At 63.4% G+C, this 54907-nt stretch carries 53 protein-coding genes (2 of these 53 running past the window's edge); 24 read left to right on the forward strand and 29 right to left on the reverse strand.

The annotated features are described in order from the left end of the window. The 6 genes in view from ACXAHG_RS10290 to ACXAHG_RS10315 are tightly spaced (at most 60 nt apart) and all read left to right on the forward strand, a layout consistent with a single transcriptional unit that may run on beyond the window. Positions 1–691, forward strand: partial view of an RNA polymerase factor sigma-32 gene (locus ACXAHG_RS10290; RefSeq protein WP_475039555.1) — the 3' portion only. The gene continues 188 nt to the left of window position 1, outside the view; 691 of the gene's 879 nt are visible here — the last part of the coding sequence; its start codon lies beyond the left edge, outside the window; it ends in the stop codon at positions 689–691. After that, positions 688–1524, forward strand: a complete 837-nt coding sequence (locus tag ACXAHG_RS10295) for a ChaN family lipoprotein (RefSeq protein WP_475057085.1) — start codon at positions 688–690, stop codon at positions 1522–1524. The genes ACXAHG_RS10290 and ACXAHG_RS10295 overlap by 4 nt, the downstream gene beginning before the upstream one ends. Positions 1525–1584: 60 nt before the next feature. Next, a complete protein-coding gene (gene coaBC, locus ACXAHG_RS10300) occupies positions 1585–2781 on the forward strand; it encodes a bifunctional phosphopantothenoylcysteine decarboxylase/phosphopantothenate--cysteine ligase CoaBC (RefSeq protein WP_475039552.1) in 1197 nt (398 codons plus the stop codon). Between the two features lie 36 nt (positions 2782–2817). Next, positions 2818–3273, forward strand: coding sequence for a dUTP diphosphatase (gene dut, locus ACXAHG_RS10305; RefSeq protein ID WP_475039551.1), 456 nt, complete (start codon positions 2818–2820; stop codon positions 3271–3273). Beyond that, positions 3273–4322: a HesA/MoeB/ThiF family protein gene (locus ACXAHG_RS10310; RefSeq protein ID WP_475057087.1), complete on the forward strand. Its 1050-nt coding sequence runs from the start codon at positions 3273–3275 to the stop codon at positions 4320–4322. Before dut ends, ACXAHG_RS10310 begins: the two co-directional genes overlap by 1 nt. A 9-nt stretch (positions 4323–4331) precedes the next feature. Beyond that, a complete protein-coding gene (locus ACXAHG_RS10315) occupies positions 4332–4682 on the forward strand; it encodes a hypothetical protein (RefSeq protein ID WP_475057089.1) in 351 nt (116 codons plus the stop codon). Positions 4683–4696: 14 nt separating this feature from the next. Here ACXAHG_RS10315 and ACXAHG_RS10320 read toward each other — a convergent pair whose 3' ends face one another. Next, on the reverse strand, positions 4697–5905 hold the full coding sequence (locus tag ACXAHG_RS10320; RefSeq protein WP_475057091.1) for a trans-sulfuration enzyme family protein: 1209 nt from the start codon (positions 5903–5905) through the stop codon (positions 4697–4699). A 110-nt stretch (positions 5906–6015) separates the two neighbouring features. On the opposite strand from ACXAHG_RS10320, the gene ACXAHG_RS10325 reads away from it, so the two are divergent. Beyond that, the gene (locus ACXAHG_RS10325; protein WP_475057092.1) at positions 6016–8031 is read left to right on the forward strand and encodes a M3 family metallopeptidase; all 2016 of its coding nucleotides are present in this window, start codon (positions 6016–6018) and stop codon (positions 8029–8031) included. Positions 8032–8157: 126 nt separating this feature from the next. Here the strand turns inward: ACXAHG_RS10325 and ACXAHG_RS10330 are convergent, their stop codons facing one another. The 7 genes from ACXAHG_RS10330 to ACXAHG_RS10360 form a co-directional block, all read right to left on the reverse strand. Further along, on the reverse strand, positions 8158–9090 hold the full coding sequence (locus tag ACXAHG_RS10330; RefSeq protein ID WP_475039545.1) for a 2-hydroxyacid dehydrogenase: 933 nt from the start codon (positions 9088–9090) through the stop codon (positions 8158–8160). Between the two features lie 24 nt (positions 9091–9114). Continuing rightward, positions 9115–10266 carry a rod shape-determining protein RodA gene (rodA, locus tag ACXAHG_RS10335; RefSeq protein WP_475039543.1) on the reverse strand — a complete coding sequence of 384 codons (1152 nt, stop codon included), beginning with the start codon at positions 10264–10266 and terminating at the stop codon, positions 9115–9117. Then, positions 10263–12209, reverse strand: coding sequence for a penicillin-binding protein 2 (gene mrdA, locus ACXAHG_RS10340; RefSeq protein ID WP_475039541.1), 1947 nt, complete (start codon positions 12207–12209; stop codon positions 10263–10265). Before mrdA ends, rodA begins: the two co-directional genes overlap by 4 nt. After that, the gene (locus ACXAHG_RS10345; RefSeq protein WP_475039540.1) at positions 12206–12745 is read right to left on the reverse strand and encodes a rod shape-determining protein MreD; all 540 of its coding nucleotides are present in this window, start codon (positions 12743–12745) and stop codon (positions 12206–12208) included. Before ACXAHG_RS10345 ends, mrdA begins: the two co-directional genes overlap by 4 nt. Next, complete coding sequence (mreC, locus tag ACXAHG_RS10350; protein ID WP_475057093.1) at positions 12738–13679, reverse strand: rod shape-determining protein MreC; 942 nt, start codon at positions 13677–13679, stop codon at positions 12738–12740. Before mreC ends, ACXAHG_RS10345 begins: the two co-directional genes overlap by 8 nt. A gap of 65 nt (positions 13680–13744) precedes the next feature. Continuing rightward, positions 13745–14791 (reverse strand): rod shape-determining protein, encoded by a 1047-nt coding sequence (locus tag ACXAHG_RS10355; RefSeq protein WP_008554722.1) that lies wholly within the window; start codon positions 14789–14791, stop codon positions 13745–13747. Positions 14792–15021: 230 nt separating this feature from the next. After that, positions 15022–15798 carry a lysozyme family protein gene (locus ACXAHG_RS10360; RefSeq protein ID WP_475039536.1) on the reverse strand — a complete coding sequence of 259 codons (777 nt, stop codon included), beginning with the start codon at positions 15796–15798 and terminating at the stop codon, positions 15022–15024. A 130-nt stretch (positions 15799–15928) separates the two neighbouring features. Between ACXAHG_RS10360 and ACXAHG_RS10365 the strand changes: the two genes are divergently transcribed. Next, positions 15929–16717, forward strand: a complete 789-nt coding sequence (locus ACXAHG_RS10365) for a 23S rRNA (adenine(2030)-N(6))-methyltransferase RlmJ (RefSeq protein ID WP_475039534.1) — start codon at positions 15929–15931, stop codon at positions 16715–16717. 314 nt (positions 16718–17031) lie between these two features. Here ACXAHG_RS10365 and ACXAHG_RS10370 read toward each other — a convergent pair whose 3' ends face one another. Next, complete coding sequence (locus ACXAHG_RS10370) at positions 17032–18618, reverse strand: 2-isopropylmalate synthase (RefSeq protein WP_475057095.1); 1587 nt, start codon at positions 18616–18618, stop codon at positions 17032–17034. A gap of 243 nt (positions 18619–18861) precedes the next feature. Then, positions 18862–20235 carry a MocR-like pyridoxine biosynthesis transcription factor PdxR gene (gene pdxR, locus ACXAHG_RS10375; protein WP_475057096.1) on the reverse strand — a complete coding sequence of 458 codons (1374 nt, stop codon included), beginning with the start codon at positions 20233–20235 and terminating at the stop codon, positions 18862–18864. A 95-nt stretch (positions 20236–20330) separates the two neighbouring features. On the opposite strand from pdxR, the gene ACXAHG_RS10380 reads away from it, so the two are divergent. Further along, the gene (locus ACXAHG_RS10380) at positions 20331–20996 is read left to right on the forward strand and encodes a pyridoxamine 5'-phosphate oxidase family protein (RefSeq protein ID WP_475057097.1); all 666 of its coding nucleotides are present in this window, start codon (positions 20331–20333) and stop codon (positions 20994–20996) included. Between the two features lie 58 nt (positions 20997–21054). On the opposite strand, the gene ACXAHG_RS10385 is transcribed toward ACXAHG_RS10380, so the two are convergent. Beyond that, positions 21055–22476: an MORN repeat-containing protein gene (locus tag ACXAHG_RS10385; RefSeq protein WP_475039527.1), complete on the reverse strand. Its 1422-nt coding sequence runs from the start codon at positions 22474–22476 to the stop codon at positions 21055–21057. 170 nt (positions 22477–22646) lie between these two features. Between ACXAHG_RS10385 and ACXAHG_RS10390 the strand changes: the two genes are divergently transcribed. Both ACXAHG_RS10390 and ACXAHG_RS10395 read left to right on the forward strand, forming a co-directional pair. Further along, a complete protein-coding gene (locus ACXAHG_RS10390; RefSeq protein WP_475057098.1) occupies positions 22647–24305 on the forward strand; it encodes an NAD+ synthase in 1659 nt (552 codons plus the stop codon). A gap of 180 nt (positions 24306–24485) precedes the next feature. Further along, positions 24486–25817: an NAD(P)/FAD-dependent oxidoreductase gene (locus tag ACXAHG_RS10395; RefSeq protein WP_475057100.1), complete on the forward strand. Its 1332-nt coding sequence runs from the start codon at positions 24486–24488 to the stop codon at positions 25815–25817. 3 nt (positions 25818–25820) lie between these two features. Here the strand turns inward: ACXAHG_RS10395 and ACXAHG_RS10400 are convergent, their stop codons facing one another. Beyond that, complete coding sequence (locus ACXAHG_RS10400) at positions 25821–26753, reverse strand: MBL fold metallo-hydrolase (protein ID WP_475057102.1); 933 nt, start codon at positions 26751–26753, stop codon at positions 25821–25823. A gap of 108 nt (positions 26754–26861) precedes the next feature. Here ACXAHG_RS10400 and ACXAHG_RS10405 point away from each other — a divergent pair, with 108 nt between their 5' ends. Next, a complete protein-coding gene (locus tag ACXAHG_RS10405; protein WP_475057104.1) occupies positions 26862–27290 on the forward strand; it encodes a DUF1801 domain-containing protein in 429 nt (142 codons plus the stop codon). A gap of 122 nt (positions 27291–27412) precedes the next feature. Then, a complete protein-coding gene (gene gltX / locus ACXAHG_RS10410; protein WP_475039517.1) occupies positions 27413–28738 on the forward strand; it encodes a glutamate--tRNA ligase in 1326 nt (441 codons plus the stop codon). A 98-nt stretch (positions 28739–28836) separates the two neighbouring features. On the opposite strand, the gene ACXAHG_RS10415 is transcribed toward gltX, so the two are convergent. Beyond that, on the reverse strand, positions 28837–30030 hold the full coding sequence (locus ACXAHG_RS10415; protein ID WP_475039516.1) for a DUF2254 domain-containing protein: 1194 nt from the start codon (positions 30028–30030) through the stop codon (positions 28837–28839). Further along, positions 30023–30619 (reverse strand): gamma-glutamylcyclotransferase family protein, encoded by a 597-nt coding sequence (locus ACXAHG_RS10420; protein ID WP_475057106.1) that lies wholly within the window; start codon positions 30617–30619, stop codon positions 30023–30025. The genes ACXAHG_RS10415 and ACXAHG_RS10420 overlap by 8 nt, the downstream gene beginning before the upstream one ends. An 80-nt stretch (positions 30620–30699) precedes the next feature. Between ACXAHG_RS10420 and ACXAHG_RS10425 the strand changes: the two genes are divergently transcribed. Continuing rightward, positions 30700–31149 (forward strand): RrF2 family transcriptional regulator, encoded by a 450-nt coding sequence (locus ACXAHG_RS10425; RefSeq protein ID WP_475057107.1) that lies wholly within the window; start codon positions 30700–30702, stop codon positions 31147–31149. 24 nt (positions 31150–31173) lie between these two features. Here ACXAHG_RS10425 and ACXAHG_RS10430 read toward each other — a convergent pair whose 3' ends face one another. Both ACXAHG_RS10430 and ACXAHG_RS10435 read right to left on the reverse strand, forming a co-directional pair. Further along, on the reverse strand, positions 31174–33699 hold the full coding sequence (locus ACXAHG_RS10430) for an ABC transporter permease (RefSeq protein WP_475057108.1): 2526 nt from the start codon (positions 33697–33699) through the stop codon (positions 31174–31176). Beyond that, positions 33696–34400 (reverse strand): ABC transporter ATP-binding protein, encoded by a 705-nt coding sequence (locus ACXAHG_RS10435; RefSeq protein ID WP_475039508.1) that lies wholly within the window; start codon positions 34398–34400, stop codon positions 33696–33698. Before ACXAHG_RS10435 ends, ACXAHG_RS10430 begins: the two co-directional genes overlap by 4 nt. Positions 34401–34448: 48 nt before the next feature. Here ACXAHG_RS10435 and ACXAHG_RS10440 point away from each other — a divergent pair, with 48 nt between their 5' ends. Beyond that, complete coding sequence (locus ACXAHG_RS10440) at positions 34449–35090, forward strand: arylesterase (protein ID WP_475057110.1); 642 nt, start codon at positions 34449–34451, stop codon at positions 35088–35090. A 53-nt stretch (positions 35091–35143) separates the two neighbouring features. On the opposite strand, the gene ACXAHG_RS10445 is transcribed toward ACXAHG_RS10440, so the two are convergent. The 3 genes from ACXAHG_RS10445 to ACXAHG_RS10455 form a co-directional block, all read right to left on the reverse strand. Beyond that, positions 35144–35353: a cold-shock protein gene (locus ACXAHG_RS10445; protein WP_039132699.1), complete on the reverse strand. Its 210-nt coding sequence runs from the start codon at positions 35351–35353 to the stop codon at positions 35144–35146. Between the two features lie 208 nt (positions 35354–35561). Continuing rightward, a complete protein-coding gene (locus tag ACXAHG_RS10450; protein ID WP_475039502.1) occupies positions 35562–36134 on the reverse strand; it encodes a L,D-transpeptidase in 573 nt (190 codons plus the stop codon). Positions 36135–36194: 60 nt separating this feature from the next. After that, on the reverse strand, positions 36195–36578 hold the full coding sequence (locus tag ACXAHG_RS10455) for a hypothetical protein (RefSeq protein WP_475057111.1): 384 nt from the start codon (positions 36576–36578) through the stop codon (positions 36195–36197). Positions 36579–36708: 130 nt separating this feature from the next. Here ACXAHG_RS10455 and trxC point away from each other — a divergent pair, with 130 nt between their 5' ends. Next, entirely contained in the window at positions 36709–37134 is a 426-nt protein-coding gene (gene trxC, locus ACXAHG_RS10460; protein WP_475057112.1) for a thioredoxin TrxC, read from the forward strand. On the opposite strand, the gene ACXAHG_RS10465 is transcribed toward trxC, so the two are convergent. The 6 genes from ACXAHG_RS10465 to ACXAHG_RS10490 form a co-directional block, all read right to left on the reverse strand. After that, positions 37131–37343 (reverse strand): hypothetical protein, encoded by a 213-nt coding sequence (locus tag ACXAHG_RS10465; protein ID WP_475039496.1) that lies wholly within the window; start codon positions 37341–37343, stop codon positions 37131–37133. The genes trxC and ACXAHG_RS10465 overlap by 4 nt on opposite strands. A gap of 149 nt (positions 37344–37492) precedes the next feature. Further along, positions 37493–37864: an eCIS core domain-containing protein gene (locus ACXAHG_RS10470; RefSeq protein WP_475039494.1), complete on the reverse strand. Its 372-nt coding sequence runs from the start codon at positions 37862–37864 to the stop codon at positions 37493–37495. A gap of 370 nt (positions 37865–38234) precedes the next feature. Next, complete coding sequence (locus ACXAHG_RS10475; RefSeq protein WP_475057113.1) at positions 38235–38846, reverse strand: DMP19 family protein; 612 nt, start codon at positions 38844–38846, stop codon at positions 38235–38237. After that, positions 38843–40510, reverse strand: a complete 1668-nt coding sequence (gene ettA / locus ACXAHG_RS10480) for an energy-dependent translational throttle protein EttA (RefSeq protein WP_475057114.1) — start codon at positions 40508–40510, stop codon at positions 38843–38845. The genes ACXAHG_RS10475 and ettA overlap by 4 nt, the downstream gene beginning before the upstream one ends. Before the next feature lie 358 nt (positions 40511–40868). Next, positions 40869–42248 carry a KAP family P-loop NTPase fold protein gene (locus ACXAHG_RS10485; protein ID WP_475057115.1) on the reverse strand — a complete coding sequence of 460 codons (1380 nt, stop codon included), beginning with the start codon at positions 42246–42248 and terminating at the stop codon, positions 40869–40871. A 182-nt stretch (positions 42249–42430) separates the two neighbouring features. Further along, entirely contained in the window at positions 42431–43492 is a 1062-nt protein-coding gene (locus ACXAHG_RS10490; RefSeq protein ID WP_475057117.1) for a peptidoglycan-binding domain-containing protein, read from the reverse strand. 139 nt (positions 43493–43631) lie between these two features. Here ACXAHG_RS10490 and ACXAHG_RS10495 point away from each other — a divergent pair, with 139 nt between their 5' ends. Beyond that, a complete protein-coding gene (locus tag ACXAHG_RS10495) occupies positions 43632–44264 on the forward strand; it encodes a nicotinate-nucleotide adenylyltransferase (protein WP_475057118.1) in 633 nt (210 codons plus the stop codon). Here the strand turns inward: ACXAHG_RS10495 and ACXAHG_RS10500 are convergent. Further along, complete coding sequence (locus ACXAHG_RS10500; protein ID WP_475057175.1) at positions 44244–45050, reverse strand: DMT family transporter; 807 nt, start codon at positions 45048–45050, stop codon at positions 44244–44246. The two genes, ACXAHG_RS10495 and ACXAHG_RS10500, sit on opposite strands and share 21 nt — an antisense overlap. A gap of 132 nt (positions 45051–45182) precedes the next feature. Here ACXAHG_RS10500 and dacB point away from each other — a divergent pair, with 132 nt between their 5' ends. Next, entirely contained in the window at positions 45183–46670 is a 1488-nt protein-coding gene (dacB, locus tag ACXAHG_RS10505) for a D-alanyl-D-alanine carboxypeptidase/D-alanyl-D-alanine endopeptidase (protein WP_475057177.1), read from the forward strand. A gap of 109 nt (positions 46671–46779) precedes the next feature. Further along, positions 46780–47499, forward strand: a complete 720-nt coding sequence (locus ACXAHG_RS10510; protein WP_475057119.1) for a GNAT family N-acetyltransferase — start codon at positions 46780–46782, stop codon at positions 47497–47499. On the opposite strand, the gene ACXAHG_RS10515 is transcribed toward ACXAHG_RS10510, so the two are convergent. After that, complete coding sequence (locus tag ACXAHG_RS10515) at positions 47477–47860, reverse strand: winged helix-turn-helix transcriptional regulator (RefSeq protein WP_475057121.1); 384 nt, start codon at positions 47858–47860, stop codon at positions 47477–47479. The two genes, ACXAHG_RS10510 and ACXAHG_RS10515, sit on opposite strands and share 23 nt — an antisense overlap. Before the next feature lie 118 nt (positions 47861–47978). On the opposite strand from ACXAHG_RS10515, the gene ACXAHG_RS10520 reads away from it, so the two are divergent. Next, a complete protein-coding gene (locus tag ACXAHG_RS10520) occupies positions 47979–48890 on the forward strand; it encodes a PLP-dependent cysteine synthase family protein (RefSeq protein ID WP_475057122.1) in 912 nt (303 codons plus the stop codon). 117 nt (positions 48891–49007) lie between these two features. After that, positions 49008–49823, forward strand: coding sequence for a cyclase family protein (locus ACXAHG_RS10525; RefSeq protein WP_475057123.1), 816 nt, complete (start codon positions 49008–49010; stop codon positions 49821–49823). A 55-nt stretch (positions 49824–49878) separates the two neighbouring features. On the opposite strand, the gene ACXAHG_RS10530 is transcribed toward ACXAHG_RS10525, so the two are convergent. Both ACXAHG_RS10530 and ACXAHG_RS10535 read right to left on the reverse strand, forming a co-directional pair. Continuing rightward, positions 49879–50286 carry a DUF2513 domain-containing protein gene (locus ACXAHG_RS10530; protein ID WP_475039476.1) on the reverse strand — a complete coding sequence of 136 codons (408 nt, stop codon included), beginning with the start codon at positions 50284–50286 and terminating at the stop codon, positions 49879–49881. Between the two features lie 123 nt (positions 50287–50409). After that, positions 50410–50832 (reverse strand): tellurite resistance TerB family protein, encoded by a 423-nt coding sequence (locus tag ACXAHG_RS10535; RefSeq protein WP_475039474.1) that lies wholly within the window; start codon positions 50830–50832, stop codon positions 50410–50412. A 253-nt stretch (positions 50833–51085) separates the two neighbouring features. Here ACXAHG_RS10535 and ACXAHG_RS10540 point away from each other — a divergent pair, with 253 nt between their 5' ends. The 3 genes from ACXAHG_RS10540 to ACXAHG_RS10550 all read left to right on the forward strand — a co-directional run. After that, positions 51086–52729: a lysine--tRNA ligase gene (locus tag ACXAHG_RS10540; RefSeq protein WP_475057124.1), complete on the forward strand. Its 1644-nt coding sequence runs from the start codon at positions 51086–51088 to the stop codon at positions 52727–52729. 168 nt (positions 52730–52897) lie between these two features. Next, positions 52898–53299 (forward strand): DUF4864 domain-containing protein, encoded by a 402-nt coding sequence (locus tag ACXAHG_RS10545; RefSeq protein WP_475057125.1) that lies wholly within the window; start codon positions 52898–52900, stop codon positions 53297–53299. Between the two features lie 96 nt (positions 53300–53395). Continuing rightward, positions 53396–54907, forward strand: partial view of a right-handed parallel beta-helix repeat-containing protein gene (locus ACXAHG_RS10550; RefSeq protein WP_475057127.1) — the 5' portion only. The gene runs 774 nt beyond the window's last position; 1512 of the gene's 2286 nt are visible here — the first part of the coding sequence; it begins with the start codon at positions 53396–53398; its stop codon lies off the right edge, out of view.

A 54907-nucleotide genomic window follows, 5' to 3' on the forward strand; every position in this document is an offset into this window, starting at 1 on the left:
CGGGGCGCCGATGAACGACCTGATTCAAGAGGCCGGGCTGGGCCTGATGAAGGCGGCAGACAAGTTCGATCCGGACCGCGGCGTGCGGTTTTCGACATATGCGGTCTGGTGGATCAAAGCCTCCATTCAGGACTATGTCATGCGCAACTGGTCGATGGTGCGGACAGGGTCCACATCGTCGCAAAAATCCTTGTTTTTCAACATGCGCCGGGTTCAGGCGCAATTGGAGCGCGAGGCGCGGGCGCATGGCCAGCGACTGGATCAGCATCAGCTGCACCAGCGGATCGCCACTGAAATTGGCGTGCCGCTGCGCGATGTGGAGATGATGGAGGGACGCCTGTCCGGCGCAGACTTCTCGCTCAACGCAGTGCAATCCGCGGACGAAGAGGGGCGCGAATGGATCGACGCGCTGGAGGACGACGCCGAGCAGGCAGAAGCCCTGGTGCAGGAACGGCATGACCGCCGGCAGCTGCGCAAGTGGCTGGTGACAGCTCTGCAGTCGCTGAATGACCGCGAACGCTTCATCATAACCGAACGCAAGCTGCGCGAACGGCCGCGCACCCTCGAAAGCTTGGGCACTGAGCTGGGCTTGTCCAAGGAGCGTGTGCGTCAGTTGGAGGCCGGGGCCTTCCAGAAGATGCGCAAGTGCCTTGAAAGCCAGTCGCGCGAGGTGCACAGATTGCTTTCATGAGAAAGCATGTTCGGGTTTTGAAAAATTTGGCAGGCGCCGCCGTTCTGGCGGCGTTCGGCTTGTCCGGCGCTGACGCCGGCGGGCCGTCCCAGGCGGCAGATGTGCTGCGTGTGGCAGATGTAGTGATTCTCGGCGAAGTGCATGATAACGCTGCCCATCACCATCGGCAGGCGGAGCTGCTGTCAGAGTTGCGGCCTAAGGCGGTGGTTTGGGAAATGATCACGCCGGAACAAGCGGCGGGGCTCGATAGCAGCATTCTTGCCAGTGCAGAGCAAACCGCGCTGCATTTGGATTGGGTAAGCTCAGGCTGGCCGGCGTTCTCACTGTATGCACCAGTCTTTGATGCAGCCAAAGGAGCACGCCAGTACGGTGCTTTGATACCGCGGGCAGAGGTGTCCCGGGCGCTGAAAGGAGGTGTCGCTGCCTATTTCGGACCGGATTCGGCTGTGCGTTTCGGGCTGGATCAGCCTTTGCCGGAGGCAGAGCAGGCCGCGCGGGAAGCGGATCAGCAAGCCAACCATTGCAACGCGATGCCAGAGGAAATGCTCCCGGTCCTGGTTGGTTTTCAGCGCTTGCGCGACGCCAGCCTGGCCGCAGCGGCGGATCAGGCGCTGGCGGAAACCGGCGGGCCGGTCGCGGTGATCACCGGCAATGGTCATGCCCGGACCGACCGTGGCCTGGCTGTCTATCTTGCCAAGGCCCGCCCCGGCGTTGTCATCCGCAGCCTGGGACAGTCGGAGGAGGGGCAAATCAGCGGCAGTTTCGACATTGTTCTTGACGCTCCCGCGGTGGATCGCCCGGATCCCTGTCCGGCGTTCCGCAAGGACGGCTGACTGCTTCACACTTTTGCCGCGCCGCAGTAAGGTCGCGGGAAACCGGGCGAGGATGCGCAGATGCTGGCTGGCAAACATATTCTATTGATTATCGGCGGCGGCATTGCGGCCTATAAGTCGCTGGAGCTGATCCGCCGCCTGCAGGATCAGGGTGTCCGGGTGACACCGGTGCTGACCAAGGCGGGGGCTGAGTTTGTGACACCCTTGTCGGTCTCGGCACTGGCTGGGACATCCGTGCATCAGGAGCTGTTCGACCTGACGGCAGAGTCTGAGATGGGGCATATCCAGCTGTCGCGCAGCGCCGATCTGCTGGTGGTGGCACCTGCCACGGCGGACTTGATGGCAAAAATGGCGCAAGGGTTTGCAAACGACCTCGCCTCAACCCTGCTGCTGGCGACTGACACGCCAGTGCTGGCGGCGCCCGCGATGAATGTCCGCATGTGGGAGCATCCGGCAACCCGGCGCAATCTTGAAACCCTGAAAGCAGACGGAGTCTCTTTCGTGGGCCCCAACGAGGGCAGCATGGCCTGCGGTGAGTTCGGACCAGGCCGGATGGCGGAGCCGGAGGAAATCCTTGCTGCCATCAGTTCCAAGCTTTCGGATGGCCCCTTGAAGGACAAGCGCATTCTGGTGACGTCTGGTCCAACGCATGAGCCGATCGACCCGGTCCGCTACATCGCCAACCGCTCCTCCGGGGCGCAGGGGGCGGCGGTGGCCCGTGCTCTGCGCAATCTGGGAGCGGAAGTGGTGTTCATCACGGGCCCGGCAACGGTCCGCCCCCCCGAGGGCGTGCAGGTGGTGGCCGTGGAAAGCGCCTGCGAGATGGCGTCGGCGGTGCAGCAGGCACTGCCCGCCGACGCTGGTGTCTTTGCCGCTGCGGTGGCGGACTGGCGTGTGAGCAGTGCTTCTGACCGCAAACTGAAGAAATCCAAGGACGGTTTGCCGGTGCTGGAATTCGCGGAAAACCCCGACATCCTGAAGACTGTCTCGCAGATGAAGGAGGGCCGCCCCAGGCTGGTGGTCGGCTTCGCGGCGGAGACCAATGACGTGGTGGAAAACGCCACCGCCAAACGCAAGCGCAAGGGGTGCGATTGGATCGTGGCAAATGACGTCTCCCCCGCGACCGGCATCATGGGCGGCAGCGAAAACGCGGTGATTCTTATCTCGGATGACAGGGCTGAGGAATGGCCGCGCATGGGCAAGGATGAGGTCGCCCGCAAGCTGGCAGAGCGGATCGCGGCTGCGCTGGCCGGGTGAACTTGAGTATTTTTGGAAAGATGAAGGGGAGCGGGGATGGTGACTATCCGTGTGATCCACGATGAGGGGGCAGACCGGGACGTGCCGCTGCCGTCTTATGAAACTGCTGGTGCCGCCGGTGCCGATGTGCGCGCCAATCTGCCGGACCGCGGCTGCCTGGTGCTGCAGCCGGGCGAGCGGGCGCTGGTGCCCACCGGCCTGCGGATCGAGATCCCGGCAGGCTATGAGGTGCAAGTCCGGCCGCGCTCCGGCCTGGCGCTGAAACATGGGATCACCCTGCCTAACACGCCTGGAACCATCGACAGCGACTACCGAGGCCCGCTGGGGGTGATCCTGCTGAATGCGGGGCAGGAGCCTTTTGAGGTCCACCACGGCGAACGCATCGCCCAGATGGTGGTGGCGCCGGTTCTGCAGGCCCGGTTCGAGCTGTCCGATGCCCTGTCGGAGACCAGCCGCGGTAGCGGCGGCTTCGGCTCCACCGGGCGCGGCTGATGCTGCGCATTCTCATCCTGGCCGCACTGATTTGGTGGGGCGGGCGCTTCCTCGGGCTGCCGCGGAATCTGCGTATCACACTGCTGGCGGTGCTGTTCATCGCCGTGCTGGCAGTACAGCTGACCTTGCCTGACGGGCACCCGCTGCGCGAAGGCACGGGCGGCTCTGCGGCGCCCTGGCTGATGCTGGGCGGCTTTGCCCTTGTGGCAGGGTTTTATGCGCGTATCGTGGCCGCCCTGAAAACCCGCGCCCAGCCTCAGGAAGCAGAGATGAACCAGCCTGCCAGCACCTTCACCGAAAGCGAGCTTGACCGTTATGCCCGCCATATCGTCCTGCGGGAACTGGGCGGACCCGGGCAAAAGAAGCTGAAAAAGGCCAAGGTGCTGGTGATCGGTGCCGGCGGGCTGGGCGCGCCTGCGCTGCAATACCTGGCCGCGGCCGGCGTGGGCACCATCGGGGTGATCGACGATGATGTGGTCGACAACGCCAACCTGCAGCGCCAGGTGATCCATCGGGACGAAGACATCGGCAAGCCCAAGGTATTCTCGGCCCAGGCCGCGATGCAGGCGCAGAACCCCCATGTTGAAGTGCGCCCCTACAACCGCCGCCTGACTGCGGAGACTGCGGCAGAACTGTTTGCAGAGTATGACCTGATCCTCGACGGCACTGACAATTTCGAAACCCGCTATATGGCCAACCGCACCGCGGTGGCGCTGGGCAAGCCGCTGATCTCTGGCGCGCTGTCGCAATGGGAAGGCCAGCTGAGTGTGTTTCATCCTGCCGAAGACGGCCCCTGCTACCAATGTATCTTCCCGGAGGCGCCCGCGGCCGGCCTCGCGCCCAGCTGTTCCGAGGCCGGGGTGATCGGCCCGCTGCCCGGTGTGGTCGGGTCGATGATGGCGGTAGAGGCGGTCAAGCAGATCACCGGCGCCGGGACTGTCCTGCGCGGTGAAATGCTGATCTATGACGGGCTTTTCGGGGAAACCCGCAAGATCCGCCTGTCCCGGCGCAAAGGTTGTCCGGCCTGCGGAAGCACCGGGCACATCTGACAAGATCCCGTGAACGAAGCCTATTACATCGCACTGCTTTGCGGTGCCCTGTTCGGCGGCCAGCCGGAACAGGTGCATGACTTTGCCTACCCCGGCGGCGCGGCGTCCATCCGCACCGATTGCGAGAATAAGAACCGCGTGATCGAATTCGGCCTCGACAAGCGCAGCAGCCTGGACAGCATCCAGCAGGCACTGTTCGCAGCAGAGGTCACGGGCAAGGAGCCGGTGGTGGTGCTGATCGACACCGATGGCAAAATGGGCCGCTATGAATGGCGCATTGCCCGGGCAGCAAACATTTCTGATATCCCGATCCGCATCATTCCGGCCGGGCTGACGGCGGGGGATGGGGCAGGCGGCTGATCTGCCCCTTCGCGCTAAAGCACCCGGTCCAGATCGGCTATCAAATCTTCGGCATCTTCCAGCCCGGCGGACAGGCGGAAGATCCCGTCACCGGCAAAGGCACGGTAGTCCGCCTCCTGCACAGGGGTGAGGCGGAAGGAGGTCTCCATCAGCCCCGTAGTCTCCATCCAGAACACCAGCGAGCGGTGGTGGCCCAGCGACACCGCATAGTGAATGACTTGCAGCTGATCGATCATCTTTTGCGCTACCGCCCGCCCGATTGCCGCATCACCCACCTGAAACGCAATCATGCCGGAGGTGCTGGACATTTGCGCTTGCACCAGATCCCGTTGCGGATGCGAGGCAAGGCCGGGATAGATTACCCGGGTAACCCGCGGATGCGTCTCCAGCCATTCTGCCACTGCCTGGGCGCCGGCCTCATGCGCCTTCATCCGCAGGGGCAGGGTGCCCATGCCGCGGGAGATCAGCCAGGCATTGAATGGCGATAGGATGCCGCCATGATGGATCGCCGCCTCCAGCCGCATCCGGCCGATCAGTTCAGCAGAGCCGGCGACCGCACCGCCCACTGCATCACCATGGCCGCCAATGTATTTGGTGATCGAATGCATCACCAGATCGACCCCCAGCGCATTTGTATTCATCCCCAAGGGTGAGGCAAAAGTTGCATCACAGCTCAGCAGCGCGCCGCCTGCATGGGCAATCTCTGCCACAGCCTTTAGATCGGTCAGCCGCAGGATCGGGTTCACCGGGCTTTCCGAATGGATCAGCCGGGTATTGGGGCGCATGGCATTTGCTACCGCCTCAAGGTCGGACAGGTTCACTGCGGAGACTTCGATGCCCATCCGCGGCAGCGTGTCCCGCGCCAGCTCTGCCACCCCAGCGTACGACACGTCTGAGACGATCAGATGATCGCCCGCTGACAGAAAGGTCAGAAAGATGGCTGTTGCCGCAGCCATGCCGGATGCGGTGCACAGGCAATCCTCGGTGCCTTGCAACGCGGCGATCTTGGCTTCCAGCGCCGAGACATTCGGATTGGCCCAGCGGGCATAGAGATAAGAGGTATCCTCGCCCATGTCATGCGCAGAGAACCCGGCGACATTCTGCGTCACAAAGGTTGACGACATATGCAGCGGCGGGGCAGAGGCGCCGGTGGCCGGATCCGGTGCTTCGCCGGCGTGCACCGCTATGGTTTGAATGCCCTTGTAGATATTGCTTTTGACCATCGAATCCTCCTGACGCTTCCCAAATTCTGGACAGGTATGTCCATGGCTTTCAACCCCAATTGCGGCCTCCCTCCTTTCCCGTTAGCGTCGCCGTCAAAGGAGACCCGCACATGTCCAACCCCCTTTTGGCCCACTGGGGCACGCCGTTTGAAATTGCCCCCTTTAACAATATCTCTGATGAGGATTTTGCTCCTGCGCTGGATCAGGCCTTGCACGCGCATTCCGCACAAATTGATGCCATTGCAAATAACGCAGAACCGCCAGGTTTCACCAATGTAATCGAAGCGCTGGAAACCCCTTGCCGCGAATTGGAGCAGGTGCTGGGTGTGTTCTTTGCGGTTGCAGGCGCTGACAGCAACCCCAGGCGGGAAGAGCTGCAGCGCGAATTTTCGCCCAAGCTGGCCGCGCATTTCTCTGCCATTACAGCCAACAAGGCGCTCTATGCACGCATCAAGGCAGTGTGGGATCAGCGCGAAGAGCTGGAGCTGACGGACGAGCAGCAGCGGGTTTTGATGCTGACCCACCGCGGCTTTGTCCGCGGCGGTGCGGCTCTGGGTGGTAAAGACGACAAACGGATGCAAGCGATCAAGGGGCGGCTGGCCACCCTGGGCACCCAATTCACCCAGAACCTGCTGGCGGATGAGCGCAGCTGGTTCATGGAACTGTCCGAAGGAGATCTCGAAGGATTGCCGGATTTTGTGGTCAAGGCGGCCCGCGCAGCTGGTGAGGAGAAGGGGGCCGCCGGCCCGGTGGTCACCCTGTCGCGTTCGCTGATCACACCGTTCCTGCAATTCTCTCCGCGCCGCGATCTGCGCGAGAAGGCCTTCAACGCTTGGGCCGCCCGCGGTGCCAACGGCGGGGAGACCGACAATCGCGCTATTGCCGCTGAAATCCTGAAACTGCGGGAGGAGCACGCGCAGCTTCTGGGTTACGGAAATTTCGCCGCCTACAAGCTGGAAACCGAAATGGCCAAGACGCCGGAAGCGGTGCGCAGTCTGCTGGTGGAGGTTTGGGGCGCGGCCAAGTCCCGTGCCGATCAGGACGCGCAGGTGCTGACTGCAATGATGCAGGACGATGGAATCAACGGCGACCTGGAACCTTGGGACTGGCGCTATTACGCCGAGAAACGCCGTAAGGCAGAGCATGACCTGGATGAGGCGGCGCTGAAGCCCTACCTGCAGCTCGACCGTATGATCGAAGCCTCCTTTGCCTGCGCAAACCGTTTGTTCGGGCTGGAGTTCGCACCGCTGGACGTGCCTCTGTACCACCCCGACTGCCGCGCTTGGGAAGTGACCCGCAATGGCGAACATGTCGCTGTTTTCATCGGCGACTATTTCGCCCGCGGCTCCAAACGCTCCGGCGCTTGGTGCTCAGCAATGCGGCAGCAAGCGAAGTACCCGGCGGTTCAGGCGCCGGTTGTGATCAATGTCTGCAACTTTGCCAAGGGTGACCCGGCGCTGTTGTCCTGGGACGACGCCCGCACACTGTTTCATGAGTTCGGCCACGCGTTGCACCAGATGCTGTCGAATGTGACCTATGAAAGCATCTCGGGCACTTCGGTTGCGCGTGATTTCGTGGAGCTGCCCAGCCAATTGTATGAGCACTGGCTGGAAGTGCCGGAGGTGCTCCAGGAGTTTGCCACCCACGCCGAAACCGGTGAACCGATGCCGCGGGAGATGCTGGAGAAGGTGCTGGGAGCGGCCAATTTCGACATGGGGTTCCAGACGGTGGAATATGTCGCCTCCGCCTTGGTCGACCTAGCCTTCCATGATGCTCCTGCACCCGCCGACCCAATGGCCAAGCAAAATGAGGTGCTCGCAGCACTCGGCATGCCGCGGGCGATCATCATGCGCCACGCCACCCCGCATTTCGCACATGTTTTCTCCGGTGACGGCTATTCCTCCGGCTACTACAGCTACATGTGGTCAGAGGTGATGGACGCCGATGCTTTTGCCGCATTTGAGGAGGCAGGCGGCGCCTTTGATGCAGAGCGCGCCCAGGCGCTGGAACAACATATTCTTTCCACCGGCGGCTCCGCTGATCCTGCTGATCTTTACACCGCGTTCCGAGGACGGCTGCCGGGCGTGGACGCGCTGCTGAAGGGCCGCGGGCTGGCCGCGGAATAGCGGGTGTTCCGTTGGGCGCAGCCGTGGAATTGAGTATTTAAGACCAGAAAGAAGCAGCAAGATTTGCGCTTCTTTCTGGTTGCAAATACTCTGGGGTGAGCACCGCAGGTGCGAGGGGCGAAGCCCCTAATATCCCAGGCTGCGGTCGACCAGATGCAGCAGCGGCTCGCCTGACTCAAAGCGGCGGATGTTTTCGGCAACCGCCTCAGCCGCGGTGCTTTCCCGGGTTTCCGAGGCGATATGCGGGGTCACCGTGACATTGGGATGCGCCCAATAGCGGTGTTCCGGCGGCAGCGGCTCAATGCGGAACACGTCCAGTGTCGCATGGCCCACCTGGCCGCTGTCCAGCGCTGCCAGCAGTGCATCGTCATCAATCAGCGGCCCGCGGCCCGGGTTGATAACCCTGGCTCCCTTAGGCAGCAGCGCCAGGGTCTCGGCATTCAAGGTGTTTTCGGTGGCAGGCGTATCGGGCAGCAGCAGGATAACGATTTCCGCCTGCGCCAGTGCGGTCCTCAGCCCATCCGTACCAGAATGGCAGGCAACACCTTCGATCTCCTTCTGCGTCCGGCTCCAGCCCGAAACCTGGAAGCCAAGCGCGGCCAGTGCCAGGGCCGAGGCCTTGCCAAGCGCGCCAAGGCCCAGCACTGTCACGCAGCGGTCCTTCGCCAGCGGTGGAGCCTTGGGCTCCCAGCGCCCGTTCTGCCCCTGAATATGCGCATCCATTCCCAGGTGATAGCGCAGCGTGTGGCCGGCCACCCATTCGGTCATGCCCTGCTCCAGACCGCTGTCAACCATCCGGGTGAGCGGCACATCAGCCGGGGCCACGGGAACGATTTTCTCTACCCCGGCCCACATGCTCAGGATCGCCTTAAGCCGGGTGAAAGGGGTGAAATCGCTAACCGGCCCGCTGGGAGCGTAGACGATGTAATCCACCACATCCGGGGCAAATTCATTGCGCAGATCAGCATCCACGCCCAACCGGTCAAACTCTGCTTTTAAAAGCGGCTCGTAGACGGGCCAGCTATCGGCGCGGCCTGCAAACAGGACATTGGCGGTCATGGAAACTCCCTTGTGTCTTAATTCTTAGCGTGAAGCTTGCCTTGGGCGGTGGATATGGGCGCTTTGGACAATGCCGAAAGCCCCCAGCAGCACCAGCATCGCCGAGCCGCCGTAAGACACCATCGGCAGCGGTACCCCGACCACCGGCGCCAGCCCCATCACCATCGACATGTTCACGGCAAAGAACAGGAAGAAGGTGATGGCGATGCCGAGGATCACCAGCGAGGAGAAGCGGTCCTTGGTGGCGATGGCCGAGGCGATGCAGAACAGGATGATCAGCATGTAGATGAACAAAAGGGTAATCCCGCCGATAAAGCCGAACTCCTCCGCCAGCGTGGTGAAGATGAAGTCGGTATGTTTCTCCGGCAGGAAGTTCAGCCGCGACTGGGTGCCTTGCATAAAGCCCCGGCCCGACCAGCCGCCTGACCCCAGTGCGATCTTGGATTGGGTGATGTGATAGCCGGCCCCCAACGGGTCCTGTGAAGGGTCCAGGAAGGTGTCGATGCGGCGGAACTGGTAGTCCTTCAGCAGCTGCCATTCAGTGCCGCGGCTTTGGAACACAGCGCTGACCAGCCCCACGCCGGCGGCGATTACCGCCGCGAAATAGGCCCAGTGAACGCCTGCCAGGAACATTACCCCGCCGCCGGCCGCCATCAAGAGGATTGAGGTGCCAAGGTCCGGCTGTTTCAGCACCAGCGCTGTCGGGATCAGAATCAGCGCCACTGGCAGCAGCACCCATAAGGGGCGCGAGGTTTTCTCGGCCGGCAGCCAGTCGTAATAGGCGGCCAGCAGCATCACCAGGGCGATCTTGGTGACCTCCGAGGGCTGCAGACGCATGAAACCGATGTCGATCCAGCGCTGTGCGCCCATGCCGACGGTGCCAAAGAGCTCCACCGCGACCAGCAGGCCCAAGGAGCCCAGATAGGCCAGCACCGAAACGTTGCGCCAGAACCAGATCGGGATCATCGCCACCACGAACATGACGCCAAGGCCGAGGGCAAAACGTTTCACTTGCGGTTCTACCCAAGGGGAGAATGATCCGCCCGCAACCGAATAGAGCATCAGGAAGCCGACACTGGAGACCGTGATCAGCAGCAGCGTCAGGCCCCAGTTCAGGTGCAGGATCTTGCGCAGGCCGGAGGGCGTCGACTTGGCGTGATACTCAAGATAGCTCATGCGCGGCTGCTCCGGCTGCCGAGGGGGCGCTTGACCCGTTCACGCTCCAGCCGCTCCTGCTGCGCCTTGATGCGGCTGCGGTCGGCCTTGGGATAGGCCTCCAGCGGCGGAGTGCCGTCATACAGCGCCTGCAGCATCACATCGCGGGCAATCGGCGCCGCCGCTTTGGAGCCGCCGCCGCCGTGCTCGACCACCACAGCCACAGCGTATTTCGGGTTGTCGTAGGGGGCAAAGCTGACAAACAGCGCGTGGTCGCGGCGCTCCCAAGGCAGGTCTTCATTGCGGATCACCCCGGCGGCGCGCTCAGCGGCGGTAATGTTGCGGACCTGGCTGGTGCCGGTCTTGCCCGCCATCCGCATACCGTCGCCGATGATGCGCGAGCGATAAGCAGTGCCGCGGCGGTCGTTGCTGACGGAATACATGCCTTTGCGCACCATTCGCAGGCTGTTTTCACTAATATCCAGCCGCTCACCCGCGCCGCTGGGCAGTTCCACACCGTCGATGGATTTCAGCAGCCGGGGTGTCACGCTGCGCCCGGTGGCCAGCCGCGCCGACATCACCGCCAGCTGAAGCGGAGAGGCCAGCATGTAGCCTTGCCCGATCGAGGCATTGGCAGTGTCGCCAATCAGCCAGTCCTTGCCATAAGAGCGCGCCTTCCAATCCTTGGTCGGGGTGATGCCCTGAGCCACAGCCGACATGGGCAGGTCATGTTTGATTCCGAGGCCGAACTTGTTGGCCATGGCCGAGATTTTGTCGATCCCGGTTTTGATGGCCACGTCGTAGTAATAGACATCGCAGGACCGCTTCAGGGAGGTGTTCAGGTCCACATGCCCATGGCCCGCGCGCTTCCAGCAATGGAAGCGGCGGCCAGCAACTTTCAGATGGCCAGGGCACCAGACGGTTTCCTCTGGTCCGACGACACCCTCTTCCAGAGCAGCGAGCGCGGTGATCATCTTGAAAGTGGAGCCGGGTGGATAAGTGCCTTGAACGGTTTTGTTGGACAGCGGGCGGTAGTTGTCCTCGGTTAGCATCCGGTAGTCGGCCACCGAGATGCCGCGCACAAACAGGTTCGGGTCGAAACTGGGCGAGGAGCAGATGGCACGGATATCGCCATCCTCGCAATCGATCACCACTGCGGCTGCGCTTTCCCGGCCCAGCCGGGCCTGCACATAGTTCTGCAATTCTGCATCAACAGTCAGCTGCATGTCTGCGCCCGAGATCCCCTCGCGCCGGTCCAACTCGCGCATCACCCGTCCGGTGGCGTTGACCTCGACCCGCTTGGCGCCGGCCTTGCCGCGCAGCACATCCTCGCGCTTGGCCTCGAACCCCACCTTGCCGATTTGAAAGCGCGGGATCAGCAGCACCGGCTCCGGGTCTTCCATCTTACTTAGATCGTAGTCGGAGACTGGACCGACATAGCCCACAACATGGGCAAAATCACCCAGTTGCGGATAGACCCGTGTGAGGCCCACCTCCGGAGTGACGCCGGGCAGGGCGGGGGCATTCACCGCCACTTTGGAGATATCCTCCCAGCCGATCCGGTCCGCCAGGGTGATCGGCAGAAACGGCGGTGAGCGGCGCATTTCGGTGCGCGCACGCTCCAGATCCTCCGGGTCCAGCGGCACCAGGCTGGAGAGTTTCTCGATCACTGCCTCAACGTCGCCTGCATCCTCCGGCACCACGGTGATCCGGTAGGAGGGCGAGTTTTGCGCGATGATCAGCCCGTTGCGGTCAAAGATCTGGCCGCGCGCGGGTGGCAGCAGGCGGATGTTGATCCGGTTTTCCTCTGCCAGCAGACGGAATTCATCTGCTTGGTCCACCTGCAAATAGCGCATCCGCGCCGCCAGCCCGCCGGCAAAGGCCAGCTGCAGCCCGCCCAGGAACAGCGCCCGCCGGGACATTTTGCCATGGGAGGCATCCAGATCCTTGGAATTGCGTTTCATCGGCGGCTCACCAGGGTTTCGGCCTCGGCAGGGGACAGTTTGCGCACGCCCAGAATAGTTTGGCTGACCCAAACCGCCAGCGGATAGGCAAGGATCGTCATCACAATTTGGATCACCGTCAGGCTTAGCGGTGCCTGCTCGACACCGAACAGCACCAGCACCAGCCGGTTCAGCGTGGCGATCCCGGTCAGCATCAGCGCCACGGCCAGCCATTCACTGGCAAAGGTGCTTTCGCGGTGCGGCGCGGCGCGTGACTTCAGGAACCCGCAGGCCAGCACAGTCAGCAAGGCCAGCAGGCCCGGCGGGCGGTGGAACAAAAGGTCGGCCAGCAGCATGACCAGGGCAATCGACAGCGCAGGCACAAAATCGGGGCGGCGCATCGACCACACCATCGCCATCAGCAGCAGGAAATCCGGCGGCGCCCAGAAGCGCGGCTTTGTGTCCAGCGGCAGCAGGTGGAAGAAAATGATCAGCAGTGCCAGCGCGGGGAAGGCCGCGCGCATAGTCCAGATCCGAGCAGGCGAGGTATTAGCCATTGCCCGCCTCTGCCGTACCTTCGGTGCCGTGCGCGCCCAGCCCTTCGGGCCGCGGCTGCGGCACCGGGGCGCCCGGTGCAGCGCCCACCAGCCCGCCAGGATCCTGGATCACCTCGGTGCCGTGATGGCGTAGCACCCGCAGGAATTCCAGCCGGCTGTAATCGGCGGACAGCCGCACCCGCATCCGGCCTGAACGGTCCTTGGCCACCTGACCGATCAGCAGGCCTGCCGGGAACACCGAACCGTCACCAGAGGAAATCACCCGGTCGCCGGGGCGCACCAGATCCGGGTTTTCCAGAAAGCTCAGCACCGGCGCAGCAGAGTTATCGCCGGTCACCAGCGCCGTCTGGCCGGAGGGCTGGATGGTGGCGGGCACCGCGCTGGCAGCATCGGTCAGCAGGATCACCCGGGCGGTGTCATGCCCGGTGCCGGAAATCCGGCCCACCAGGCCAATGCCGTCCATTGCCGCCCAGCCGTCGTGAACGCCGTCGCGGGTGCCGACGTTCAGCAGCACCGATTGCCGGAACGGCGAGCCGCTGTCCGCCATCACCACCCCGGTGATATAGGTGAGCTGCGGGTCCAGCCGCACGTTGTTAAGATCCAGCAGCCGGGCGTTTTCTTGCTCCAGCTGCAGCGCCGCCTCTTTCCATGCCCGCATCTGCCGCAACTCGCTGCGCAGCTCGCGGTTCTGCTCAGCCAGGCGCCGGTAGCTTTGGAAATCACGGATCAGGTTGATGGTTGCGGTGACCGGCACCATCGCCCAGTCCATGCTGGGCACCACCGTGTCCACCACCTGGGCACGGAAGCGCTCCACCCTCGGGCTATCGATCCGCCAGACGAGAAAGACGGCGGCCAGGCACAAGCACAGCACTGCTGTCAGCAGACGCCGCAGCGGGGTTGCGTAATCGTCGCGCTGTGACTTGTCCTTTGCCACGTCTCTCCTTCCAGCCGCCACTCCAGTCTGACATCAGCTGGCGCCGTTCCGGCGGGCAGGGGCTGTTAGCTGTCGTAGTCGATGGCGTGGGCCAGCTGCTTTTCGTATTCCAGCGCCTTGCCGGTGCCCAGGGCCACGCAGTTGAGGCTTTCGTCGGCGATCGATACGGCCAGGCCGGTCTGCTCGCGCAGGGCAAGGTCCAGATCGCCCAAGAGCGCGCCGCCTCCGGTCAGCATCACACCGCGGTCGACAATGTCGGCGGCCAGATCCGGCGGGGTGGTTTCTAGCGCGGTCATCACCGCCTCGCAGATCTGCTGCACCGGTTCGGCCAGTGCCTCGGCCACCTGGGCCTGGGAAATCTCGATCTCTTTCGGGACACCGTTCAGCAGGTCGCGGCCGCGGATTTGCATCGACTGGCCGCGGCCGTCATCAGGCATCCGGGCGGTGCCGATGGAGGTCTTGATGCGCTCTGCGGTGGATTCCCCAACCAGGAGGTTTTGCTGGCGGCGCAAGTAGCTGATGATTGCCTCGTCCATGCGGTCGCCGCCGACGCGGACCGAGCGCGCGTACACAATGTCGCCCAGTGACAGCACCGCCACCTCGGTGGTGCCGCCGCCGATGTCGACAACCATATTGCCGGTCGGATCGGTGATTGGCATACCCGCTCCGATTGCAGCGGCAATCGGCTCGGCAATCAGACCTGCGCGGCGGGCGCCGGCAGACAGCACCGACTGGCGGATCGCGCGTTTTTCAACCGGGGTGGCGCCGTGCGGCACGCAGACAATGATCTTGGGCTTGGAGAAGGTCGAGCGCTTGTGAACCTTGCGGATGAAGTGCTTGATCATCTCCTCGGCGGTGTCGAAGTCGGCAATCACACCTTCGCGCATTGGCCGGATCGCCTCGATCGAGCCAGGCGTGCGGCCCAGCATCAGCTTGGCGTCCTCACCCACGGCCAGCACTTTTTTGACGCCGTCCTTAACGTGGTAGGCCACCACAGACGGCTCGGACAGGATCACGCCGCGGCCCTTGACGTAGACCAGCGTGTTGGCAGTGCCGAGGTCGATAGCCATGTCCGAGGAGAACAGACCGCCCAAGTTTCCGAAAAGCGCCATATAGAAGGGATCCTGTAAGTGCTGCCAATATTCCTTGGGCGACTCCCGCAGGAGCCGCCTTCCCAAACCTTATAAGCGGCACGGAAGGGCCGCGAAAGGGCGTATTATGGTGAAACAGCGCCTTTCCGCCCAGTCCGCAGGGGCGTTGGGAGGCCAGGTTCACGGGCTGTTCCAGCCTGTTTCCGCAGGCAGGCGCCGCCCGGGGCCGCCGCCTGCGGGCAACCCCGCCGTCAGCTTGGGAAAATGCGCTGCATCTCCGCCTTGAAATGCGCCCAGGTCAGGCTGGCGCTATTGCCGGCATAGCCCTCGTAATAGGATTTGCCGGTAGAGATGGGCAGGCCGGCCCAGATCTTGGCCAGGTTCAGCATGAAGGTCTTGCGCGGCATCTCTGACGCCAGGAAGGCGCTGTAGCCGGCTTCTTCGACCAGCTGATGCGCCAGCTGGTCCTGCAGCTCCGGCGTGAAGCGGGCCTGCGGTTTGACGCCCTGGTGCTTGACTAGCCGCCGCAGCGTTGCCGGGATCATCTGATAGCGCCCGATGGCATGGGGCTGGCCCGGCGTGGCATCAATCCAGGCATTGATTTCGGCAATGGTCATCTGCGTCGGCTTCTTCGGTGGTTTGCGGGTGGCGCCGTATTGCACCGCATCATACTGCGCTTTGCCGGCCTCGGCGCTGGCGATCAGGTCCAGCAGCCGTTTTACGCTGGGCGGGGCGCTCAGAACGGGGGCGAATAATCCGCCGCCGCTGCGGCCGCGGAACAGGCTGGCCGCGCCGGGATTGAGAGAAACGGCGCCGCGCCCGGTATCTGCCCCTGGCAGAATGTCAGGCAGCAGGCTGGCAACTGCTTGCGGCGCCGGGGCCGCAGAGGGCGCCGCCCCCGGCTGCGGCGCAGAGGCACGGTGCAGAAAGAACTGATTGCCAACCAGGGAATAGCCCTGCGCGCTGACTGAGGCCGCGGCGACCAGCAGCAATGCCAGAAACGCCAGGAAGAGGGCTATGGTGCTCATTCTGAGGGGCATGGGACCTGCATTCTGCGGTATCTCGTTGGGTGCAGTCTGCCTTAGCCGGGTTGAGATTCCGTTTATCCGGCGTACGCTGCCCCTTCCGCCTTCAGGAATTAGCCGCTAGAGGAGGCGCATGCTCTCCTATCAGCACATCTACCACGCCGGGAATCTGGCCGACGTCCAAAAGCACGCGCTGCTGGCCTGGATGCTGGCCTATCTCACCCGCAAGGACAAACCGCTGAGTTATATCGAGACCCACGCGGGCCGCGGCCTTTATCATCTGGACGCGCCCGAAGCGGTGAAGACCGGCGAAGCGGCACAGGGCATCACCAAGGTGCTGGCAGAGCACGGCCTGGCGGCAGACCATCCGCTGCACCGCGCCCTGTCGGAGACCCGCACAGCATATGGCGATGCTGCCTATCCCGGCTCGCCGCTGATCGCGGCCTCGCTGCTGCGGCCGGGCGACACGCTGCATTTCGCCGAGCTGCATCCGCAGGAAAACGCTGCCCTGCGCGCTGCGCTGAAGCCCTGGAAGGCCAAGGTGCACCAGCAGGACGGGTTCGAACTTGCGATGTCCCTGGCTCCGCCCGCCCCGCGCCGCGGGCTGCTGCTGATTGACCCCAGCTACGAAATCAAATCCGACTATGCCCGCATCCCCGGCATCATCGGCCAGTTGCACAAGAAATGGAACGTTGGCGTCATCGCCCTGTGGTACCCGATCCTTAAGGACGGCAGCCACAAGCAGATGCTCAAGGCGCTGGAAGCGCAGGGCCTGCCCGGTGTCCTGCGGCACGAGGTCTCCTTTCCACCGGTGCGTGAAGGCCACCGGATGATTGGCAGCGGCATGTTCGTGGTAAACGCGCCATACGGGGCAGCGGAAGAGGGCACGCGCCTGACGGCCCTGTTCAAAGGCGCTATCTGAAGCCGGATCAGGCGGAAGCTCCCGCGCCTGGTGGGATTATCAAAGCGGGATCATCAAAGATGACCCATCCTGCCTTGGGCCCGGCGCGCCTCCGGCGGGGATGATTCTGGTAGAAGACGCTGGGGCAAAACCCAGAGCTAGGCGGCAGCACGCCGCGCAGAGCGCGGCACCCGGCCCAACGCTGCAATGCGCCGTCCGGCGCCTTCAGGGGCGGGAGTGATTCCGGGGCGGCTGAGAATTTAATCTCCGGTCCAACAGAAATGGGCTGCCTCTTGGTGGAGACAGCCCATTCAAAGTTGCGCCCTGCGCCGGTCTCAGGCGAGGTCTTTATAGGAAATTTCCCGGGTGTCGGCGCCTTCGCCTACCCGTCCGCGGCGCACGATCAGGCGGTTCAGCGCGTTCACATAGGCCTTGGCCGAGGCCACCACCGTATCCGTGTTGGCGCTTTCGCCGGTGGCGATATTGCCATCTTCCTCCAGCCGCACCGAAACCGTGGCCTGCGCGTCGGTGCCTTCGGTGACCGCGTGCACCTGATACAGTTGCAGCCGGGCTGTGTTCGGATAGATCTTGCGGATCGCCTTGAAGGTCGCATCCACCGGTCCGTCGCCTTCAGCCGTCTCAGTAACGTCCTTGCCGTCGATCTCCATCTCGACGGTGGATTCCGCCGGGCCGCCGGTGCCGCAGACCACTTTCATCGACACCACTTTCAGGTGGTCATTGTCTGCGTCCGTGCCGGTCCGCATCAGTGCGATGAGGTCGTCGTCGAACACTTCTTTCTTACGATCGGCCAGCTCTTTGAAGCGGACAAAGACGTCCTTCAGCTGGTTGTCGCCCACGTCATAGCCAAGATGCTCCAGCTTGTCGCGCAGCGCCGCACGGCCGGAGTGCTTGCCCAGGGGCAGCGAAGTGCCGGAAAGGCCGATGTCCTCGGGCCGCATAATCTCGAAGTTCTCGCGGTTTTTCAGCATGCCGTCCTGGTGGATGCCGCTTTCGTGGGCAAAGGCGTTCTTGCCGACAATGGCCTTGTTCGGCTGCACCACAAAGCCAGAGACGGTCGAGACCCGGCGCGAGACATGCATGATCTTGGTGGTGTCGATGCCGGTGTGCCACGGCATGATGTCATTGCGCGTCTTCAGCGCCATCACCACCTCTTCCAGCGCGGTGTTGCCCGCCCGCTCGCCAAGGCCGTTGATGGTGCATTCGATCTGGCGCGCACCGCCCGCGACGGCTGCCAGCGCGTTGGCGGTCGCCATCCCAAGGTCGTTGTGGCAATGGGTGGCAAAGACCACCTCATCTGCGCCCGGCACGGTTTCAATGAGGCGCTTGATCAGGTCGGCCGATTCCATCGGCGCGGTATAGCCGACGGTGTCGGGGATGTTGATGGTGGTGGCGCCGGCCTTGATCGCGATTTCAATCACCCGGCACAGGTAATCCCACTCGGTCCGGGTCGCATCCATCGGCGACCACTGCACGTTGTCGACCAGGTTGCGGGCATGGGTGACGGTCTCGTGGATCTTGTCTGCCATCTCGTCCATAGTAAGATTCGGGATGGCGCGGTGCAGCGGCGAGGTGCCGATGAAGGTGTGGATGCGCGGCTGCGCGGCCTTGCGCACCGCTTCGGCGCAGCGGTCGATGTCCTTGAAGTTGGCGCGCGCCAGGCCGCAGATCATCGAATTTTTCGAGCGTTCGGCAATCTCTGACACGGCAGCAAAGTCGCCTTCGGAAGCAATCGGGAAGCCTGCCTCGATGATGTCCACGCCCATCTCGTCCAGAAGCTCGGCAATTTCCAGCTTCTCGTCATGGGTCATGGTGGCGCCGGGGCTTTGCTCGCCGTCGCGCAAGGTGGTATCAAAAATCAATACACGGGATTTGTCGCCGGAAATCGGGGATGCGTTTGTCATATTGGTATCTCTTGTCTCTGTCCTAGGCCCTTCCAGGGCATTCATAGCCTTCGATGGCGCGCGTGCGGCAATCCTCTGAGCGGGCGCGCCGGAAGGGCACGCTCAGAGGCGGGCTAGGATCAGTAGGGCGCGCAGAGCTGCACCGCGGGACGCGGTGTCTGCAAAAGGGATATCTGCGCAAATGGTCATGGCAGGGATTTATACAGAGGCAATTGTAAATGAAAAGCCCATAGGAGGAGAATTTCAGCCATCCTCCACGATCTGCCGCAGCCGGGCAATCTGCGCCGGCAGGTCAGAGGGCTGCGATTGGCAAAAACCGATCAGCAGCCCTTGTGCCTTTTGCTCCGGATCATGCGGCGACAAGGCGCGGACGCCAAATCCTGCGGCGGCAGCGCTGCGGCAGATTTCCGTGTCGGGCCGCGCGCCTGCCAGGTGAAAGGCGATTTGCATCCCGGCATTGTGGCGCCGGAACCAGCCCAGCCGCTCCGGCCATTCCGCCAGCGCCTCCGCTGCGGCGGCATACCGCTCGGCATAGAACCTGCGGGCGCGGCGGATGTGGCGGTCGTATTGGCCGGAGCCCATGAATTCCGCCAGCGGCCGCTGCGCGGTGATCGCGGCCCCGGCACTGGGATGGATGAATTGCGCCCTGAAGGCGGGCACCAGGGCAGGCGGCAGGATCGCATATCCCAGCCGCAGCGCATGGGAAAAGGTCTTGGAAAAGGTGCCCGCATAGATGCAGCGCCCCTCGCTATCCAGCGCGGCCATGGCGGGCACCGGCTGGCCGCCATAGCGGAACTCGCTGTCGAAATCATCCTCGATGATCCAGCCGTCCCGTGCCTTGGCTGCCTGCAGGAAGGCCTGCCGCTGCGGCACCGGCAGCGTGCCGCCCAGCGGAAACTGATGCGAAGGCGTCAGCAGCGTGACCTTGGCCATCCGCCGTGGCACTTGGACCCCGCGCGGCCCCGCTCTCAGCCAGCGTACCTGCCAGCCACGCGATAGGGCAAAGCGCTGCGTGGGGGTAAAGCCGGGCGCTTCAAGCGCGATGTCTTCGCCGCCGGTCAGAAAGTCCATTGCCAGTTCCAGGGCTTCCCGTGCGCCGCTGGTCACCAGAACCTGCTCTGCACTGCAGCTGATTCCCCGCCAGCGCGCGGCATAGGCGGCAATCTCCTTGCGCAATTCAGGGTCGCCAAAGGCGTCTTCCTGATGGCTCAGGCTTAGCGGGTCGAGCCGTGCCACACGTGAAACACAACGCGCCCAGGGCCGCGCCGGGAACAGCGCCGGGTCCGGAGCGCCTGGCAACAGCAGTCCCGGCACAGGGGGGACAGCAGGCGGCAGCGCCTGCACCTGCGCGTGCGGCGGCCGGATCGGCGCAACATCGCAGACAAAGATCCCCGCGCCGGGCCGCGCCTCGGCGTACCCTTCTGCCACAAGCTGATCGTAGGCTGTCACCACGGTGGAGCGCGCGATGCCCAGATCCTGTGCCAGCCCGCGCGACGACGGCAGCCGAGTGCCGATCCCCAGGCTGCCGTCGCTGATCCTGCTGCGCAGCGCTGCCACGATCTGCAGATACAGCGGCTCCCCCTTGCTGTCAGAGATCATTGCGGAGAGGTCAATCATTCTGGACTGCCTATTTTGTCAGAAATTGGATGTTAATTACAAACCAGTTTGCGCATAGCACACATATGGAGGCAACAAGAAACAAGAGGTCCGCCATGCGCCAGCCTGAACAAGACACCGCCCTGAAATCAGAACGCAGCCGGTTGCGCCGAGCCCATGAGCGCGGGCTTTACGACCGGGCTGCGGTTTATCAGGTGCTTGATGCCATGCCGCTGGGCCATGTCGGCTATCAGATCAATGGCAGCCCCTCGGTCCTGCCGACACTGCAATGGCGGGAAGGGGATCATGTCTATTGGCACGGCTCCGCAGCCAGCCGCGCAATCCGGGCGATGGCGGGGGCAGAGGTCTGCCTGACGGTCACTTGCATGGACGGGTATGTGCTGGCGCGTTCGGCCTTCCACCATTCGGTCAACTTCCGCTCTGCCATGCTGTTTGGCGTGGCAGAGCAGGTTGTGGACGAGGACGCCAAGGCGGCCAGCCTCAGGGCGATGGTGGACCGCATCTTTCCCGGCCGATGGGAAGCCCTGCGCCCGATGACTGATCAGGAGCTGAAGGCGACGGCAGTGCTTAGGATGCCGATCGAGGAAGGCGCGGCCAAGATCCGCTCCGGCCCACCCAAGGATGACGAGGAAGACTACGCCCTGCCGATCTGGGCTGGGGTGGTGCCGATGGCGATGGAGCTGAAGCCGCCGCAGCCGGACCCGGCCAATCTGGACGGCGTGGCAATGCCGGACCATCTGAGCCGCATCCGCATCGGCTGAAACGAAAAGGCGCGCCATCCCGGCGCGCCTTTGGGTCCATATTGAAGCCCCGCGGGGCTTATTCGGTCTGCTCTGCGGCCTCAGCCTCGCTGCTGACCAGCGCGCCGTTTTCCCAGGTGCCGTCGGCCTGCTGGCCGCTGGCATATTTCATCGTGCCCGGCCCCTGCCGTTTGCCATTTACGAAACTGCCCTCATAGACATCGCCATTGGCATAAGTCGCCACACCCTGGCCGAAAATCTTGCCTTCCAGCCATTCGCCTTCATAGGTGAAGCCGTCGGGCATCACGATTTTGCCCTGCCCGTGGCGCTGGCTGTTCGCAAACTGGCCGGTGTAGACCGATCCGTCCGCATAGGTTACCACCGCATCGCCGTGGCGCTGGCTGTCCTGCCAGCCGCCCTCGTAGCGATAGCCGTCGGCATAGGTCATCACCCCCTGGCCGTGGTTCTTGGCGTTCTGAAAGCCGCCGGTATAGGTGATGCCGTTGGGGTAGGCGGCCGTGCCTTCGCCCTCGATCACCCCGGCAACCCAATCCCCTTCATAGGTGGAGCCGTCGGGATAGGTGATCTTGCCCTTGCCCTCGGCCAGGTCGTCCCGGAAATCGCCCTCATAAACTGAGCCATCGGGATAGATCGCCTTGCCCTTGCCTTCGATCTGGCCCTTTGCCCATGCGCCGGTGTAGCTGTAGCCGTCCTTCTCAGTGAAGGTGCCAGTGCCGTGGCGCTGATCGTTCAGGAAATCGCCCGCGTAGACATCACCGTTGGCATAGCGCTGTTTGCCGGTGCCATGGCGGCGGCCGTTTTGCAGTTCACCTTCGTACACATCGCCATTGGGCTGGATCAGCTTGCCGGTGCCATGCATCTGGCTGGCGGTCCATTCACCCTCGTAGATAAGCCCGTCCGAGGTTTCCAGCCGGCCCTGGCCCTGCAGCTGGCCATCGGCCACGCTGCCATCATAAACGGTGCCCTCGGCATAGGTGATCTTGGCCAGGCCCTGCTGGCGGCCTTCAACCCAGTCACCGTCATAGGTGTATCCATCGGGTGAGGCCATCACACCCTTGCCGTGCCGCTTGCCATTGGCAAAGCTGCCCTGGTAGCGCACACCGCTGGCATAGACTGATGTGCCGTCGCCGTGGATCTGCCCGTCCTGCCAGCCGCCCTCATAAGTGCTGCCGTCGGCGCGGGTCAGCTTGCCCAGCCCATGCGGTTTGCCCTGCGCAAACTCGCCCTCATAAACCGACCCGTCCGGGAACCGCGCCACACCCTGGCCGCGCACCTCTCCGTCGACCCATTCGCCGGTGTACTCATATCCATTCGGCAGCTTGTAGGTGCCGGTGCCATGCTGCAGGCCGTTGCGGAACGTGCCCTCATAGACGCCGCCAATTTCGTCCTGCGTGGTGATGACCTCGCCTTCCTGGGCAATGGCCGGGGCGGCCAGTGCAAGGATTGTGGTTAGCGCAAATGCGGTGCCGAAACGGGTCATTCAAAACCTCTGCCTGCCCAGAAAAACGGTGCTGCTGCCATATTGGGTTGCTCGCCCGGAAACTAAGCTACCGCAGACGGGGCCGCAATGTCTTTTCCCCCGCGCTCTTTTCCTTGGCCGGTAATCTGGTAAATGGCTGAGAGAGGAAATTCACAAAAGGCCCAAGCAGCATGGCAGACCGTTTCCGCGTGACACTGGCGCAGCTGAACCCCACCGTGGGCGATCTGGCAGGCAATGCCGCCAAAGCCAAAGCCGCCTGGGAAGAGGGCCGCAAGGCGGGCGCCGACCTGGTGGCGCTGCCGGAAATGTTTATCACCGGCTACAACACACAGGACCTGGTAATGAAGCCGGCCTTTCACAAGGCGGCGATTGCCGAGGTTGAGAAACTGGCCGCCGAATGCACCGAAGGCCCCGCACTGGCCATCGGCGGCCCCTGGATCGAAGGCGGGCGGCTCTACAATGCGTATCTGATCCTGAAGAACGGCAAGATCGCCTCGCGCAGCCTCAAGCACCACCTGCCGAATGAGACCGTCTTTGACGAGGTCCGTATTTTTGACGCAGGCCCCCTGGGCGGCCCTTATGCGGTCGGCAACACCCGCATCGGCTCCCCCATCTGCGAGGACGGCTGGCACGAGGATGTCGCCGAGACCCTGGCCGAAACCGGCGCTGAATTCCTGCTGATCCCCAACGGCTCCCCCTATTTCCGCAACAAGATGGATGTGCGCTTCAATCACATGGTGGCGCGCTCGGTCGAGTCCCACCTGCCGGTAATCTACCTGAATATGGTCGGCGGTCAGGATGATCAGGTCTTCGACGGCGGCTCCTTTGTGCTGAACCCGGGCGGCGCGCTGGCGCTGCAGATGCCAGTGTTTGACGAGGCTTATGCGCATCTCGATCTGGAACGTGCCGACGAGGGCTGGCACGCGGTCGAGGGCGAAAAGGCGCATTTGCCGGACGAGTGGGAGCAGGATTACCGGGTGATGGTCGAATCCCTGCGCGACTACCTGGGCAAGAGCGGCTTCAAGAAGGTGCTGCTGGGCCTCTCTGGCGGAGTGGATTCGGCCATCGTTGCCGCCATTGCCGTTGATGCCATCGGCGCAGAAAACGTCCGCTGTGTGATGCTGCCTTCTGAATACACTTCCGACGAGTCGCTGGAGGATGCCGAGGCCGTCGCCAAGGCACTGGGCGTGCATTACGACTATGTGCCGATCACCCAGGGCCGCGATGCAATCACCAGCACCCTGGCACCGCTGTTTGCCGGCCGCGATGCTGATGTGACAGAGGAAAACATCCAGTCCCGCCTGCGAGGCCTGCTCCTCATGGCAATGTCCAACAAGTTTGGCGAGATGCTGCTGACCACGGGCAACAAATCCGAGGTCGCAGTGGGTTATGCCACCATCTATGGCGACATGAACGGCGGCTACAATCCGATCAAGGATCTGTACAAGACCCGCGTCTTCGAGACCTGCCGCTGGCGTAACGCCAACCACCGCCCCTGGATGAGGGGGCCGGAGGGCGAAGTGATCCGCCCCAACGTGATCGACAAACCGCCCAGTGCTGAGCTGCGCGAGGACCAAAAGGACAGCGACAGCCTGCCCGACTATCCCGAGCTGGACGCGATTCTGAATATCCTTGTGGATCAGGATGGCTCAATTGCAGATTGCGTTGCGGCTGGTTTCGACCGGGATGTGGCGAAACGGGTCGAGCATTTGGTTTATATCAGCGAATACAAGCGCTTCCAGTCCGCTCCCGGCGCCCGCCTGACCCCGCGTGCGTTCTGGCTGGACCGCCGCTATCCGATCGTGAACCGCTGGCGCGATCCGTCCTGAATTATGCGGTAACTGCTTGAAGGCGCAGGGCTTTCTGCGTCTTCTTGGCCATCTGCTTATGCGCCGCCGGCGGCGGTAACGCTCTGATATGCGGCGCAAAAAACACAACAGCAGAAAGCGGCACGGTTCGCGTCGTCTGTATGCTGGACCCGCGATTGGACACCGGGCATAGATGCCCGCATGCCTGGACCGAAGCTGCCCCATTTCCAATCCGACCTGGCCTTGCCCAAGGCCGTCGACGCCGTGGTGATCGGCGGCGGCATCATTGGTGCAACCACCGCGCTGGAACTGGCCGAACGCGGCTATTCCGTGTTGCTCTGTGAAAAGGGCCAAATCGCCGGGGAACAAAGCTCGCGCAACTGGGGGTGGGTGCGGATCTCCTGCCGCGACCCGCGGGAAATTCCGCTGATGGCTGAGGCGTTGAGGCTCTGGGAAGGGCTGGCGGAACGCACCGGAAGGGAAACCGGCTTCACCCGCTCCGGCATCCTCTACACCGCTGAAACCGCCAAGCGCGAGGCGCAGCTGGAACGCTGGCTGCGCAATCTCGACAATTGGGGGCAGGCCGCTCGCATGGTCCGCGGCGAGCAGATCGAACAGCTGATGCCGGGCCACCAGACCATAACCCGCTCGGGCCTTTTGACCCCGATGGACGGCCGCGCCGAGCCGCAGATGGCAACCCATGCCATTGCAAGTGCTGCCCAGGCCGCCGGTGCCAAAGTGATGACCGAATGCGCCGTGCGCAGCGTCGAGACCGCAGCCGGCCGGATAAGCGGCGTGATGACCGAACGCGGCCGCGTGGCCTGCTCCGCTGTGGTCGTGGCCAGCGGCGCCTGGTCGCGGCTGTTTCTGGGCAACGCCAGGGTGAAGCTGCCGCAGTTGAAGGTGCTGAACTCGGTCCTGCGCACTTCCCCGGTGCAGGGCGGCCCGGAAACTGCAATCCGCGCCGCCAATCTCGGCCTGCGCAAACGGGCCGATGGCGGTTATACCGTCGCGGACGCCCACGAAAACATTGTCGACATCGTGCCGGACAGCTTCCGCCTGGGCTGGAAATTCCTGCCCAGCTACCGCCAGGAATGGCGCGCGCTGCAGTTCCGCGTCTCGGGCCGCTGGGCTGAGGAAGCCACCCAGGCCCGCCGCTGGAAATCCGATCAGACCACCCCGTTTGAGCTTTGCCGGGTGCTCGATCCCGCGCCGTCGCAAAAGGCACTGAAAAGCGGCTGGGCCGCGGCTCAAAAGGCCTTTCCTGTGTTGCAGGGCGCCGATGTGGTGCAAAGCTGGGGCGGGCTGATCGACGTGACGCCGGACGCAATTCCGGTGATCTCCCAGGCAGACGGGCTGCCGGGGCTGTTTGTCGCCACCGGCTTCTCCGGCCATGGTTTCGGCATCGGCCCGGCGGCAGGCAGGCTCGCTGCTGATCTGGTTACCGGCGACAAGCCGGTAGTGGACCCGCATGAATTCCGCCTGTCCCGTTTCACGGATGGCAGCAAATACGGGCCGCAGACCGGCTACTGACGCCTATCCCATCAACTGATAGCTCACCGGCACATAGCGGAACCCTTCGCCGCGGGTTTCCACAAACCCGGCTGCCGGGAACGGCATGTGATAGCCGATCATCGGCACCTTGTCCGCGGCCAGCATCCCCAGAACCTTGCGGCGCGACGCACTGGCGGCCTCGGCATCCGCATCAAAGCTGAAGGCCCAGTCCGGCCGCGCAAAGCTGTAGACATAGTGGTTGGCCAGATCTGCCGTCAGCAACAACTGCCGCCCGCCGCTCTCCAGCATGTAGCACATATGACCCGGCGTATGGCCAAAGCTCGCAACTGCTGTGATCCCGGAGGCCACACTGCCGCCGTCCTCGATGAATGTTGTTTTTTCGGCTAGCGGCGTCACATTGCTGGCGACCAGATCGCCAACCCGGTTGCCGGGCTCCATCTTGGACCAGAAATTATACTCTGCCGAAGCGGTAATATAGCGGGCGTTGGGGAATGTGGGCGCACCATCCGTCATCAGCCCGCCGATATGGTCGGGATGCATATGGGTGATCACCACCACATCAACCTGGCCCGGCGTGACCCCGGCGGCGGCCAGCGCCTTGGCAATGCCGCCCATGCCCAGCCCGGTATCAAACAGCACCAGTTCGGCGCCTGTATCAACCAGGGTGGGGGTGAAATAGAACTGCAGCGTATCGGAGGAAATGAAGTTCTCAGCCGAGATCCGGGCAAATTCCTCGTCGCTCGCTGCCGCTCCGAACATGGCCTTCTGCCCTTCGCGCGCGACCGACGTATCAAGCAGCGTGGTAACCGGCATCTCTCCCAGCTTGAAGGAGTGGGCGATGGGCGCCTCGGCACGGCCGCCATGGGCGCCGGCCAGAACGGGTGCAGCAGCACCGGCAAAGGGCAGGGCAGCAGCACCAGCCAGCGCCGCGCGTCGGGACAGGGAAACAGTCATCGGGGGATCCTCCAAGTTGCATTGGACTTGCCGCATCCTAGCGCCGCTTGCGCCGGGGGCTGTAAACAATCCCGTGATGAGGCAGTATTACCTCAAGGAGGGTTGCCCATGAACCAGAATAAGACCGTCCCCACTGGCGCCAGCGTCGAGGCATTCCTTGCGTCTGCCGAACCCGCGCGCAAAGCGCAGGAGGCACAGCAGCTGGACAGCCTGTTCCGCCAGGCCACCGGGTTTGAACCGCAAATGTGGGGGCCGTCCATTGTCGGCTACGGGTGTTACCACTACCGCTATGCCACAGGCCGCGAGGGCGACTTCCTCGCCACCGGCTTCTCGCCGCGCAAGGCGCGCCATTCGATCTACATCATGCCGGGATATCAGGACTATGGTGCCATCCTCGCTCGCCTTGGCAAGCATAAGCTCGGCAAAAGCTGTCTCTACGTGAACAAGCTTGCCGATATTGATCTGGACGTCCTGTCCGAGCTGATCAAAACCGGCCTCAAAGACCTGAATGCGCTCTGGCCGGTGCAACCAAACTGACCCGCTCTTTCCTCTTGCCCTAAATATCCCCGCCGGAGGCACGCGCCAAAGGCGCGATCATCCCGCTGAAACTGGACAATCCGCCGCCCATGTGACAAGGCAACGGCAACAGGAGATCTTAGATGACCACCACCCGTTTTGCCCCGTCGCCGACCGGCTATATCCACGTCGGCAACCTGCGCACCGCGCTGATGAACTACCTGATCGCCCGCAAGGCCGGCGGCACCTTCATCCTGCGCATCGACGACACAGACCCGGAGCGGTCCAAGGAAGAATATGTCGATGCCATCAAACAGGACCTGGAATGGCTGGGCCTGACTTGGGACAAGGTGGAACGCCAGTCCGAGCGCCTCGACCGCTATGTCGCCGCGGCAGACCGCCTGCGCGAAATCGAGCGGTTCTACGAGGCTTTCGAGACTCCGACCGAACTGGACCTGAAGCGCAAGAAACAGCTGAACATGGGCAAGCCGCCGGTTTATGACCGCGCCGCGCTGGCTCTGTCCGATGACGAGAAGACCGCCCTGCGGGCTGAGCGCGGCGATGGCGTCTGGCGGTTCAAGCTGGACCATCAGCGCATTGAATGGACCGACGGCATCCTGGGCGGCATCTCCATCGACGCGGCCTCGGTTTCCGACCCGGTGCTGATCCGCGGCGACGGCCAGTTCCTCTATACCCTGGCCTCGGTGGTGGATGACACCGAAATGGGCGTGACCCATGTGGTGCGCGGCTCCGACCACGTGACCAACACCGCCACCCAGATTCAGATCATCGAGGCGCTGGGCGGCACTGTGCCCTCTTTCGCCCACCACTCGCTCTTGACCGGCCCGCAGGGCGAGGCGCTGTCCAAGCGCCTTGGCACCCTGGCGTTGCGCGACCTGCGCGAGGCGGGCGTGCAGCCGATGGCGCTGCTCAGCCTGATGGCGCGCCTGGGCTCCTCCGACCCGGTGGAACTGCGCACGGAGATGGCCGAGCTGATCGACGGTTTCGACATCAATCGCTTCGGCGCCGCGCCAACCAAATTCGATGTCGAGGACCTCTATCCGCTGACTGCCCGCCACCTGCAGTCGCTGCCGCTGGAAGCCGTGCAGGTTCATGTGGACGCGCTGGGCGTCCCGGCAGAGAAACAGGCGGCCTTCTGGGACATGGCCAAGGAAAACATCACCACGCTTAAGGATCTGGCGGGATGGTGGGATCTTTGCCGCGACGGCGCTGCGCCGCTGATCGCGGAGGAGGACAAGGAATTTATCGCCGAAGCAATGGCACTGCTGCCCGAAGGCCCCTACGACGCTGAAAGCTGGGGCAAATGGACCGCTGCGGTGAAAGAGGCGACGGGCCGCAAGGGCAAGGGTCTGTTCATGCCGCTGCGCAAGGCCGTCACTGGCATGGAGCGCGGCCCCGACATGTCGGCGCTTCTGGCGCTAATGGAAACCGTGCGCGCCCGCGGCTGAGGCTCGGCAAATCCGACTCGGAAAGACGGTGCTTCGGGGCGCCGTCTTTTTCTTTTAATTTGCGGCGGGAGCGCGCCCGCCCGCTGGCGGCGCCTGCCTCAGCCCCAGCGGCCGTCTTCCAGGTCTTTCAGCATGGCGTCTGCCGCTTTGGCCATGTCCGGATTGGGGTGGCCTTGCAGTTCATGCAAGGATGTCTTCATCCAGCCCATGACAGAGGGCGCGCCGTTGCCGCAGCGGGCAATCGGCGGGAAGGCGCAGCCCAGCAGATGCTGCGCTGTGACCGGGGGCACGCTGACCCGCGGGAAGCTTGCCTCCTCATCCTTGCAGCCTTCATCCTCCGGCAGGGTTTCCCACAAAAGCCGGGTCAGCCGCCCCATCACCTCCACGGCGGTGCCGGGGTCGTTGACACCGGGCGACAGTGCCCGCTGGGCGGTTTCCGCCAGCAGGGTGATGCCAAAGGAGGGATCCTGGTCAAAGCTGCGCACATCGCCGATCTCGATGGTCTTGGCAGCGGCCTTGCGGAAACCGCTTTCGCCGCCTTCTGCCCAGGCCACAGGCCGGCCGCGCAGCACAAATTCCCCGGGTGCCTTGGCCAGGGTGATCCGCGTGCCCGCTTTTTCTGCCAGCTCCTCCAGCCGGGCGAGCCCGGCAAATCGGACAAAGCCGCTTTTGGCGGCGGGGATATCCACGGCATCCGGGGGCTTGCGGTCCGCCTTTGCGCAGCGGCCGCCTAGACAGGGGGTATTCCGCCGTTCGCGCAGGCTGGCGCGGGTGCGGGCCTCGATCAGCCGCAGGGTGTGGTCCATGCTGCCAAGGTCCGACAGGTGGTCGATCCAGCGCAAGATGGCACCGACGATCAGCACCACCACCAGAATCGTCAGGCCAAAGACTACCAGGGCGCCTTCCGGCGTATAAAAACCGCCGCGGAACAGGATCACCGCGCTCAGCGCATAGATAAAGCCGCCGGTAAAGGTGGCCAGCACCCGGTGGGTCACCGTGTCTTCCAGCAGCAGCCGGTATACCCGGGGCGTCGCCATCGAGGCGGCGGTGCGGTAGGCGCTGACCATGACATTCAGCGAAAAAGTGGTGACGGCCAGCATGCCGGAGGCGAGGATGGTCAGCACCGGTAGCACCGCCTCACGCCCGAAATCCTCGCTCAGATCATCCGGCAGCAGCGGTTTGACCAGCGGCGCCAGCAGCAGTGCCAGCAGGGAGAGAACAGAAATCAGAACAACCCGGATCCAAAGCTTGCGGGACATCCGCCGCAGATACAGGAGGCACTGTTCAATCATATGTTGAGTTTATCCTGCGCGCGCCTGTCTTGTCGATCAGATCGTCAAACAGGCGGATCTCTTGCCGGTTCAACTGCTGATGGCGCGGATAGCGCGGCGCCGCGCGGTCGTCCAGAATGGGGGCCTCCCAGCCGTCGGTGGTCTCAACAAACCCTTTGAGTCCTTCGGTGCCGAACACCCGCAGGTAACCCTGCAGCACCACATCCAGATAACTCAGCAGGATTGGGTGCCGCGTGGTGGCACTCTCCTGCCTGTCCGCCGCCACCGCATAGACGGAAATTTCCGGCGCGCCCGGCAGCCTGTGCTGCACCTTGTCTGACGCAGGCAGCCGTTCATAAGCGAACTCCCGTTCGTCCAGCGCCGCCCAATCAGCCCCCGGCACCTCGGCAATCACCCCGTCGATTTCGCTGTTTTCGCAAGGAACAGCGGACAGGAACGCCACCTCGCGCAGGGAGGTATGCACCCAGGCCCGCCGCCAGCCGCTGAGCCTTGCGGGCGCCGCACCGACATAGCCATGGGTCGACGTGTTCACCAGGCTGCCGTAACCAAAAAAGTAAGGAGCGTTCATCCGTGCGCCTTTCTGCCGCATTTCCGCTTATTGATGTATGTCAAACCGCTTTTTGGCGGTTCATGCAATAAGCGATGCACCATAGCTGCGGGAGCTGACCCATGCGTATTACCAAAAGGACCAACATTGCCGTGCGGCTGCTGATGTACTGCGCCGCCCACGAAGACCGCCTGGTGACCAAGGCCGAGATTGCCGAATGCTGCAACATCTCGGAAAATCACCTGGCGCAGGTCATCAACCAGCTGAGCCAGCTGGGCTATCTGGCCACCCAGCGCGGCCGCAACGGCGGCATGAGCCTGGGCAAAAACGCAGCGGAAATCCGGATTGGCGACGTTTTCCGCGATGTCGAAGGCAACCTGCCGATGGTCGAGTGCTTTGCCGACGCGGACAACACCTGCCCGCTGTCCGATGCCTGCCGCCTGAAGGTGGCATTGGCGGATGCGGCGCAGGCTTTCTATGCCTCGCTGGACGACATTTCCCTGGAATCGCTGGTCTGCGACAACCACGATCTGATGCGGATCCTGCAGCCGGTTTCCTGCGGCGCGCGCTAAGGCAGGCCGCCGCAGTTCAGTTTCTTATTCCCTGGCGCGCAGGATGCGGGCGGGCTTGGCCGCCAGCGGCCGCAGCGCAAAGGCGAGCCCTGCCAGCAGCGTTGTCAGAACCCCGCCTGAGATCACCAGCAGCGCGTTCGGCCAGATGACTGTGTACCCGGTCTCAAACACATAGGCGTTGATCGCCCAGGCCCCGGCAATGCCCGCCGCCAGCGCCACCAGCCCCGCCGCAGCGCCCAGCAGGGCAGAGCGCAGAGCAAAGCTTGCCAGGATCTGCTTGCGCGGCGCGCCCAGCGTTTTCAGCAGCGCTGCCTCATAGCGCCGCGCAGGCTCCCCCGCCGCCGCAGTGCCCAGCAGTACCAGGAAGCCGGTCAGCAGCGTTGCCGCCGCACCATAGGCTGTGGCCGCCGCCAGCTGCCGCAGGATGTCAGCCACCCGGTCGATGGCATCGCGCATCCGGATCGCGGTGATATTCGGCATCTCCCGCGCCAGGTCGCGCAGGATCGCGGCCTCAGCCTGCTCTTCGGCATATACGGTGGCAATGAAACTATGCGGCGCACCCGCCAGCGCGGCCTCGTTCAGCACCATCACAAATCCCATGCCCGCGGTGGAGAAATCCACGTTGCGGAAACTGGTGATGGTGCCGGTGATGTCGCGGCCCAGGATGTTCAGCGTCAGCGTATCGCCCAGCTTGAGGCCCAGTTCCTCCGCTTCCTCGGCGGCAAAACTGATCTGCGGGTGGCCGGAATAATCCTCCGGCCACCACTCGCCCGCTGTGAGCTCTGTCGCCTCTGGCTGCGCGGCGGCATAGGTGATACCGCGGTCGCCGCGCACCACCCAGTGATCGCCCGCAACCTCGGTGGCAGGCTGGCCGTTGATCCGGGTCAGCACGCCACGCAGCATCGGGGCGTTTTCAACCCGGGTCACGGCGGGGTCATTCTCCACCCGCTCCAGGAAGCTGGGCATCTGGCTGCGCTGAATATCGACAAAGAAATAGCTCGGCGCCACGTCCGGCAGGTTGCCCGCAATGGCCCGGCGCATGTTGCCGTCGATCTGGCCGATGGCAGCCAGCACCGTCAGCCCCAGCCCCAGCGCCAGCACCGCAGGCACCGCGCCGTCGCGTGTGGTGCCGATGGAGGACAGAGCCCACCGCAGGGCAGGGCGGCCGCGCGACGCGCCGGTGCCGCGCCTTGCCAGAAACCCGATGCCAAGGGCTGCAACCAGCAGCACCATCAGTGCCCCCATCAGCCCGCCCGCGGTCCACAGCGTCAGTTGGGCAGAGCCGCTGAACCATGCCGCCAGACCCACCAGCGCTGCCAGCGCCAGTCCGGTCGCCAGCAGATAGCGCGGCGCAGGCAGGCGGGTGCGGCTGGCGAAGGCATCCCGGAACAGCGAGGCCGCGCGGATGCGTTCCGCCCGCGCTAGCGGCCACAGGGCAAAGATGAAGGCAGTCAGCACGCCATAGACAGCAGCCTCTGCCAATGCGGACGGGTAGAGCGAGAACACCGCCGGGAACGGCAGCTGCGCCGCAATCAACGGTCCCAGCAGCACCGGCCCCAGCCCGCCCAGAACCAGCCCGATGCCCACGCCGATCAACGTCAGCGCGCCGATTTGAAGGAAGTAGGTAAGGAAAATCGTCTGCCGCTCTGCTCCCAGCGTGCGCAGGGTGGCGATGGTCGCAGTCTTTGTCGCCAGATAGGCGCGCACGGCAGCCGAAACGCCGACGCCGCCAACCGCCAGCCCCGACAGGCCAACCAGCACCAGAAAACCGCCCAGCCGCTCGACAAAGGAGGTTATCCCCGGTGCACCATTCCTGGCATCGCGCCAGCGCAGGCCGGTGGTCTCAAACAAGCCCTCGGCCTCCGCCTGCAGGGCGGTCAGATTGCTGCCCGCGGGCAGCTCCATCCGGTACTTGGTGTCAAACAAGGTGCCGGGCTCCAGCAATCCGGAGCCCGCCAAATCCGCCGTCCGCACCATCGTGCGCGGTCCCAGCTCAAAGCCGGAGGCCGCGGCATCCGGTTCCAGCGCGATCATCGCCATCAGGCGGAAATCCTGGGTGCCCAGCCGGAAGGCATCCCCGGGCTGCAGCCCCAGCCGGTCTGCCAGCACCCGGTCCATCACCCCGCCGGGCAACCCGTCAGCACCCGCGAGTGCACTTTCCAGCGGCATCTCCGGCGTGAGTTTCATTTCGCCCTTCAGGGGGTAGAGGCCGTCCACGGCCTTCACCTGTGTCAGCCCGCGTTCCTCGCCTACAGTGGCCATGGAGCGGAACTCGGCTATTTCAGAATGGCGCAGTGCGGTCCGGTCCAGCCATGCGCGTTCCTCTTCAGTGGCGAACCGGTAGGTGAAGTTAAGCTCCGCATCACCGCCCAGAATCGTAGCGCCTTCACGCTCCAGCCCGGTTTCAATCGACGAGCGGATAGAGCCGATGGCGGCAATCACTCCGACTCCCAGCGCCAGGCAGGCCAGGAAGATACGGAACCCCTTCAGGCCGCCGCGCAATTCCCGCAGGGCAAAGCGCCAGGCAAGGCGGAAAGCCGCAGCATTCATTCCGCCGCCTCGCGCGCGGCCTCATCATCCACCCGTCCGTCGCGCAGCCGCACCACCCGGTCGCAGCGTGCGGCCAGCTCCGGCGCGTGGGTGACCATCACCAGCGTCGCGCCATAGCGGTCGCGCAATCCAAACAGCAGATCCATCACCGCTTCGCCATTGGCCTCATCCAGATTTCCGGTCGGCTCATCGGCCAGCAGGATCGCGGGCCGCGGCGCCAATGCCCGCGCCAGTGCCACCCGCTGCTGCTCACCACCCGACATCTGCGCCGGGAAATGGCCGGACCGGTGGCCCAGTCCCACCGCCTCCAACTCAGCCTGGGCGCGGTCAAACGCATCCTTGACGCCCGCCAGTTCCAGCGGTGTCGCCACATTTTCCAGCGCGGTCATGGTCGGGATCAGGTGAAAGCTCTGGAATACCACGCCCATGTTATTGCGGCGGAACCGCGCCAGCGCGTCCTCATCCATCGCGGTCAGATCCTGGCCCAAGGCGGTCACACTGCCGCCGGTCGCCTGCTCCAGCCCGCCCATCAGCATCAGCAGCGACGACTTGCCCGACCCGGACGGCCCCACCAGCCCCAAGGTCTCCCCCTGCCGCACATCCAGCGAGATGCCGTGCAAAATCTCTACCGGGCCGGTATTGCTATTCAGGGTCAAACTCGCATCTAAGAGATGCAGAACGGGGCTGTTTTGATCGGTCATCGGGCCTGCCTGTTGGATGCATCTAACCGATATGGAGTGTTTGCCGCGATGCGCAAGATATTGGCACTGCTGAGTTTGCTGCTTTTTACCGGTGCCGCCTGGGCAGAGCCGCTGCGGATCACTGTCCTGGGCGACAGCCTGGTGCAGGGCTACGGTCTGTCGCAGGGCCAGGGGCTGGTGCCGCAGCTGGAACGCTGGATGAATGGCAATGGTGCCGATGTGGCGCTGCAAAATGCCGGTGTGTCCGGCGACACCACTGCCGGCGGCGCAGAGCGCGCGGAGTGGACCCTGTCAGACAATCCGGACGGGCTGATCGTCCTGCTGGGCGGCAACGATATGCTGCGCGGGCTGGCCCCGCAGGAGGCGCGCGCCAATCTGACCCGCATTTTGCAAGCAGCTGAGGCTCAAGGCATAGAAGTCCTGCTGATCGGCATGAAGGCGCCGCGCAACTACGGCCCGGAGTACAAGCAGGAATTCGATGCGGTCTATCCGGAGCTCGCGGCTGAATATGGCGCGGTACTGCACCCGGACGCCTTTGCCGGTGTCGCGGAGGCGGCAGGGAGCAATCCTGCGGCAGCGCAGGAGTTCATGCAGGACGACGGCATCCATCCCAACGCCCGCGGCGTTGCGCTGAATGTGGCCGCAATCGGGCCGGCTGCCCTGCAGCTGGTGGCGGCCATAGACCGCTGAAAACAGCCCCGGCCGTCAGGGCTGTTCAGAGATTTTTGGTTCAGATCAGAGGATCAGGAGACCAGCGCGATATCCACTGCGGATTCACGGCCGTCGCGGCCTGCGCGCAGCTCATAGGTCACTTTTTGGTTGTCCGCCAAACCAGTCAGTCCGGAACGCTCAACCGCGGAAATATGGACAAATACGTCCTTGCCGCCTTCGTCGGGTGCAATAAAGCCGTAGCCTTTGGTGGTGTTGAACCATTTGACGGTGCCAGTGGCCATCGTCGTGTACTCCTAAGTCGTCTCAGTGCTCTGCCCGCTTTATGCGGCAGTCCGGCAAAGTCCGCAGATGGTCATGACCGCGCCGGGTACGGTACAGTGATGGCATTCGCGTAACATCGCCGTGACAGAATTGGGTATGTTTCCCTGATCACGCAAGAAAAATGCAGAGTGACGCAGGGTTCCGGGGCAGATTCCGGCGGTACTGTGCCTAAAGTACCGTCACAACGGTGCCCAAAGGCACCCGTTCATAAAGATCCATCACATGCTCGTTCATCATCCGGATACAGCCGTTTGACACCGAATGGCCGATGGTCTGCGGCTGGTTGGTGCCATGGATCCGGAAATACGTATCGACCCCGTTCTGGTACAGATACAGCGCCCGTGCGCCCAGCGGATTGCTTGGCCCGCCAGGCTGGATGTATTCATTATCGACAAACTTGGCATAGGCCCGCGGGTCGCGTTCGATCATCTCCGGGGTCGGGCGCCAGCTGGGCCATTCGCGCTTGCGCTCGATCACTGCGGTGCCGGTGAACTCCAGTCCGGCCTTGCCGACGCCGACGCCATAGCGGATCGCCTTGCGCGGCTCGGTCACGTAATACAGGTAGAAGGACCGCGGCAGCACCAGAATCTGTCCCGGCGCGAATTCCTTCTTGATCCGCACTTCCTGCGGCACGGGGTCAAAGATCGCAGGATCCTTTTTCCGCGCCAAGGCAGGCAGCGGCAGCAGCGCCGCAGCCGCGGTTGCAGTGCCTGTGCTCAGCAATGTCCGGCGTGTGATCATGACCATTTCCCCGATATCTGTTGCCTCTCGCCTCCATCTTCAGGCGGCCCGCGCAGCCGGTCAACGGGTTTTCGCAGCCGGGCGGGCAAGTGTTGCAAGCACCGCCGCAGCCAATGCGCAAACGGCGATCCAGCCAAAGTACCAGTACTGGCCAGCCAGCATATCTTCTGCATATGAGGCGGCAAACTGCGCCTTGCCGGCGGAGGCCACCGTATAAGCACCGGCGCCAAAGACGGCAAAGCCTGCGGCTGCCAGCCAGCGCGGCAGATGCAGCAGCCAGGCCGCCGGCGCCAGCGCCAGCCCGGGCAGGGCGCCCAGCCAGATCACCTTGCCGGCCCACCAGGGATGTGCGCCCAGTTCCGTTGTGAGGTTCAGCACATGCGCCAGTTCTGCAGCCGCCAGAACGGCCGCCAGCGGCGGAAGAAAGCGGAGTATCTGTTTCATGCCCTAGATATTGAAGCGCTGGCAGCTGGCTGCCAGTCCGGGTGACAGAGTTGTGAAGCGGTGCCAGAGGCTCTTGCGGTGCAGCAAGGGCGGGCGGTATCAGGACCGGGCTGCAACCGGAGGAGCCGCCATGGGCGCCAAGACCCTGACCTGCCTGACCTGTGCCCAGCTGAACCGGGTGCCGGAGGAGAAACTGGGCAAGGGCCCCAAATGCGGCAGCTGCGGCGCGGCGCTGATGCCGGTCAAGCCCGTGGACGTGGATCCGGCCACGCTGCAAAAGGCGGTGCAGAACGACGATCTGCCGCTGGTGGCGGATTTCTGGGCGCCCTGGTGCGGCCCCTGCCGGGCCATGGCGCCGGAGTTCGCCAAAGCCGCCAAGGCGCTGGCCGGGCGCGCGCGGCTGGTCAAGCTCAACACCCAGGACCACCAGTCCACCGGCGCCCGCTACCGCATCCGCGGCACCCCGACGATGGTGGCCTTTGAGCGCGGCAAGGAGAAAAGGCGCCAGTCAGGCGCGCTGCGGCAGGGGCAGATTGTCAGCTGGGTGCGGGGTTAGGCCCGGTTGCCATAGGCCTGGCCGAGAGCGGGCAGGGACTGCATCCAGCCGCGCAGGCACAACATCCCGATCACCAGCAGCGCCGCAGCCAGCCCGGCGGCGGGGTAAAGCAGCAGCGCCAGCCACAGCGGCAGTCCGGCTGCGAAATATCCCAGCGCGGTGGCGCACATCCCGGTGATCATGCCTGCGAACAAACCAGCCCAAACCATGGCAACTCCCTCTCAGGCAGCAATCTAGCCCGGCTGCCCCCGTGTCTCTCAAGACCATCTTGCGGACAACTTTGCTTAAAAAAGGGTTAAAATGTGTCAATAGGCTGCGGCTTCCTGCGCAAAAGATTGGGGCGCGGGCCGCCAAACGGTCATTTGGAGGTCAGCGCCACCCCCTCCTTGGCCTTGGGCATCTTGCCCTTGCCCTGCTGCAGCACATGGGTCAGCTCATGTGCCAGCAGTTTGGAATCCTTGGCATAGGCCGGTTTCGCCACATAGATGTCGTTGCCCATGGTAAAGGCGCGCGCCTTCAGCTCCTTGCAGACCTCCTTGGCATTGCCGCCCATATGCACCCGCACCTTGCCCAGGTTGCCGCCGAAATGCGCCTCCAGCCCCTTGCGCAGATCGCCGGGCAGTTTCTTGCCCGTCGTGCCTTCCGGCGCGGTCTTCAGCTTCTTGCGCTTGGCCTTTTTGCCCTTTGTCGCCTCGACCTCAGCCTTCACCTCTTCCGGTTTCAAGCCCATGGGGGATCCTTTCCAACGCTTTAACCAACACGTGGGCGCGGGAGGCGCCTGCGGTGAGGGTAGTGCAGGTTGGCGGAAAGGCGAAATCCGGGGAGCGTTTGAAGTTCGGACGGGCGGAGCCCTGCGCATCCAGCAGTGCAAGTCAAAGCGCAGTGCAGGGGGGGATTTTACTTGGGCCGTGGCGCGCAGCGGCACGGCCCGCGCCTGACCTTCCCGTCATGCCGGAGGCATGCTTTCAGCATGACGAAGGCGCATTCGCGCCCTCCCAAGGTCAGGCGCGGGCCTTGTGTTTCCCAATTCGGCTCGTAACCAGGCTGGGTGCTTTTAAAAAGGTTTGGAAAAAATGCGAGCAACAGGTTCTAGCAGCTTTTCAAACAGCTTTGCAGAATTCTTCTACGTGACTTTCAATGTACTCCACCATTTCGAGTACAAGGCTTGGCACAAAGGCTTCTGCCTCAAGACGTTGCCCTGCCGGGGAACGCTCCATTGCTTCTTTCATTTCGGTCTTGGCTCGTCTCAAAGCTGAACGAAAAGCGCTATTCCGAGCGTCACCAGGGACTTCATGCAAGTGCCTGAGAATAGGGATCAAATCATTGGTAACGTTTTCCACATCGTCCGCTAGTTCCGTTTGGTTAAGCTTCCTCAAACAAGAAACAACGTCAGCTGACATAAAACCCGCATTTCCCATGAATTGCAGGAAACCGCCGTTCAAAATCTCTGCGCGGAAGTATTCTAAGCAGAAAAGGGTCATCTGCCCTTCTGTGAGAAGCCCTTTGGAAACCAGTTCCCTCAGCGTATCCAGTTTGAACGCTTCCAGCGCAGCCCAGATCTCTTCTGAGGCAAACTCACCGAGCAGTCGGATGTAGTAATCTTCGATCTTCAGGTCGGGATCGGTTTCGGGAGACAGAAAATCTGTCTCCCGGATTGTTGGCTTTGGCAGGATCAACTGATTTCCTGCCAGAAGCCGCTTCAGCCAGTTCACCGCACGAACTTCTTGTGCTTCAGGCGCTTGGGCTCCAGCGCGTCAGGGCCCAGACGGCGCTTCTTGTCCTCTTCGTAGTCCTCGAAGTTGCCCTCGAACCACTCCACATGCGCATCGCCCTCAAAGGCCAGGATGTGGGTGCAGATCCGGTCGAGGAAGAAACGGTCGTGCGAGATCACCACGGCGCAGCCGGCGAAATCGACCAGCGCGTCTTCCAGCGCCCGCAGGGTTTCCACGTCCAGATCGTTGGTCGGCTCGTCAAGCAGCAGCACGTTGCCGCCCTCTTTCAGCAGCCGCGCCATGTGGACCCGGTTGCGCTCACCGCCCGACAGCAGCGACAGTTTCTTCTGCTGGTCGCCGCCCTTGAAGTTGAAGGAGGAGCAATAGGCGCGGGAGTTGACCTGCGCGTCGCCCAGCTCGATCAGCTCAGCACCGCCGGAGATCGCCTCCCACACAGTGTCGTTGTCGTTCAGGTCATCGCGCGACTGGTCGACATAGGAGAGCTTGACGGTATCGCCGTACTCCACCGAACCCTCGTCGGGTTGCTCCTGGCCGGTCAGCATCTTGAACAGGGTCGATTTACCGGCGCCGTTGGGGCCGATGACGCCGACAATGCCGCCGGGCGGCAGCGAGAATTCCAGGCCCTCGATCAGCTGCTTGTCGCCATAGTGTTTGGCGAGGCCGTTGACCTCGATCACCTTGGAACCCAGGCGCGGGCCGTTCGGAATGACGATCTGGGCGCGGCCGACCTTTTCACGCTCGGACTGGCTGGCCATTTCGTTATAGGCGGCAATACGGGCCTTGGACTTTGCCTGACGGGCTTTCTGGCCCTGGCGCATCCACTCCAGCTCGCGCTCCAGCGTCTTCTGCTTGGCCTTGTCCTCGCGGGCTTCCTGCTCCAGGCGCTTGGCTTTCTGCTCCAGCCAGGAGGAGTAGTTGCCCTCGTAGGGAATGCCGCGGCCGCGGTCGAGTTCCAGGATCCACCCCGTAATATCGTCCAGGAAGTAACGGTCGTGGGTCACACAGAGGATAGTGCCTTTGTAATCAATGAGGTGCTGCTGCAGCCAGGCGATGGTCTCGGCGTCCAGGTGGTTGGTCGGTTCGTCAAGCAGCAGCATGTCGGGCGCTTCCAAGAGCAGCTTGCACAGCGCGACGCGACGGCGTTCACCGCCCGACAGATCCTTGATCGGCGCGTCATCCGGCGGGCAGCGCAGCGCCTCCATCGACACATCCACCTGGCTGTCCAGATCCCACAGGTTTTCCGCATCAATGGCGTCCTGCAGCTCGGTCATTTCGGCCATCAGCTCATCGGTGTAGTTCTCGGCCATCTCCACCGCGATCTGGTTAAAGCGGTCGACCTTGTCCTTCTTCTCCTTGACGCCCAGCATGACGTTTTCACGCACGCTCAGGCTCTCGTCCAGCTGCGGCTCCTGCGGCAGGTAGCCGACTTTGGCACCCTCAGCCGCCCAGGCTTCACCGGTGAAATCCTTGTCGAGGCCGGCCATGATTTTCATCAGGGTGGACTTACCGGCGCCGTTGACGCCGACCACACCGATCTTCACGCCGGGCAGGAAGGAGAGGTGGATATTTTCAAAACATTTCTTGCCACCCGGGTAGGTCTTGGAGACACCCTGCATGTGGTAGACGTACTGGTAGGAGGCCATGTGCTCGCTCCGTTATGGGGGGAATTTGCTGGCGGGAGTGATAGCGGATGGGCGGCGCCGGGGCAATGCGGGATGCGGGCCCGGGGGAGGGGGTGCCATGCGTGCACCCCCTGTACACCCCCTGTGCACCGGGCGGTGCCGTTTGCGTGATTTCAGAACGGATGCCGCTGCCCCCTTGGGACGTGGCACGTAGCGGCACGGCCCGCGCCTGAGTTTGTGCTTCGATGGCGGCCCCGCACCCCGCGTCCGAACCGAGGGGTGGCCGCGTAACGCCCGCGTTTTGCTGGAAGCAAACCTCCGGTTTGACGGGGGCGGTTCGGGCGCTGCCCGTGCAAAGCACGGGCAAGGGCAAGGGATTTCAGGTGTCGCTAGTAAGACTAAATGCGTCAAAGCAATTCGCAACGATCTCGGCGGGAAGAGCAAGTCGGTTTTCTGGAAATCCTAGCCTTACGCGCGTTTCACGTTGAGGACTCGACTGAGTGCTTCCAGATGGGCTCAGTGTACATGCTGACCAAACTGCAGCTGCATCTTGGAAAAATTGCGGCTGCTTAGATCGTTTGTCCAGTTTGAATACTTGACTGACGCTCAGATAATCCAGTTGGTTTAAGCGGGCTTTTTGAATTAACTCAGGGCGTACAATACGCAGTATTGAAAGGTCCGCGTAGATGTGTAATGCGCTTTCAGATTTTGTCGGGGGCATAGGTGATACAACTGTTTGAGAAATGAGTTTCTCGATATCGCGCAGTCCAACGAGTGCATGGTGGTCAATCATCAGAAGATAATCTCTTATCCATGCATAGCGCCAATTTTCGTCAAACTTGCACTCCGCAGCAACGCGGTCGAAGTACAATGAATATGTGCCGATGTTTCCTTGAGAGACTTTTGGGCCTACCAGAGGAAAAATTACTGAAGTAAACTTCTGAAGGTACTTTGCTGCATCCACCTCGTTCCCATAACGCGCCCTCACCGAATTCTGCAGCTCCGTCAAATTCACCCCCAGCACAAAATGCACGCCGTCGACGTTGAAAAAGTGCTTGATGATCTCCAGCAGCGACAGCGCATAGTCCGGGCGGCAACGGTCCAGCTCGTCGATCACGATGACCAGTTTGCGCTGCGGCTCGCCATCGCCGTCAGGCTCCGTCAGTTCAGTCAGTGCAAGCCTAAACGCCTCCATCGCGGCAATACGGGCGTCGTGGGCGTTCCAGAACTTTTCGGATTCCTTTTCCCCCTCTGAACTGTTGATCAGGGCCTTTGCTTCATCCCCAACAGCCTCGGCAACCGCATCCCCGATGCCGCCCAGTGCTTCGGTGGCGCCAAAGGTGGCAACAGAGGCACCGATGCGCAGAACGCCGCGCCCGACGGCCCAAGCCGCCTTTTTCATTTTCTTGCTGCGCTCTGCCTGCTGATCTTGCCCGGCTTGTTCCTGGTCTTCAAACCGCTCGGCAATCGCCCCGGTCAGCGCAATCAGCGGATCATCCAGAAAATCATGCTTAAACGCATCAAAATAGACGGTCTGGGTGGTGTTTCCCTGCCGTTTCAGATGCTCCCCAACCCAGCATTTCAGAAAGAATGACTTGCCCGACCCCCAGGCGCCGTCCAGTGCGATCACCAGCGGGTCGTCGATGCGCTCCACCAGGTCCGACAGCTTGGCGCCGGTCTCTGCCCTGTTCAGCTGGTCGTGGCTCTCAAATCCGTCCTCATAGAGTTTGATCTTCGGCTCCGGCACGGTCAGGCGCATAGTGTGGTCTCCGCTCTTTGCACTCAATGCGTGCATCGAACGCCGAACCTGAGGGGATGGCAAGGTCCGATCTTAATCCCTCCCGAGCGCTGCACGGGCAGTGCCCGCCGGCCCGTCACACCGCAGGTTTGCCTAAGGTAAAACCAGGCGGGCGCCGCCCCCGCCTTCCGCAGAGGTTCCCCTCACATCTTCCATTTCTTCTTGATGTTATCGGGCACCGGGTAGATCAGTTTGCGATTGTCGAAGTGGTGGCACTTGATGCCTTCACTGTTGCGCTCTGCAAGGTAGCGCAGGCAAGTGGACAGCGCGCTGATGATCTTGGGGTCGGTGCGGGTGGTCACATCCACCGCCTGGCCCGACAAATGGCGCGAGATGTATTTCCAGTTGGCCTTCTTGAACATGCAGGCGATGAAGCCCTTCTTGTCCCCCGCCTGCACAAAACCGTCCAGTTCCAGCCGCAGGTCCTCGTTGCTTTTGAGGTAGGAATAGATCTTGCCGCGTTTCAGGTGGCTGTTCCAGCCGCCGTACATGGCGCTGGCCTGGCCTTTCTTGTCGCGCAGGCCGGAGACCACATGGATGGTCTCGCCGTAGTGGGAGGAAACCTCATAGAGCACGTCGAGGATCTTCTTCTTCACCCCTTGGGTCTTGCCCGTCAGCCGCCCGGGTCTCTGCACGCCGCCGGTGTCCACGGTCTTGATGACATTCTCCGCGGCTTTCTTCCGGGCTTCCTTGGCGGCCTTTTCCGCCGCCTGCTTGGCCGCCTTTTGCGGGTCCTCGCCCTTCTTTCCGCCCTTGGCGAAATAGCTGTCGTAAAGCGAGGCGGCATAGTCCTCGATCTCCTCCAGCAGCGCGGCCCAGCCGCCTTTGTCCAGGGACTTGGCCTTGGCCTCCTTCACCACCGCGTCCTTGGCGGCCTTCACCGCCTTGGCCTTGGCTTCCTCCTTGGCCTTTTCGTCCTGCTTTTCCTTGGCCTTCTGTTCGGCCTTGGCCTTGGCGGGGCCTGCGTTCAGTTTCTTGATGGTGGTCTTGCCGGGGTCGATGCGGCAGTCGGGCTTGAAGCCGCAGACCTCCTGCTGGAACCGGCCGATGGTCTTTTCCAGCACCGGGGTCGGGGCGCCGTCGACCTTCAATTTCTTGAACCCCGCGCTGGAGGCAAAGGAATTCAATAGCTGCTGAACTGTTTTGACATCTTCGGGCAGGTTCTTGCCCTTGCGCCCGACTGAGGCGGAAAGTTTGGTAACCATGGTAAACTCGCAATTTGGAAACAGCGGGGCAGAAACAATGCCCGCGCCATAAAATTCTATACCCAAAGCGGCGATTCAGGCAATCTTCGCAGGGTTGTGCGCCGATGCCGCGGGTGGCGATTGATCTCAGCCAAAAACTATGCGCATCAAGGCCTTCATGGTTTGCAAGCTGCCGCATATCCGCCCGGGCCACAGTGTCGGGCTGCTGGGAGGGTCCTTTGATCCGCCGCACCGCGGCCATGCGGCGATTTCCCATGCGGCGCTGAAACGCTTCGGCCTGGATCACCTGTTCTGGCTGGTGTCGCCCGGCAACCCGCTGAAGACCCGCCAGCCCGCGCCCCTGCAGCGGCGGACCGCAGCGGCGGAGGCGCTGGTGCAGCATCCCCGCATCCATATCAGCGGCATCGAGGCGGACCTTGGCACCCGCTATACCGCCCAGACCCTGCGCCACCTGCGCCGCCGCCATCCCGGCGTGCGCTTTGTCTGGCTGATGGGGGCCGACAACCTCACCCATTTCCACCGCTGGAAGGACTGGCAGCAGATCCTGGACACGGTGCCGGTGGGGGTGCTGGCGCGGCCCGGCGACCGGATCTCAGCCCGGTTTTCCCCGGCAGCGAGGATCTACCGCCACGCCATGCTGAAAGGCAGCGAAAGCCATCTGCTGGCGCGGGCGGAAAGCCCGGCCTGGTGCTTTGTGAACCTGCCGATGGTGGAGGCCAGCTCGACCGAAATCCGCGCCCGCGGCGGCTGGTCAGCGGCGCAGGGCTGCTGACGCCAGCCCGGCCGACAGCACCACCGCCAGCCCGGCCCAGGTCCAGGTGTCCGGCAGATGGCTGAACACCGCCCAGCCCAGGCCCACAGCCGCGACCAGCTGGAAATAGACCATCGGCGCCAGCTTCACCGCCTGCACCCGGCCATAGGCAAACAGCAGCAGCAGGTTGCCCATCATCGAGAACGCCGCGCTCCCCACCGTCAGCGCCGCGGTGGAGGGGGTGAATTCCGGCAGGCTGGCGAGGCCCAAGGGCAGCATCAGCAGGGCCGACAGCAGCAATTGCGTCAGGCTCAGCTCCAGCGGTGTGCCGACATGTGCCAGCCAGCGGGAACTGGTCAGGAAGCCGCCGTAGAAACAGCCTGCCAGCACCGCCCACAACAGGTTCACGGAGCCGCCAAAGCCCGGCCGCACCACCATCAGCACGCCCAAGAACCCCAGCGCCATCAGCAGGCTGCGCAAGGCGGTGGCCTGCTCGCGCAGCAAAAGAACCGACAGCACGTAGCTGATCACCGGCCCGATGAAGAAGGCGGCAAAGACATTGGCCAGCGGTTCTGTCTGCAGGGCCAGCTGGATGGAGAAGATGCCGCCGGTCAGCATCCCCGCGCGCAGCCACAGCCGCCAATCGCCCAAAAGAGTAAAGGCGCGGCGCGGCACAAAGGGCAGGATCAGCGCGGTGCCGATGGCAAAGCGCGACCAGGCGACAAAGGCGGGCGTTGCCAGCCCGGCACCAGTCAGCAGTTTCCCGCACAGGTCGCCTGCGGGGATCATTGACATGGCCGCAAACATGAGGAGTACTGCCTGTAACATGGCTGCCAGCGGTAGCAGGACTTGCCACGGTGAAAAAGCCCGGACCTTGCGGCGCAAAGCCACGGACCGGGGATTGAACAAGAGCAGCACCTGACCCTAAAAATGAGTAAGATGACTTCACGCCGGACGTTTCTTCTTTCCGGGCTTGCCGCTTTGGCGGGCTCCTCTGCGCTGGCAAATGCGCCGGCGGTTTCCCTGCGGCCTGTTGCCCGCAAGGTGAGTTCGCTGGCGGCGGGGGCTGACGGCCTTAGGGCGCTGATTGAACGCGCGGGCCTGCGCGGCGAGGCGGTCTGCGCGGTGGCCGATGTGAAGACCGGCAAGCTGCTGGAAGCCTCCGGCGGCACCCAGGCCCTGCCGCCCGCCAGCGTCGCCAAGGCGCTGACCGCGCTTTATGCGCTGGACGTGCTGGGCGCGGATCACCGGTTTGAGACCCGCATCCTGGCCACCGGCGGGGTGTCCGGCGGCGTGGTGAACGGCGACCTGATCCTGGCAGGCGGCGGCGACCCGCTCTTGAACACCGATCATCTGGCGCTGCTGGCAAAGTCGCTGAAAAACGCCGGCGTGCGCGAGGTGCGCGGCAAGTTCCTGGTCTGGGACGGCGCGCTGCCATACGTCAAAACCATCGACCCGGACCAGCCCGATCATGTCGGCTATTCCCCGGCGGTCAGTGGCATTTCGCTGAACTTCAACCGGGTGCATTTCGAATGGAAGCGTGCCGCCAGCGGCGGCTGGGCAATCACCATGGACGCCCGCACCGAGAAATACCGCCCCGAGGTGGCGACTGCCCGGATGGCGATCCAGTCCCGCGCGGTGCCGGTCTATACCTATGCCGAGAAGGGCGGGGTGGACCACTGGACCGTCGCCTCCAAGGCGCTGGGCAAGGGCGGCGCGCGCTGGCTGCCGGTGCGCAACCCCGCGGCTTATGCGGGCGACGTTTTCCGGACGCTGGCGCGTGCGGGCGGCATTAAACTCTCAAAGCCCAAGGTGATCCGCACGCTGCCCTCTGCCACCCTGCTGGCGCAGCACCACAGCCCGCCGCTGGATGTGCTGCTGAAGGCGATGCTGAAATACTCCAACAACCTGATGGCAGAGATGATCGGCATGTCCGCCACCGCGGCCCGCGCCGGCCGCCCGGCCTCGCTCAAGGCGTCGGCGGCAGAGATGAGCCGCTGGGCCGCGGGCAAATACGGCATGTCCGGCAGCCGGCTGGTGGATCACTCCGGCCTGGGCGAAGACTCGCGGATGACGCCCGCGGATCTGACCGGCGCGCTGGTGGCGGCCTATAAGGCGGGGCAGCTGAAGCCGCTCTTGAAATCTTTCCAGATGCGCGACGCCAAGGGCCGCACCATCAAGGGCCACCCGATCAAGGTTGCCGCCAAGACCGGCACGCTGAACTTTGTCTCCGGCCTTGGCGGCTTTATGACCGCGGCAGACGGCACCGTGCTGGCCTTTGCCATTTTCACCGCGGATCAGAAGACCCGCGGCCGCTTGACCCGGGCGCAGCGCGAACGCCCGCCCGGCGGGCGCAGCTGGAACCGCCGCGCCAAGCAGCTGCAGCAGCAGCTGATCGAACGCTGGGGCGCGGTTTACGGCAGTTAGGGTCTGACTGGTCTGGCAGTTTTTCCCGTTACTGGACGTTTCTTGCGGGCCGGTTTGCGGGCAGACCGGCAGATGGCATCTGACCGCCCGGAGTGCAAAGGACCAGACCATGACTGAGCGTATCAATGACCACGGCCAGCCCATCGGTGCTGCGCTGCCGGACTGGCAGGGTGCGCGCCTGCCCGGCCACGACGGTATGACAGGCCGCTATTGCCGGGTGGAGCCGCTGGATGCCGCCCGCCACACCGCAGATCTGTTTGCCGCCTTCAGCCAGGACCCCAGCGGTGCGATCTGGACCTATATCCCCTGGGGGCCTTTCGGCTCCGAGGCGGAGCTGCGGGCCTGGATCCAGGGCGCCAGCGGCGTTGATGCGCAGCCCTATTTCGCCATCGTCAACGGCGCCAGCGGCCGGGCCGAAGGGGTGGCCAGCTATATGCGGATCAAGCCGGAACATGGCGTGGTCGAGGTCGGCGGCATCACCTATGCGCCCGCCCTGCAGCGCACAGCCGCCGCGACGGAGGCGATGTTCCTGATGATGGCGCGGGTGTTCAATGACCTCGGCTACCGCCGCTATGAATGGAAATGCGACGCCCTGAATGCAGCCTCCTGCCGGGCGGCGGAGCGGCTGGGCTTCACCTATGAAGGGCTGTTCCGTCAGGCTGTCGTTTACAAGGGCCGCAACCGCGACACCGCCTGGTTTGCGGTGCTGGACAGCGAATGGCCGCGGCTGGAGGCGGCTTATGCCGAATGGCTCGACCCCGGCAATTTCGACGCTGACGGGCAGCAGAACCAGAGCCTAAAAGGGCTTATTGCGGCTCATCGGGGCTAGCCACTGTCCGCCCGGCCTGCGGGTCGTACAGCCCGCCACCCAGATGCGCGTGGCCCCAGCCCATGATCTGCAGCAGCAGTGGCTCCAGGCTGCGGCCCTCCTCCGTCAGCGCGTAACGGTAGCGTACCGGCCGGTCCTGATAGGCTTCCCGCGCCACCAGCCCCAGCGCCATCAGCCGCTTCAGCCGCTCTGACAGCAGGTTGGCGGCGATATGCTCTTCGCTCGCCTGCAGCTCCTGAAACGTATGCTTGCCGTGCCACATCAGGTCGCGCACCACCAGCAGCGTCCACTTGTCCCCCAGGACGTCCAGCGTGCGGGCAATCGAACAGCGCGAGCGGTACTTGGTCTGCGGCTGGGTCACGGCATGTCTCCGACGAGTTTTCTTGCCCCTTGCATTTAATGGCTTTCAAAATGAAAGTCACCTCTGCATAGTCACTTTAATTTTAAAAGTGAGTCGCGCAGCAAGGGAGACCCGCCGCATGAACGCCATTGGAAACACGCCGCTTGTGCAGCTGAAGCATCTGACCACCCCGGACATGGCCGAGGTCTGGGTGAAATGGGAGGGCGCCAACCCGACCGGCAGCATGAAGGACCGGATGGCGCTGTCGATGATCGAAGGGGCGGAGCGGTGCGGCGACCTGAAACCTGGCGGACGGGTTGTCGAATACACCGGCGGCAGCACCGGCAGCTCGCTGGCGATGGTCTGCGCCACCCGCGGCTACCAGGCGCATTTCGTCTCCTCCAATGCATTTTCAGAGGAGAAGCTGCAGACCATGCGCGCCTATGGCGCCGAGGTGGAGATCATCCACGCCGAGGGCGGCATCCTGACCGCCAGCGTGATCGACCGCACCATTGCGCGGGCCAGGGAACTGGCGGTGGAGCCGGATGTGTTCTGGACCGATCAGGTGAACAACATGGACAACAAGCGCGGCTATCACGGCATGGGCCGCGAAGTTCTGGCGCAGCTGGACGGGGCGGTGGATGAGTTTGTCATGGCCACCGGCGGCGGCGGCTGCATCTCCGGCAATGCCGAGGTGCTGAAGGAGGTGAACCCCGCAACCCGCATCATTGCCATCGAGCCCTATCACGTGCGCAACCTGTCGGGCGGCGATACCGGCGGCACCCACCAGCTGGAGGGGATCGGCCTGTCCTTCCAGCCCAAGATCCTGCGCCGCGACCTGATTGACGATGTGGTGCCGGTCCGGGACGAGGACGCCTTTGCCGCTGCCCGCATGCTGGCGCAGCAGGAGGGGCTCTTGGGTGGCATCACCTCAGGTGCCAATATCTGGGCGGCGCTGCAGCGGGCGCGCGAACTGGGGCCGGGCAAGCGGGTGGTCACCGTGGTGATCGACACCGGCCTGCGCTACCTCAACTCCGCGCTCTACCGGTGACCGGTCTGGCGCAGACGTGAAGCCAGGGGAGCGCGCAAAGGTTTGACATTGCACAACTCAGGCTAGTTTCCTGCCAATGCAGCCGCCGGCAAGGCGGCGCCAGCCAGGGAGAAGCCCATGTGTGACCATTGCGTAATGAATGCCGTCAAGGACCGGATGCTGTCGCGCCGGTCGCTGTTCAAGGCCAGTGCCGCCGCCGCCGCCGGTGCTGCCCTTGGGGCGGGCGCCTCTGCCCCCGCTGCCGCCATGGCGCACGGCGGGGTGGTGGATATGACCCATGCCTATGACGCCGATTTCCCGACCTATTTCGGCCAGCCCGGGGTGGAGATCACCCAGGCCTTCAATTTCAAGGACAACGGTTTCAACCTGTTCAATCTGACTCACAACGAGCACACTGGCACCCATATCGACGCGCCGCTGCATTTCTCGGCTGACGGGCAGGCGGTGAATGAAATCCCGGTGCAGAACCTGATCTGCCCGCTCTGTGTGATCGACATCGCCGCCCGCGCGGCTGAGAACCCGCACGCCCAGGTGACGCCGGACGACATCAAGGCCTGGACCGCGGAGCACGGCGACATCCCGGACGGCGCCTGCGTGGCGATGCATTCCGGCTGGGGCAGCAAGACCGGCGGCGACGGGTTCCGCAATGCCGACAGCGAGGGCGTCATGCATTTCCCCGGCTTCCACGTGGAGGCGGCGCAGATGCTGCTGGAAACCGGCGCCGTGGCGCTGGCGGTGGACACGCTGTCGCTGGACCACGGGCCGTCCAAGGATTTTGCGACGCATTATGCCTGGCTGCCGCAGAACCGTTACGGGATCGAAAACCTGGCCAATCTGGACCAGGTGCCTGCCAGCGGCGCCCGGCTGTTCGTAGGGGCGCCTGCGCACCGCGGCGGCTCCGGCGGGCCGGCCCGCATTCTGGCCCTGGCCTGATGTGATACGGCCGGTGCAGGGGGCTGTGCCGGCCGGGTCCCCGGAGAACGCTTGCTCAGGTGCCGGATGGCTGCAGCTTGCCGGCCTTCCGGCGCATCAACTCCCCTGCCAGACCGCTGAGCACCTCCATGCTGAAGCCGCCCAGCTGACGGTGGCGTTCCTGCACTGCTTCCCAGATGTCCTCGCGGCGGATGTTGTCCAGCAGCTCATGGCCGCTCCAGGTCAGCCCGCGCACATGCCAGTTGCCGTTTGACAGGCGGCTGAACCGGGCCAGCCCCGCGCTTTCCAAAAGGCTGAGATGATAGGCCAGCCGGCGGGCCTCGGTGTCGGGCAGGCAGTCCTCCACCGGCAGCATCATCGCCTCGGCAGAAGAGCGCGGCAGGGCGCAGAACGCTTCCCTCCCGCCCTCTATCTCAAGCAGAAGCCTGCGGATTTCACCTATGTCTCTTCGCCATGCAGCCATAACCCAATTCCCGGTACGCGTTGAACTAGCGCGAAATGGGAATGTGGCAAATTTAATGCAAGTTTGCGTTGTGCAACCCCGCCATTCGCATCGGGCAAGGGAAGCAGGGTAAACCTGGCCGGCTCAGACCATGTGGCGCGCCCGTGCGCCGCGCTCAATCGCGGCGGCGTGCAGCCGGTCGATGTTCAGCTCATAGCGGACCTCCGCCAGGAACTCCAATTCGGTCTCGCCCAGGGTGCCATCCGCCGCAGCCACGTCGCAGGACAGCGCGTAAGCGGTTTCAAACAGCCGTTCCGGCAGGTCGCCGCGAATGAGGCCGAACAGCGCCGCCAGCCCGTCCTCCTGCTCGAACAGGTCGAACACGGTTTGGGAAATCCGGCTGACCCGGTCGATATCGTAGTTGGCAAACACCGGCAGCATGTTCACCGCCGACTGGATCTTGACCAGCTCGGAAGTGCGGATGTTCTCGTCCGAGGCAGACACCGCCACCATCAGCGCCACCAGACAGTCCTGCGGGGACATCGGGTGCGGGGTTTGCTCACTCATGGACGAATTCCTTGTTTGCAGAAAACTGATGCCAGCAGGATAGGTACGCCCGCAGCCGGGTTCAACGGCAGACCGCGGCACAGCGGCATTTTTTGCGCGGCCCATGGCCGCAAATGCCTGCACCGGCGGGGCTGGCATTATTGACTCATGCTGCGCAGGCACAATAGAGGGAAGGGCCGGGTGCATGGGGCATCCGGGATGATCATGCGGCACCCTGAAGAACTGACGCAACCGCCGCCGATGGAGAACACAAATGTCTGATGTGCGCAACGAGGCTCTTAAGAGCAAAGCCTGGCCGTTTGAAGAAGCCCGCCGGGTTCTCAAACGTTATGCCAAGGGCGCGCCGGAGAAGGGCTATGTGCTGTTCGAAACCGGCTATGGCCCGTCCGGCCTGCCGCACATCGGCACCTTCGGCGAGGTCGCCCGCACCACCATGATCAAGAAGGCGTTCGAGACCATTTCGGACATCCCGGCCAAGCTGATCTGCTTCTCTGACGACCTGGACGGCATGCGCAAGGTGCCGGGCAACGTCCCCAACCAGGAGGCGCTGGCAGAGCATCTGCAGAAGCCGCTGACCTCGGTGCCGGACCCGTTCGGCACCCATGAGAGCTTTGGCCACCACAACAACGCCATGCTGCGCCGGTTCCTGGATACCTTCGGGTTCGAGTATGAATTCTACTCTGCCACCGAATTCTACGGCTCCGGCCAGTTCGACGAGGTGTTGAAGCGCGCCGTCGAGAAGTACGATGACATCATGGCGATCATGCTGAAGTCCTTGCGCGAGGAGCGCCGCCAGACCTATTCGATCTTCCTGCCGATCCACCCGGAAACCGGCCGTGTTCTGTATGTGCCGATGAAGAAGGTCTGCGCCGAGACCTTTACCATCACCTTTGACGACGAGGACGGCAAGGAATGGACCCTGCCGGTCACCGGCGGCAACGTGAAACTGCAGTGGAAGCCGGACTTCGGCGCCCGCTGGGCCGCGCTGGAAGTCGATTTCGAGATGTACGGCAAGGACCATTCCACCAACACGCCGATCTACGACGGCATCTGCCGGGTGCTGGGCCAGCGCGCGCCGGAGCATTTCACCTATGAGCTGTTCCTGGACGCCAATGGCCAGAAGATCTCCAAATCCTCCGGCAACGGTATCTCGATCGACGAATGGCTGACCTATGCCTCGACCGAGAGTCTGGCGTATTTCATGTACCAGAAGCCCAAGACCGCCAAGCGGATGCATTTCGACGTGATCCCCAAGGCGGTGGACGAATACCACCAGCAACTGCGCGCCTACCATGGCCAGGACCTGAAGGCGCAGCTGAACAACCCGGTGTGGCACATCCACGGCGGTGACGTGCCGCGCTCGGATATGGTGGTGCCGTTCTCGATGCTGCTGAACCTCGCCTCTGCCTCCAGTGCTGAGGACAAGGAGACCATGTGGGGCTTCATCAACAAATACGCCCCCAACGCCACCCCCGACACCCATCCCGGCATGGACCAGGCGGCGGGCTTTGCGGTGGCCTATTTCAACGACTTCGTGAAACCCGCGAAGGAATTCCGCTTGCCCACCGATCAGGAGCGTGCGGCGCTCAGCGATCTGGCGGACGCACTGAAATCGGCAGAGGCCGCGCTGGCCGCGATTGCCAAGAAGAACGAGATCGCTGGCAACGACGACCCGCTGCCCGAGGCCGACTTTGCGGATGAGGAATTCCTGCAATCCGTCGTCTTTGCCATCGGCAAGATCCACGGGTTCGAGCCGCTGCGCGCCTGGTTCTCGGCGATTTACGAGGTGCTGCTGGGGGCCTCCCAGGGGCCGCGTTTCGGCGGCTTCATCGCGCTTTACGGCGTCGAGGACACCATCGCCCTGATCGAAAAGGCGCTGGCGGGCGAGCTGGCGTAAGCTTTCGCAGGCTGCCAATCAGCAAGGGCGCGGCTTTCCGCGCCCTTTTCATTTGCCTCCATATTGCCGGCGCTTTGCGCAGGCAGGGTCTGAACCGCGCCACCGTAAAAAAATTTTGACGTTACGTCACACCGCCCTAACTGGAGTCTGGCGACCCGGGAGGGGCAGATGCTCAAGGTATTGTTAGCGAGTGTTGTTGTTGTCCTTCTGGCCCTTCCGGCCACCGCGCAAAGGGCGGCTGTCACGGATGTGATCAGTGATCAGATCACGGCTTTTCTCCAGGACGATTTTGCCGCCGCCTTTACCCATGCTTCTCCCAATATCCGCAGGATCTTTGTCACTCCGGACCGCTTCGGGCAGATGGTCCGCCAGGGCTATCCGATGGTCTGGCGCCCGGCTGAGGTGCGCTATCTGGACCTGCGAGAGGTGGCGGGCAACCTGTGGCAGCGGGTGATGATCACCGATGCAAACGGTGCCGTGCACCTGTTGGATTACCAAATGGTTAAGCTGGAAAGCGGTTGGAAAATCAACGCGGTACAGCTGCTCAAAGGGCAGGGTGAAAGCACCTGAGCCCGGGGCAGCGTACGCCCCTCTTGGGCGATGTTAACGCGGAAACTGTACATCCTTTTCCCCGAACGCGACATGCGCAGCAGGAAAGGGTTTTCCATGAACAAGGCAATCACCGAAGGTCTGCAGCTGATGCCCCCCGCCTTTGCGGACGGCCTGGACGTCTGGTCCAGCGGCGACGGCACCCCCGGCTCAGACACGTATGACGGGGCCGCCAATGCCGCCTTTGTGGCGGCGGACGGGGATTTCGGCGGCTGTTTGGAGCTGCAGAAAACCGCAGCCGTGCAAAAGCTGCGGTTTATGGGGCAAACGCCGGTCAGCCCTGGCTGCTACCTGCAGGTCAAGGTCCGCATCAAGGCTGTCAGCGGCGCGCTGCCTTCGGTCCGGGTTGCGGGCTGGGCGGCGCAAAGCAACGGAAACCACATCAGCGGCGTCACCGAAGTTGCGCCGCAGGTGGCGCTCAGCACCTATGGCGCGGTGGTAGAGGCGACCGGCATCATCGGCAGCGGCAGCCGCGGCGGGGTGGATATGCCCTGGGGCCGAACGGCGGCCTACGGCCATTTCGGCCTCGACCTCACCGGTGCCAACGGCGGTGTGGTGCGGATTGATGACATTGAGATCACCGATGTCACCAGCGCTTTCCACCGCGACATGCTGAGCCTGGTGGACGTCACCGATTACGGCGCAGTGGGCAACGGCAGCTTTGACTGCACCGCCGCGTTCGAGGCCGCAGACGCCGCCGCAAACGGCCGCCGCATCCTGGTGCCCGCGGGGGAGTTCTATCTGGCCGGCACCGTGTCGCTGAACCACGAGGCGGTGTTCGAGGGCACGGTTGAAATGCCGGATGATCAGATGCTGCTCCTGACCAAGAACTTTAACTTCCCCGCCTATGCTGCCGCCTTTGGCAACGAGGAGCTGGGGTTCAAGAAAGCCTTTCAGGCGCTGATCAACAATGCGGATCATGAATCGCTGGACCTGATGGGCCGCAAGGTCACCGTCACCGGACCCATCGACATGGCTGCAGCGGTGCCCAACAAGAGCTCCTATGCCACCCGCCGGGTCATCCGCAACGGCCAGCTGGAGGCGGCAAACAGCGCTGCCTGGGACACGGATGTGGTGACCTCGCAGGCGAGCTACAGCGCGTCGGACTCCAAGAAACTGACCAATGTTGCCAATATCGCCAATATCGCTGTCGGCGCGCTGGTCGAAGGCGCCGGCGTGGGCCGCGAGATCTATGTTAAATCCAAGAACACCGGCGCGGGTGAGCTGACCCTCAGCGGTGCGCTTTATGATGCCGAGGGCACCCAGAATTTCACCTTCCGCGACTTCAAGTATCTGGTGGATTTCAGCGGCTTCAGCGCGCTCAGCAAATTCGGCATGGAAGGGATCGAGTTCCAGTGCAACTCCCGCTGCAGCGCCGTGCGCCTGGCGCCGGCCGGGTCGGTCAACGCCTTTGACAGCTGCTTTATCTCGCGCCCCAAGGACCGCGGCATCACCTCCACTGGAAGCGGCTGCCAGGGCATTCTGATCGACAATTGCCAGTTCCTGTCGGCTGAGGATCCGCTGGATGTGCCCGACCGTGCCAGCATTGCGCTGAACGTTAATTCCAAT

This window comes from Leisingera sp. ABD4_442, assembly GCF_056160905.1.

Excerpts from the sequence above, each read along its gene's own strand:
- ACXAHG_RS10485 (WP_475057115.1), bottom strand. The coding sequence starts at position 42,248 with ATGCGCCTGACCGTGCCGGAGCCGAAGATCAAACTCTATGAGGACGGA.
- ACXAHG_RS10540 (WP_475057124.1), top strand. The coding sequence starts at position 51,086 with ATGTCTGATGTGCGCAACGAGGCTCTTAAGAGCAAAGCCTGGCCGTTT.
- ACXAHG_RS10360 (WP_475039536.1), bottom strand. The coding sequence starts at position 15,798 with ATGAGCACCATAGCCCTCTTCCTGGCGTTTCTGGCATTGCTGCTGGTC.
- ACXAHG_RS10295 (WP_475057085.1), top strand. The coding sequence starts at position 688 with ATGAGAAAGCATGTTCGGGTTTTGAAAAATTTGGCAGGCGCCGCCGTT.
- ACXAHG_RS10425 (WP_475057107.1), top strand. The coding sequence starts at position 30,700 with ATGCGTATTACCAAAAGGACCAACATTGCCGTGCGGCTGCTGATGTAC.
- ettA (WP_475057114.1), bottom strand. The coding sequence starts at position 40,510 with ATGGCCTCCTACCAGTACGTCTACCACATGCAGGGTGTCTCCAAGACC.
- trxC (WP_475057112.1), top strand. The coding sequence starts at position 36,709 with ATGGGCGCCAAGACCCTGACCTGCCTGACCTGTGCCCAGCTGAACCGG.
- ACXAHG_RS10525 (WP_475057123.1), top strand. The coding sequence starts at position 49,008 with ATGTGTGACCATTGCGTAATGAATGCCGTCAAGGACCGGATGCTGTCG.
- ACXAHG_RS10405 (WP_475057104.1), top strand. The coding sequence starts at position 26,862 with ATGAACCAGAATAAGACCGTCCCCACTGGCGCCAGCGTCGAGGCATTC.
- ACXAHG_RS10470 (WP_475039494.1), bottom strand. The coding sequence starts at position 37,864 with ATGGGCTTGAAACCGGAAGAGGTGAAGGCTGAGGTCGAGGCGACAAAG.
- ACXAHG_RS10365 (WP_475039534.1), top strand. The coding sequence starts at position 15,929 with ATGCTCTCCTATCAGCACATCTACCACGCCGGGAATCTGGCCGACGTC.
- ACXAHG_RS10355 (WP_008554722.1), bottom strand. The coding sequence starts at position 14,791 with ATGGCGCTTTTCGGAAACTTGGGCGGTCTGTTCTCCTCGGACATGGCT.
- ACXAHG_RS10530 (WP_475039476.1), bottom strand. The coding sequence starts at position 50,286 with ATGGCTGCATGGCGAAGAGACATAGGTGAAATCCGCAGGCTTCTGCTT.
- rodA (WP_475039543.1), bottom strand. The coding sequence starts at position 10,266 with ATGAGCTATCTTGAGTATCACGCCAAGTCGACGCCCTCCGGCCTGCGC.
- pdxR (WP_475057096.1), bottom strand. The coding sequence starts at position 20,235 with ATGATTGACCTCTCCGCAATGATCTCTGACAGCAAGGGGGAGCCGCTG.
- ACXAHG_RS10380 (WP_475057097.1), top strand. The coding sequence starts at position 20,331 with ATGCGCCAGCCTGAACAAGACACCGCCCTGAAATCAGAACGCAGCCGG.
- ACXAHG_RS10325 (WP_475057092.1), top strand. The coding sequence starts at position 6,016 with ATGTCCAACCCCCTTTTGGCCCACTGGGGCACGCCGTTTGAAATTGCC.
- ACXAHG_RS10440 (WP_475057110.1), top strand. The coding sequence starts at position 34,449 with ATGCGCAAGATATTGGCACTGCTGAGTTTGCTGCTTTTTACCGGTGCC.
- ACXAHG_RS10430 (WP_475057108.1), bottom strand. The coding sequence starts at position 33,699 with ATGAATGCTGCGGCTTTCCGCCTTGCCTGGCGCTTTGCCCTGCGGGAA.
- ACXAHG_RS10330 (WP_475039545.1), bottom strand. The coding sequence starts at position 9,090 with ATGACCGCCAATGTCCTGTTTGCAGGCCGCGCCGATAGCTGGCCCGTC.
- ACXAHG_RS10415 (WP_475039516.1), bottom strand. The coding sequence starts at position 30,030 with ATGATTGAACAGTGCCTCCTGTATCTGCGGCGGATGTCCCGCAAGCTT.
- ACXAHG_RS10495 (WP_475057118.1), top strand. The coding sequence starts at position 43,632 with ATGCGCATCAAGGCCTTCATGGTTTGCAAGCTGCCGCATATCCGCCCG.
- ACXAHG_RS10385 (WP_475039527.1), bottom strand. The coding sequence starts at position 22,476 with ATGACCCGTTTCGGCACCGCATTTGCGCTAACCACAATCCTTGCACTG.
- ACXAHG_RS10420 (WP_475057106.1), bottom strand. The coding sequence starts at position 30,619 with ATGCGGCAGAAAGGCGCACGGATGAACGCTCCTTACTTTTTTGGTTAC.
- dut (WP_475039551.1), top strand. The coding sequence starts at position 2,818 with ATGGTGACTATCCGTGTGATCCACGATGAGGGGGCAGACCGGGACGTG.
- ACXAHG_RS10320 (WP_475057091.1), bottom strand. The coding sequence starts at position 5,905 with ATGGTCAAAAGCAATATCTACAAGGGCATTCAAACCATAGCGGTGCAC.
- ACXAHG_RS10345 (WP_475039540.1), bottom strand. The coding sequence starts at position 12,745 with ATGGCTAATACCTCGCCTGCTCGGATCTGGACTATGCGCGCGGCCTTC.
- ACXAHG_RS10510 (WP_475057119.1), top strand. The coding sequence starts at position 46,780 with ATGACTGAGCGTATCAATGACCACGGCCAGCCCATCGGTGCTGCGCTG.
- dacB (WP_475057177.1), top strand. The coding sequence starts at position 45,183 with ATGACTTCACGCCGGACGTTTCTTCTTTCCGGGCTTGCCGCTTTGGCG.
- ACXAHG_RS10490 (WP_475057117.1), bottom strand. The coding sequence starts at position 43,492 with ATGGTTACCAAACTTTCCGCCTCAGTCGGGCGCAAGGGCAAGAACCTG.
- ACXAHG_RS10455 (WP_475057111.1), bottom strand. The coding sequence starts at position 36,578 with ATGAAACAGATACTCCGCTTTCTTCCGCCGCTGGCGGCCGTTCTGGCG.
- ACXAHG_RS10390 (WP_475057098.1), top strand. The coding sequence starts at position 22,647 with ATGGCAGACCGTTTCCGCGTGACACTGGCGCAGCTGAACCCCACCGTG.
- mrdA (WP_475039541.1), bottom strand. The coding sequence starts at position 12,209 with ATGAAACGCAATTCCAAGGATCTGGATGCCTCCCATGGCAAAATGTCC.
- ACXAHG_RS10445 (WP_039132699.1), bottom strand. The coding sequence starts at position 35,353 with ATGGCCACTGGCACCGTCAAATGGTTCAACACCACCAAAGGCTACGGC.
- ACXAHG_RS10500 (WP_475057175.1), bottom strand. The coding sequence starts at position 45,050 with ATGTTTGCGGCCATGTCAATGATCCCCGCAGGCGACCTGTGCGGGAAA.
- ACXAHG_RS10545 (WP_475057125.1), top strand. The coding sequence starts at position 52,898 with ATGCTCAAGGTATTGTTAGCGAGTGTTGTTGTTGTCCTTCTGGCCCTT.
- ACXAHG_RS10435 (WP_475039508.1), bottom strand. The coding sequence starts at position 34,400 with ATGACCGATCAAAACAGCCCCGTTCTGCATCTCTTAGATGCGAGTTTG.
- ACXAHG_RS10450 (WP_475039502.1), bottom strand. The coding sequence starts at position 36,134 with ATGATCACACGCCGGACATTGCTGAGCACAGGCACTGCAACCGCGGCT.
- ACXAHG_RS10310 (WP_475057087.1), top strand. The coding sequence starts at position 3,273 with ATGCTGCGCATTCTCATCCTGGCCGCACTGATTTGGTGGGGCGGGCGC.
- gltX (WP_475039517.1), top strand. The coding sequence starts at position 27,413 with ATGACCACCACCCGTTTTGCCCCGTCGCCGACCGGCTATATCCACGTC.
- ACXAHG_RS10370 (WP_475057095.1), bottom strand. The coding sequence starts at position 18,618 with ATGACAAACGCATCCCCGATTTCCGGCGACAAATCCCGTGTATTGATT.
- ACXAHG_RS10400 (WP_475057102.1), bottom strand. The coding sequence starts at position 26,753 with ATGACTGTTTCCCTGTCCCGACGCGCGGCGCTGGCTGGTGCTGCTGCC.
- ACXAHG_RS10465 (WP_475039496.1), bottom strand. The coding sequence starts at position 37,343 with ATGGTTTGGGCTGGTTTGTTCGCAGGCATGATCACCGGGATGTGCGCC.
- coaBC (WP_475039552.1), top strand. The coding sequence starts at position 1,585 with ATGCTGGCTGGCAAACATATTCTATTGATTATCGGCGGCGGCATTGCG.
- ACXAHG_RS10520 (WP_475057122.1), top strand. The coding sequence starts at position 47,979 with ATGAACGCCATTGGAAACACGCCGCTTGTGCAGCTGAAGCATCTGACC.
- ACXAHG_RS10395 (WP_475057100.1), top strand. The coding sequence starts at position 24,486 with ATGCCTGGACCGAAGCTGCCCCATTTCCAATCCGACCTGGCCTTGCCC.
- ACXAHG_RS10535 (WP_475039474.1), bottom strand. The coding sequence starts at position 50,832 with ATGAGTGAGCAAACCCCGCACCCGATGTCCCCGCAGGACTGTCTGGTG.